The sequence below is a fragment of the Actinophytocola sp. genome (assembly GCF_035762905.1).
In the GTDB taxonomy this organism is placed as follows: domain Bacteria; phylum Actinomycetota; class Actinomycetes; order Mycobacteriales; family Pseudonocardiaceae; genus DASYTH01.
This window is the reverse complement of the sequence record NZ_DASUCC010000144.1, coordinates 56,160-112,329: the sequence shown is the minus strand read 5'-3', so window position 1 is coordinate 112,329 and position 56,170 is coordinate 56,160. Positions and strand designations below refer to the sequence as shown.

Sequence of the window (56,170 nt, the reverse complement as noted above, 5' to 3'; positions counted from 1 at the left end):
GTTCCGGGAGCGCGATCCGGCGACGGCGGAGCAGGCACTGGCCGACGCGCGAGCGTCCACCCGGCACGCGCTGGACGAGGTGCGGCAGTCGGTCGGCACCCTGCGTGCGGGCTTCGCGCTGGCCCCCGCGCTGCGCCAACTCGTTGCGCGCCTTGACGATGAGCGGTTCTCCGTGGAGCTGGACGTGACCGGCGACGAGTCCGGGTTCGACTCCGCGGCGCTGATCGCGCTGTACCGGGCCGCGCAGGAGGGCCTGACCAACGCCAGCCGGCATGCCGGCGCGTCCCGGGTGCGCGTCCGCGTGCGGCTGGACGAGCGGGCGGCCAACCTGGTCGTGGCCGACGACGGCCGCGGGTTCTCCGGGCAGCGGCCGGGTTTCGGGCTGCGCGGGATGGACGAGCGGCTGCGCCTGGTCGGCGGGACGCTGTCGGTGTCCGACGATCCGGACGGCGGAACCCGGCTGGTGGCCACCGTCCCGGCCGGAGGCCGGCGGTGATCCGGGTGCTGGTCGCCGACGACCAGCGGCTGATCCGGGAGGGCATCGCGTCGCTGCTGTCCATCCAGCCGGGGCTGACCGTGGTCGGCGTGGCCACCAACGGCCGGGAGGCGGTCGAGCAGGCCCTGGCACTGCGGCCGGACGTGGTGCTGATGGACGTGCGGATGCCGGAGTTGGACGGGGTGGCGGCGGCCGCGGCCCTGCGCCGGGACGCGCCGGACTGCCGGGTGCTGATGCTGACCACGTTCGACGACGAGGAGTACGTGATCGAGGCGGTGCGCGCCGGGGCGAGCGGCTACCTGCTCAAGGACCTGCCCGCGGCCGACCTGGCCCAGGCGATCCGGCTGGCGCACGCCGGGGTGCACCAGTTCGACCCGTCCGCGACCGGCCGCCTGGTGTCCGCGCTCGGCCGCCGGCCGGCGCCGGAACCGTCCGAAGTGGATCCGGCACTGACCGCACGGGAGGTGGAGGTGCTGCGGCTGATCGCCGCGGGCGCGACCAACCGGGAGATCGCCCGCAAGCTCGCGGTGAGCGAGGGCACGGTGAAGAACCACGTGTCCAGCATCCTGACCCGGTTGGGCCTGCGGGACCGCACCCAGGCGGCCATCTACGCGCACGATCACCGGCTGCTCTGACACACTGCGCGCCATGCGCATGCTGTTGGCCGGGATCGCGGGCCTGCTCGTGGCCGGGTGCTCCGTGGCCGGCGAGCCGGTGCCGGCGGCCGGCGGGTCCGCTCCGCCGCCGAGCGCCGTCCCCGCCGAGGCACCGGCCGGCATCACCATCGCCGCGGTCGGCGACATCCTGATGGGCAGCGCGCCGAACCGGCTGCCGCCCAATGACGGCCGCGGCTTCTTCGACAAGGTGGCCGAGCCGCTGCGCGCGGACCTGACCATGGGCAACCTCGAGACCCCGCTGTCCGAGCCGACCGAGCACGTCAAGTGCCCGAAGCCGCCGGCCCCGACCAGCCCGGCGCCGGACCCGTCGGCCCCGCCGTCGTCCCCGGCCCCGGCACCGCCCGCGCCGCCCGCGACCCCGGCCCCGCCGCCCAAGGAGACCTGCTTCGCGTTCCGGCTGCCCAGCTCGTACGCCACCGTGCTGCGCGACGGCGGGTTCCACGTGCTCGCGCTGGCCAACAACCACACCAACGACGCCGGGCCGGCCGGCCTGCGCAACACCAGGACGGCGTTGACCTCGGCCGGGTTGCGCTCCACCGGCGGCAAGGACGAGATCGCCGTGCACGAGGCGAACGGGATCACCGTCGCGGTGCTCGGCTTCGGCCCGTACGCCTGGATGCAGAGTGTCACCGACATCGACGAGGCCACCGAACTGGTCCGGACCGCGCAGACCAAGGCGGACCTGGTCGTGGTGAACATGCACGTCGGCGGGGAGGGCGCGGACCATCAGCACGTCAAGCCGGGTACCGAGTACTTCCTCGGCGAGAACCGCGGCGATCCGATCGGGTTCGCGCACGCCGTGGTGGACGCGGGCGCGGACCTGGTGGTCGGGCACAGTCCGCACGTGCTGCGCGGGATGGAGTTCTACAAGGGCCGGCTGGTCGCCTACAGCATGGGGAACTTCGCCGGGTACAAGGTGCTCAGCACCGCCTTCCCGATGGGTGTCGGCGGCGTGCTGCGGGCGACCCTGGCCAAGGACGGCAGCTGGGTGCGCGGCGCGCTGGTGCCCACCGCGATGGTCGGCGGCGGGCTGCCCGCGGTCGACCAGGAGGCCAGGGCGCTGGACCTGGTCCGCGACCTGTCCGCGGCCGACCTGCCGGGCACCGCGGTCCAGGTCGGCCCGGACGGGTCGCTCAGCCAGGCTCGATGACCGTCACGCCGCCGGCCGCCGGTCCGCCCATGGCGGCCAGCGCGGCGGGCGTCTCGGCCAGCCCGATCGTGCGGGTGATCAGCAGCTCGGGCCGCAGCGCCCCGGCGGTGATCAGGTTCAGCAGCGGCGGGTAGGCGTGCGCGGCCATGCCATGGCTGCCGAGCAGGGTCAGCTCCTTGGCGATCACCCGGGCCATCGGCAGCACCGGGTCCTCCGGCAGCAGCCCGACCTGCACGTGCCGGCCGCACCGGCGCAGGCAGTTGATCGAGGCGGCGGCCGTCTGCGGGCTGCCGAGGGCGTCAAGGGACAGGTGCGCGCCGCCGCCGGTGGCCACCGCGATCCGCTCGGTCAGGTCGGGCGCGGACCCGTCGACGCAGACCGCCGCGCCCAGCCCGCCGGCCAGGTCCAGCGCCGGCTGCGCGATGTCCACGGCGACCACCTGGGCGCCGGACGCGACCGCGACCATGATCGCGGACAGGCCCACGCCGCCGCAGCCGTGCACCGCCACCCACTCCCCCGGCGCGACCCGGCCGCGCGCCACCACCGCACGGAACGCCGTGGCCATCCGGCAGCCAAGGCTGGCCGCGCTCGCGAACGTCAGCCCGGCCGGCAGCCCGATCAGGTTCACGTCCGCGTGCTCGATCGCCACGTACTCGGCGAACGAGCCCCAGTGGGTGAACCCGGGCTGGGTCTGCCGCTCGCACACCTGCTGGGCCCCGCCGGCACAGGCCGGGCAGGTCCCGCAGGCGCAGACGAACGGCACGGTCACCCGGTCGCCGGGCTTCCACCCGGTCACCTCCGGGCCGACCGCCTCGACGGTCCCGGCCAGTTCGTGCCCCGGCACGTGCGGCACCCGGATGTCCGGGTCGTGTCCCATCCACCCGTGCCAGTCACTGCGGCACAGCCCGGTCGCCCCGACCCGCAGCACCGCACCGCGCGGCGACGGCACCGGGTCGGGCACCTCGCGCACCTCGGGCATCCGCCCGAACTCGTCGAACACAGTCGCCCTCATCACCTCATCATGACCAACTCGCCCGGCCGTCGCCGAACGGTTGCGCCGGCTGTCGGTGGGCCCGGCCACAATGGGCGCGTGGTCGGACCGATGCGGAACCGGGTCACGCCGCTGGGTGACATCGTCGCCGTGCCGCTGCGCGGGGCGTGGCTGGGAAACCGCGGGATTCTGCACGAGGGCAAGGAGGTGGTGCGGTTTCACCGCAGCTCACTGTGGATCATCTGCGCGCTGCGCTTCCGAGGGTGGCGGGCCCGGCAGTGGCAGCCGGGTCACTACACGGTGCTGTTCTTCCACGACGAGGCGGTCGCGCTGGCGGCCGGGCACCGGCCGTGCGCGCTGTGCCGGCGGGCGGACTACGACCGGTACCGGCGGGCCTGGGCGGCCGGACACGGCTCGGACGTGCCGCTCACCAAGGAGATCGACCGCCGGTTACACGGGCAGCGCATCGTCCGGGGGACGCACCGGCGGCGGCTGCACGACCACCCGTGGGCGAGCCTGCCCGCCGGGGTGTTCGCGCTGCTGGACGACGGGCCGGCCCTGGTCACGGCCGACGCGGTGGTGCCGTGGAGCACCGCCGGGTACGGCGCGGCCCGGATCCGGCCGGGCGGCGGGACCGCCACGGTGATCACGCCGCCGGCCACGGTGCTCGCGATCGGCAACGGGTATCGGCCGCAGATCGGCGTGGCAGTACCGTGACCCAGTGCACACGATCGCATCGGTGATCGCCGGCAACCTGGCCGGCGCGGGCACGGCGTGCCTGGTCGGCAATCCGGTCCGGCCGGACGGCGCGCGGCTCGGCCCGCCGGGGACGAGCGGCCCCGGCCTACCGACCGGTCCGCAGAGGACTAGATGACCGACCGGATCGACGAGCAGTTCAGCGTGGCGGTGGCCGCGCTGGCCGAGCGTCCCCGGCGCGACCCCGCGCTCCCGGTGCGCGACGGCGCCACCCTGACCGGCGCACGCTGCCTGGAGCTGTTCGACGCCCAGCTCGGCAGCCGGCACCTGGACCTCGCCGCCCGCGAGCTCGGCGCGCGCGGCGCCGGCTACTACACGATCGGCTCGTCCGGCCACGAGGGCAACGTCGCGGTCGCCGCCGCGCTGCGGCCCACCGACCCGGCGCTGCTGCACTACCGGTCCGGCGGGTTCTACCTGGAACGGGCCCGGCAGGTGCCGGGCAGCACGCCGCTGTCCGACGTGCTGCTCGGGGTGGCCGCGGCGGCCACCGAGCCGATCGCCGGCGGCCGGCACAAGGTGTTCGGCAACAAGGCGCTGGCGATCATCCCACAGACCTCGACGATCGCCTCGCACCTGCCGCGCGCGGTGGGCGTGGCGTTCGGGATCGAGCGGGCCGCCCGGCTCGGCGTGGCCAATCCGTGGCCGGCCGGCTCGATCGTGGTGTGCAGCTTCGGCGACGCGTCGGTCAACCACTCCACGGCGCTCGGCGCGTTCAACGCCGCCCGGCACTGCGCCTACCAGAACCTGCCGCTGCCGGTGCTGTTCGTGTGCGAGGACAACGGGATCGGGATCAGCGTGCGCACCCCGCCCGGCTGGGTGCACAGTGTCTACTCCGGACAGTCGAACCCGCGGTACTTCACCGCGGACGGTTCGGATCTGCTGGACGCCGTCCCGGTGGCGGCCAAGGCGGCGGCCTGGGTGCGGGACAACCGGATGCCGGCCTTCCTGCACCTGCGGATGGTGCGGCTGATGGGGCACGCCGGGTCCGATGTGGAGTCGGCCTACCGGGAGCCGGCCGAGATCGAGGCGGAGCTGGCTCGCGATCCGGTCCTGCGCACCGCGACGATGCTGGTCGAGCACGGCATCCTCACCCCGGCCGAGGTGCTGGCCCGCTACGAGGAAAAGCGCGCCGAGGTCGGCGAGACGGCCCGGCGCGCCGAGACCGCGCCCCGGCTCGGCGGTGCCGCGGAGGTCATGGCGCCGCTGCGGTTGCGCCAGCCCGCACCGGTCACCGTGCCGGCCACCACCGACCGGCTCACCCTGGCGCAGGGCATCAACCAGGCGCTGTCCGATCTGCTGGCCGAGCACCGGGAGGTGCTGGTGTTCGGCGAGGACGTGGCCCGCAAGGGCGGCGTCTACGGGGTGACCCGCGGGCTGCTGAAGAAGTTCGGCCCGGCCCGGGTGTTCGACACGCTGCTGGACGAGCAGAGCATCCTCGGCTTGGCCCTCGGCACCGGCCTGTGCGGGTTCCTCCCGGTCGCCGAGATCCAGTACCTGGCCTACCTGCACAACGCCGCCGACCAGCTCCGCGGCGAGGCCGCCACCCTCCGGTTCTTCTCCACCGGCCAGTACCACAACCCGATGATCGTGCGGATCGCCGGCTACGGCTACCAGAAGGGCTTCGGCGGCCACTTCCACAACGACAACGCGGTCGCCGCGCTGCGCGACATCCCCGGCCTGGTGATCGCCTCACCGGCGCGCGCCGACGACGCCGCCGCCATGCTCCGCACCTGCGCCGCCGCGTCCGCAATGGACGGACGGGTTTCGGTGTTCCTGGAACCCATCGCCCTGTACCACACCCGCGACCTGTTCATCGAGGGCGACGGCGCCTGGCTCGCCCCGGCCGGCAGCGGCCACGTCCCGCTCGGCAGCGCCCGGGTCTACGGCGACGGCAACGACCTCACCCTGGTCACCTTCGGCAACGGCGTCCGGATGTCCCTGCGGGTGGCCCGCCAGCTCGCCGGCCGCGGCATCCACGCCCGGGTCGTCGACCTGCGCTGGCTCGCCCCGCTTCCGGTGGCCGACATCCTCCGGCACGCCAACGCCACCGGCCGGGTCCTGATCGTCGACGAGACCCGCCGCACCGGCGGCGTCTCCGAGTCCGTGATCACCGCGCTGGTCGACGCCGCCTTCCCGGGCCGCATCGGCCGGGTCACCAGTGAGGACACCTTCGTCCCGCTCGGCCCCGCCGCGCACCACGTCCTGGTCTCCGAACCCGCCATCCTCACCGCCGCCACCACCCTGTGCCGGTGACGGGTTTCAGTCGTCCTCGGCGTCCGGGGGCTCGGTGCCGTCGCGGTCCGCCCAGTCGAGCAGCGGGTCGAGGGCGAACACGGCCTCGTCGATGCCCTCGTGCAGGTCGCCGCGCTTGGCGAACCGGTCGGGAACCGTGGCGATCGTGAAGTCCCGCGGGTCGGCGTCGTCGATCTCGTCCCAGGTGATCGGGGTGGAGACGGTGCCCTCCGGGTTGCCGCGCACCGAGTAGGCGCTGGCGATGGTGTGGTCGCGGGCGTTCTGGTTGTAGTCCACGAACAGCAGCTTCGGGTCGCGGTCCTTGCGCCACCACGTGGTGGTCACGTCGTCGGGCGCGCGGCGCTCGACCTCGCGGGCGAAGGCGAGGGCGGCGCGGCGGACGTCCTGGAAACCCCACCGCGGGTCGATGCGGACGTAGATGTGCAGGCCGTTGCCGCCGGAGGTCTTCGGCCAGCCGACCGCGCCCAACTCGTCGAGGATCTCGTGGGCCACGTGGGCGACCCGGCGGACCCGGTCGTACGGGCAGTCCGGCATCGGGTCGAGGTCGATGCGCCATTCGTCGGGCTTCTCGGTGTCGGCCCGGCGCGAGTTCCACGGGTGAAACTCCACAGTGGACATCTGCACCGCCCAGATCACATGCGCGAGCTCGGTGACGCACAGCTCGTCGGCATGCCGGCCATAGCGCGGGAACTTCACCCGCACGGTCGAAAGCCACGGCGGAGCCCCGTGCGGAACCCGTTTCTGGTGCACCTTGTCACCGGCCACACCGGACGGGAACCGGTGCAGCATGCACGGCCGCTCGCGCAGCGCGCGCACGATGCCGTCGCCGACCGACAGGTAATAGTTGACGAGGTCGAGTTTGGTCTCGCCGCGCGCCGGAAAGTACACCCGGTCCGGGTTGGAGATCCGGACGGTGCGGTGCCCCACCTCGAGCTCCACGGCGGAATCACTGGCCACGAGGGAGAAACTAGCCGATCGGCCGCTCCGGCGCGGACCGCGAACGCAGCACGTTGTCCAGCAGGCCGTCGCGCAGCAGGCTGTACGGCTCGAGCGCGGCAACGGCCTGGGTCAGCTGCTCGACCGCCCGCTCCACCGAGCGCATGGCCTCGTTTCGCTGGGTGGTGACCGCGGCGAGCAGCAACGCGGTCAGCGTGGCGGAGGCGTTGAACGCCTGCAGGGTGACCATCCGGGCGGCCAGGTCGATCTCGGCGAACGGACCGATCCCACGGATCGCGCCGATCGCCGCGCCGGTGACCATGATCAGCGCGCAGGGCGCGGCGCCGCGCAGCTGGAACCGCAACGCCGACCAGATCAGCAGCGGGAAGGCCAGGAAGTACAGCGGCGTCGCGGTCTCCTTGGCCAGTGCGAACACCCCGACGATGCCGGCCGCAAGGCCGAGTGCCTCCAACAGGCGCAGCGGTGCGACCCGGCGGCGCCAGCGCATCCGCACGGCGACCAGCAGCACCGGGAGGACCACCAGCACGCCGAGCGCGTCGCCCGCCCACCACACCAGCCAGGTCGACCAGAACGCGCTCGCCGGCAGCGAGCCGGCCAGCACCAGGGCGCCGGTGCCCATCGTGGCGCTGATCAGCATGGCGCCGCACGCGCCGAGGAACACCAGCGCCAGCGCGTCGCGCAGCCGGTCCAGCTCGATCCGGAACCCGACCCGGCGCAGCAACAGGTAGGCGCACAGCAGGGAAAGCGTGTTGCCGGCGGAGATGGCCAGCACCGCGACCAGGTTCGGGCCGAGCGGCAGGTTGGCGAGAAACGCCCCGAGCGTGATCCCCGGCCAGCATCGGAACCCCAGCAGCAGCAGGCAGGCCAGCCCGATCCCGGTCGGCGGCCACAGCGGGGTGACCTGGTCGTTCACCACCGAAAGCCACAACCCGAACTGGGCGGTGACGTAGTAGGCGGCCGCGACCAGGAGAATTCGCAGACCGGGGTTGAACCGCTGGGGGCGCAGCACGGGGGTGCCTCCTTCTCCCCCGTCTCCCCGGCGGACATTCTGGCCGCCCGGGCCGGTATCCGACAACAGTTGACCAACGAGCGGGTTAGGGTTCGGTTGTGCGAGTTGTGGTGATCGGCGGCACCGGTCATGTCGGCAGCTACCTGGTGCCCCGCCTGGTGCGCGGCGGGCACGACGTGATCGTGTTGAGCCGAGGGGAACGCGAGGCCTACCACCCGGACGCGGCGTGGTCGAAGGTGCGCCGGATGCGCGTGGACCGGGACGCGGAGGACGCGGCCGGCACGTTCGGCAACACGGTGGCCGAGCTGGGTGCGGACGCGGTGGTGGATCTGGTCTGCTTCACCGAGGACAGCGCGCGGGCGCTGGCCACGGCGCTGCGCGGGCGGGTCGGGCTGCTGCTGCACTGCGGCACGATCTGGGTGCACGGGCCGCTGGCCCAGGTGCCGGTGACCGAGGACGCGCCCCGCGAGCCGTGGGGCGAGTACGGCACGGCGAAGGCGGCCATCGAGGCGTACCTGATCGGCGAGGCGCGGCGCGGCGGCACCCCGGCCACCGTGCTGCACGCCGGGCACATCGTGGGACCGGGCTGGGCGCCGTGCAATCCGGTCGGCAACTTCGATCTGGACGTGTTCGGCGCGATCGCCCGCGGCGAGGAGGTGGCGCTGCCCAACTTCGGCCTTGAGACGCTGCATCACGTGCACGCCGACGACGTGGCCCAGGCCTTCGAGCGCGCCCTGCACCGCCGGTCCGCGGCCGTCGGTGAGAGCTTCCACGCGACCTCGCCGCAGGCCCTGACCACGCGTGGGTTCGCCGAGGCGGTGGCCGGCTGGTTCGGGCTGGAGCCCCGGCTGCGGTTCGAGCCGTTCGACAGCTGGGCGGCCACGGTGGATCCGGAGGCCGCGGAGACCAGCCGGGAGCATCTGGAACACAGCCCGGTGATGAGCATCGAGAAGGCCCGCACCCTGCTCGGCTACGCCCCCCGGTACAGCTCGCTGCAGGCCGTGCGGGAGTCGCTTGCCTGGCAGATCGCAGCCGGCGCGGTGAACACCAACGGACATTCCCTCGCCGGGTAAACCCGGTTGCGGTGTCCGGCTACTGTGGTGCCATGCCGTTTCTTTGACGTTGAGCCCCGACTCCGGCCCGCAGGTTCCTTCGGCTGAGCCTGGCGTGGTCGACGCTTTCCGAGATCGTCCCGCTGTACCCGTTGTACGCGCTGCTGTTCGCCGACACGGGTCTGTCCGGGGCGCAGATCTCGGTGCTGTTCATGATCTGGTCGGCCGTGGCGTTCGTCGCCGAGGTCCCGACCGGTGCGCTGGCCGACCGGTTCTCCCGGCGGGGCGCCCTGGTGGCCTCGAGCGTGCTGACCGCGGCCGGCTTCCTGCTCTGGATTCTGTTGCCCACCTTCGCCGGGTTCGCGGCCGGGTTCGCCGTGTGGTCGTTCGGTGGGGCGCTGGCCAGCGGGGCGTTCGAGGCGCTGCTGTACGACGGGTTGGCGGCGCACGGGGCGCAGGACCGGTATCCGGCGGTGTACGGCTGGGTCGAGGCGCTGGAGCTGCTCGCCCAGCTGCCGGTGGCGGCCGCGGCCACGGTGCTGTTCTCGGCCGGCGGCTACGAGCTGGTCGGCTGGGTCAGCGTGGCGTCCTGCCTCGGCTCTGCGGTACTGGCGGCGCGGCTGCCGGAACCGCCCCGGCACCAGGGCGATGACGCCGACGACGAGGCCGGTCCGGACGGGTACCTGGCGACCCTGCGGACCGGGCTGGCCGAGGCGGCCCGGCGACCGGCGGTGCGCACCGCGCTGATCGCGGCGGCGGTGCTCAGCGGGCTGGACGCGCTGGAGGAGTACTACCCGCTGATGGCCGCCGACTGGGGCGTGCCGGACGGCAAGGTTCCGTTGGCGCTGCTCGGAATCCCGGTGGCCGGCGCGGTGGGTGCCGCGCTCGGCGGGTGGGCGGCCCGGCTGCGGCCCGGCACGCTCGGCGCGCTGCTCGGCGCCGGCGTGCTGTTGTTCGGGGTGGCCGGTCTGCTGCGGCTGCCGGTCGGGCTGGCCGCGGTCGCGGTGTTCTACGGGGTGTACCGGATGGTCGTGGTGGTGGCCGACGCCCGGCTGCAGGCGCGGATCGCGGGTCCGGCGCGGGCCACGGTGACCTCGGTGGCCGGGTTGGGCATCGAGGTGGTGGCGCTGCTGGTGTTCGGGGCGTGGGCGCTCGGCGGGACGCTGCTGGTGACGGCGGTGATGCTGGTCATCGCGGCGGCCCTGCCGCTCTGGCAACGGGAGCGCGGCAGGGTCGGGGCGGCGGGACGCTAGCGGCTGTTGTTCGTTCCGGGCTCGGTCACGGCCTGCGGCACGACCAGGCTCCTGGCCTCGGCGACGGCCAGTTCGTCGGCCTCCTCGACGCTGATGTCCTGCATGTGGAACCGGGCCGCGATGACCAGCGCGGCGGCGATCAGCACCAGGTTCTTGACCACGAACTCGCCCTCGGTGGTGAGCACCAGCGGGTTGCCGTCCTGGAAGGTCACGCTGGGCTGCATCACCAGAGCCAGGAACGTGCCGCACAGGTGGGCCACGAGCGCGGCGCACACCAGGGACAGCATCCGCCCGGCGATCAGCGCCAGGCCAAGGAACACCTCGAACCAGCCGAGTGCCGGCACCACGAAGTCGCGGTCGAACCAGGGCAGCGTGTTGCCGACGAAGTCCCCGACCGGTGTCATGTTGGCGATCTTCAGCGCACCGAACCACAGGAACACGATGCCGATCGCGAGGCGGAGCAGTGGCAGGCTGATCCGGCGCAGTTTGTGGATGGCGGAGGTCTCGGCGGAACGCAGACGAGGCCGCAGTCCACGCGTGGCTGGATTAATTGACTGACGCACGGCGAATCTCCCGATTGGACGCGGTACCGTGTTCTGCACGGAATCCCTTGGCCTTTCAACCCAGTATGCACAGGCGCCTTAGCGATTTCCTAGCCCCCCTAGGGAGTTTTGACTAATAGCCGGCCGAAAGTATCGGCAGTTTCACCGGTTTTGCCATATAGCGTATGCCGGGACTCCGATAATTTCGTGTTAACTCTGGAATTATTCCACTGTCAGACGCTTGAACCATTCCAAGAACAAAATTGTTCCAGTGAAATGCGAGAGCGGGGTGGCCGACCGGCCACCCCGCTCGTCACCCCGGTCAGAAACCCGCCGTGACCCTGGTGAAGTCCCAGTTGCTCTGGGCGATCCCGCTACAGTCCGAAGTCACGCCGCCGCCCGGGCACGGACGGTCCCGGTTGACCGACCAGAACGCCAGCCGGGCGAGCCCGCGGTCCCTTGACCAGTCCCGGATCTGCGTCCAGGTCGCCACGCTGGTCAACTCCTGCTGGTCGGATAGGCCGTTCATGCCGGAGATGCCCATGTGGCTGTAGGCGGTGGCATCGGACCAGCCGAAGGCGCTCTTGAGGCTGTTCTTGAGCCCTTCGGAGGCGTTCACCGTGTTCTGGAACATGTTCGCGCCGCCGCCGAAGTCGAACGGCATGATCGTGAACACGTCGATGTTGGCCTGCAACGCGGCCGCCCGGGAGATCAACCGGTTGCCCCAGAAGTTCGGGCCGGTCGTCGTGGTGCCGAACGTGATGATCGTCTGCAAGCCCGGATTGTTCTGCTTGACCGTCTTGAGCGCATTCAGAATTCGGTCCTGCACGGCCTCGTTCTCGAACTCGTCGGTGTTCTCGATGTCGATGTCGATCGCCCTGAGGTTGTAGGCGTTGATGACCTGCTGGTACGCGCCGGCCAGCGCGGCCGGGGTGGCGCAGTTCGGGCCGAGCTTGTTGCCGCTCCAGCCGCCGAAGGACGGGATCACGTCACCGCCGCCGGCCCGGATGGCCGCGATCGTCTGGGCGTCCACGCCGCCCTGCAACGGCCGGCTGCTGTCCCAGGCGGGCGTGCAGCCGCCGCCGGAGAGCATGAACGCCATGGTGAACCAGCGCACGCCGGTCGCGCTCATCACCGTGCCGGGTGCCGGCGGGTTCCCCCAGCCCATGTACAGGTACGGGGCGGCCCGGCGGCCGGCCGGCGGCGGCGTGGTGCAACCGGTGGTCGTGCCGGTCACCGGGGCGCTGCGCGGTGACTCGCCGACGCTGTTGAACGCCGCCACGGTGTAGCTGTGCGTCGTGCAGGTGCCCAGCCCGGAGATCGTGGCCGAGGTGCCGGTCGGGGTGGCCCGCACCGTGCTGCCCTCGTACACCCGGTAGCCGGTGACCGTGCCGCTGGAAGCGCCCCAGGACAGCGAGATCGAGGTGTTCGTGGTGCCGGTGACGCTCGGTGCACCCGGTGCGGTGGGCGCGCCGGGGTTGCTCGGCCCGCCCGCGCAGCTGGCGCCGTTGAAGGTGCAGTTCAGTATTCCGCCGAAGTTTCCGGGACTTCCGTTGAAGCCGAACGTGGTGCTCGCACCGGCCGGCAGGGTGGGCGCCCAGCTCGGGTTGGTGAACGTGTAGCGCTGGCCGCTGTTGGTCCGCACCGCGTCCCAGGAACTGGTGACGGCGTAGCCGGCGGGCAGGTCGAACGACACCGACCATCCGGTTATCGGACTGGTCGTGCCGTTGACCAGGGTGAACTTTCCTTCGAAACCGGTCCCCCAGTCGGAGACCTTGGTGAACGTCGCGGTGGCCGGGGCGGCCGCGGCCGGAACCGGGACGACGGCCATGGCCGCGAGCGCGGCGATCACGGCCGTCGGTACTACTCGTCGCATGCGCATGGCGCGTCTCCTCGCAAGAACAGGGCAGGCAGGGTTGCGGGATACCGCCAGTGTGGTCTAGACCATCTGGTGTGTCAATGTCTAGACCATTCGGAGCGTCATCGGCTGAGTACGGCACGATTCAGCGTGGCCGGCACGGCGCCCTCGGTACGGCGCCGCCGCGACCCCGCCCGGCCGGGACGGAATTCCGGCCGGCCAATTGCCGTGCGACGCCAAGATCGACGGTGGCCGGCGAGCCATTCCGTACACATTCCCGATTATCCGGCGCCGGGCGCTCCGCACCGGCCGAAAACGCGCAATCGGGCCGGCCGCCGCGCATTCGGCGACAATCCCGGCCCTAACTGGTCTAGACCTTGACGAACCATGGCACGATGAGCTGACCGGAAAAGGGAAACCGCGCTCCCCGAGGAGGCGGCGATGGAACTGTACGGCCTCGGGGTGACCCCGGCCGAACAGCGGCTCTACGAGGTGCTGCTGCGCCATTCCGACCGCACCCTCGCCGAACTGACCGAGCTCACCCCGCTCGGCCGGCCCCGGCTGCGAACCCTGCTGAAGTCCTTGGCCGACAAGGGATTGCTCAGCACAACCGGACACCGGCCGGCCCGGTTCGCCGCCGCCCCTCCGGATCTCGCGGTCGAGCTGCTCACCCTGCGCCGGCAGCAGGAGATCGAGCAGGCCCGGCTGGCCGGCACGGCGTTCTGCAACCGGGTCGGCCAACCCGGCCGCACCGGCGCCGAGTCCCCGGTCGAGGTGGTGCTCGGTCGCGCCGCGGTCGGCCAGCGGTTCCGGCAGATCCAGCAGGTGACCCGGGGGGAGTTGCTGATCCTGGACAAGCCGCCGTACGTGGTCGACCCGGACGGCGACCAGTACGAGCTGCAGCGCCGGCTGCTGGACGGCGGCGTGCGGTACCGGACGATCTACGACCACGACGCGCTCGGCCCGGCCGGGCGGATCGAGCAGCTGCGCCAGCTCGCGGCCAGCGGCGAGCAGGCCCGGGTGCTGACCGGGGTGCCGATGAAGCTGGTCATCGCCGACCGGCGACTCGGCCTCGCGCCGCACGACGCCGGGCACACCGAGACCGCCGTCCTGATCCGGGCGTCGGCCCTGCTCGACGGGCTGGTCACGCTGTTCGAGACGCTCTGGGAACAGGCCACGCCACTGTGGCCGCAGCGCCGGTGGCCGCCGGCCGGGGATCCGCTGAGCAACCGGGACCAACAGTTGCTTGCGCTGCTCGCGGCCGGGCTGACCGACCAGGCGATCGCCCGCCGGCTCGGCGTGGCGCTGCGCACCGTGGAACGCCGGGTCCGGCACCTGATGGACGGCCTCGGCGCCCGCACCCGGTTCCAGGCCGGCCTGCGCGCCGCCGTGCGCGGCCGGCCCGCCCTCGACACCGGGGATGAGAAGGTGGCCGGGTGCGGACCTATGCCATCCCGATGACCACCCGGTTCCGGGACCTCACGGTGCGGGAGGGCGTGCTGGTCGAGGGGCCGGCCGGGTGGGGCGAGTTCTGCCCGTTCGACGACTACGACGACCGGGCCGCCGGGGCCTGGCTGGACTGCGCGGTCGAGGCCAGCACGCACGGCTGGCCGGCGCCGGTCCGGGACCGGGTTCCGGTCAACTGCACCGTTCCGGCCGTCGGCCCGGACCGCGCGCACGCGATTGCCGCCGGCTCCGGCTGCGGCACCGCCAAGGTGAAGGTGGCCGACCACCCGGACTCGCTGGCCGAGGACCTCGCCCGGCTGGAGGCCGTCCGGGACGCACTCGGGCCGGCCGGCGCGGTGCGGATCGACGCCAACGGCCGCTGGGACCCCGACGCCGCCGTCGCCGTGATCCCCTTGCTCGACCGGGCGGCCGGCGGGCTGGAGTACGTCGAGCAGCCGTGCGCCGCCGTCGAGGAGCTGGCGGCGGTGCGCCGGAAGGTGAGCGTGCGGATCGCCGCCGACGAGTCGATCCGACGCGCGGACGACCCGCTGCGGGTAGCGCTGGCCGGCGCCGCGGACATCGCCGTGCTCAAGTGCGCCCCGCTCGGCGGCGTCCGGCGCGCGCTGCGGGTGGCCGAGGCCGCCGGCCTGCCCTGCGTGGTCTCCTCGGCCCTGGAGACCAGCGTCGGCCTGGCTGCCGAGCTGGCGCTGGCCGGTGCCCTGCCCGAGCTGGAGTTCGCCTGCGGCCTCGGCACGCTGTCCCTGCTCGCCGGCGACGTGGTGGCCCACCCGGTGCGCCCGGTGGCGGGTTGGCTGCCGGTCCCCCGCACCCCGCCCGCCCCCGACCCGGAGCTGCTCGACCGGTTCGCCGCCGCGCCGGACCGGGCCGCCTGGTGGGCAAACCGGCTGCACCGAGCAGGTGACACCGGCTGATTGTCCTTTCCTAAGGGGAAGTCAGGAGTTCGGTAGCACCCTTGCGCGGACCGGCCGGCGCTGCGCACTGTGTGGCATGGCCGAGAGTCAGCGAAGCCGGGCGATGCGGGTGTTGCTGGTGGAGGACGACGAGAACTTCGCCGCGTCGGTCAGCAAGGCGCTGGCCCGGTTCGGCCATCAACCCACGCACGTCGCCCGCGGCGGCGACGCCGTGTCCCGGCACCACGGCGCCGACCTGGTGCTGTTGGACCTGCTGCTGCCCGACTGCCACGGCCTGGACGTGCTGCGCGAGCTGCGCCGGGTGACCAGCGTGCCGATCGTGGTGCTGACCGCGATCGGCGACGAGCGCACCGTCGTCCGGGCCCTGCACGTCGGCGCCGACGACTACCTGGTCAAGCCGTTCGGCGAGGCCGTGCTGTTCGCCCGGATCGACGCGGTGGCCCGACGCAGCCGGATCCGACTCGAGCCACCGCCGCGGGTCGTGACCGCGCTCGACGTCGAGATCGACCTGGCCGCGCACCGGGTTCTGGTGGCCGGCACCGAGATCGCCCTGACCGGCATCGAGTTCAACGTGCTCGCCGCGCTGGCCGAACGGCGCGGCACCGCGGTCAGCCGCCAGCAGCTGATGGACGAGGTCTGGGGCGACGCCTCCGCCACCCGCGCCCACGCATTGAGCGTGCATCTGACCGGCCTGCGCCGAAAGCTCAACCGGCCCGGCCTGATCGTGACCCTGCACGGCTTCGGCTACCGGCTGGAGGGCTGACATGCGCCGACGACTGCTGCTGGTGCTACTCACCTTCTCGGCCATCGCGGTCACCGCGTTCGCCTGGCCGCTGCTGATGACCACGGCGGCGGAACGCACCCAGCGGTTCGTGATCAGCCGCACCGGCGACCTCGACCGGTTCACGGCCATCGCCCAGACCGCGCTGCTGGACAAGGACGCCACCGAGCTGGCCTACGAGGCGCACAGCCACCACGAGCTCTACGGCGACGACGTGATCGTGGTGGACGCCTACCGGGACGTGCAGGTCCAGGCCGGCCTGACGCTGGCCGATGCCGGAGTGTCCGACGCGGTGGACGGAGCGCTGAAGAACCAGCCGGTCGTCGCGTTGGGTCCGCTGCGGCCATGGTCCCGCGACGAGGTGCTCTTCGCCGCTCCGATCGGCACCGACACCCGGGTGATGGGCGCGGTGGTGCTGCGCTCAACGGCCGGCAACGCGGCCGCCGACATCGCCGGCCAGTGGGCCCTGATCCTGAGCACCGCGCTGGCCGCGGCAATGGCCTGCGTGGCGCTGGTGCAGCTGCTGGCGCGTTGGGTGCTGCGGCCGCTGGCCGAGCTGGAGCGCGGGGTGCACGCGGTCACCGAAGGCCGCCGGACCGAGGACATCGGCGAGCGGTCCGGCCCGCCGGAGCTTCGGGTGCTCGCCGGGCTGTTCAACCGGATGTCCCGGGCGGTCGCCGAGTCGGCCGAGCAACAGCGCCGGCTGGTGGCCGACGCCTCGCACGAGTTACGCAGCCCGATCGCCCGGCTGCGGCTGCCGGTGGACTCGCTGGCCGGCCACATCCCGCCGGAGGGCCGGGAGGCCTACGACCGGATCGTCGCCGAGCTGGGTGAGCTGGAGTCGCTGTCCAAGAGCCTGCTCGGGATGGCCAACGCCGACCGCAACGCGCTGGAACTGGTCGCCGGAACCGGTGACGACGAGAGCTGCGATGCCACCGAGTTGCTGGTCGAGCGGCGCGAGGCGTGGCTGCCCACCGCCGAACTGGCCGGGGTCACGCTGGACGTGGCCGAGTCAGCGCCGCCGGTCCGGCTGGCCTGCCCGGAGACCGAGCTCAAACAGGTGCTGGACGCCACGCTGGACAACGCGATCAAGTACGCCGGGGCGGACACCCGGGTGCGGATGGACTGCACCGAGGAGCCGGGCCGCGGCCGGCTGGCGATCACCGACGACGGGCCGGGCCTGTCCGACCAGGAGCGGGACTACGCCACCACCCGGTTCTGGCGCTCCCGGCGACACGGCGCCGAGACCGGCTCCGGACTCGGCCTGGCCATCGCCGAACGGCTGGTCACCGCCAGGGGCGGGACCCTGCGGATCCGGGCGAACAACCCACGCGGCCTCGTCGTCGAGGTCACCCTGCCGCTGGCAAGGGAGGAGCAGACATGACCGCGTCCCGCCGCACCGTCCTGACCGCCGGCGCAGCGGCGCTGGGCACGGCCCTGCTCAACGGCTGCTCCTCGGCGCGCTACGCCGGCCCGGACCGAACGCTCACGATCGCCAGCGGCCAGCGCGGCGGGCTCTACGTGGAGTTCGCCAACCTGCTCGCCGCGCAGGTCACCGCGCTGGAGCCGGACCTGCGCTGCGCCGTCAAGGAAACCAACGGCAGCATCCACAACGTCCTGTCGGTCCGCGACCGGGAGGCCGATCTCGGCGTGGTGCAGGCCGATGTCGCCCGGGCCGCGATCAACGGCGAGGCCCCGTTCACGGGGCCGGTGGCGATCCGCGGTATCGGCCGGGTGTACGAGGACTACCTGCAGCTCGTCGTGCGCGCCGACAGCCCGCTGACCAAGCTGTCCGAACTGGCCGGCCGGTCGGTGTCGCTCGGCACGTCGGGGTCGGGCACCGCGATGATCAGCCAGCGGATGATGGCCGCCGCCGGAGTGGAGGTGTTCGGACGGTTCGAGTCGCTGGACTCGGCCGTGACCTCGCTGGCCAAGCGGGAGATCGACGCGCTGGTGTGGTGCGGCGGGGTGCCGACGCCGGCACTGGTCAAGGTGCACGAGCAGGTCGGAATTCGGGTGCTGCCGCTCGACCACCTGCTGCCCAAGCTGCGTAGCGGACATGTCAACACCTACCAGCCGGTGCGGCTGCCGGCCGGGACCTACAAGCAGTCCGAGACTCCCACCATCGGCGTGGCCAACCTGCTGGTGTGCGCGAAAACGCTGCCCGCCGACGTCGCCGCCGCCGTGACCCGGACCCTGGTGCTGCGGGCCAACCGACTTGTCCCGCCGACGGTGGTGGGCACCCAGTTCCTGGACCCGCACACGTTGATCGGCACCCTCGACGTCCCCCTGCACGCCGGGGCCGCCGCCGCCTACCGCGACCTGCACGGGTAGCAAAACCGACCCATCCGTCTGGGGGTCGGATGGGTCCCAGTGATGAGGAGATGCCGGATGAGCCTGCACCCAGCCGAATCCCCCGCCGACCTGAATCGAGTGGTCGCCCCGCTGCGCGCCCGGCGGCTCCGGACGCCGTCCCTGCCGCGGGTCGCCGCGCACCCGTCCCCGGTGCACCGGGCGATCGTCGCGGTCGACATCGAGGGCTCGACGCTGCGCACCGACGTGAAGAAGGCGCGGCTGCGCACGGTGATGTACGACGTGCTGGAGTCGGCGCTGACCGGGTGCGGGGTCGCCGAGTCGCACCGGGACCGGCCGGTGGACACCGGCGACGGTGCCTACGTGCTGGTCCACCCGGTCGACGAGGCGCCGAAGTCGCTGCTGCTGAGCGGATTCGTGGCGATCCTGACCGAGCTGCTCACCGAGTACGACGCCGCGCACCCGGACCAGCTCCGGCTGCGCGTCGCGATCCACGCCGGGGAGGTCAGCTACGACTCCCGCGGCTGCTTCGGCGAGGCCATCGACCTCACCTTCCGGCTGCTGGACGCCCCGGAGGTGAAGCAGCTGTTCCGGTGCACCCCGGGGCCGCTGATGCTCGTCGTGTCCGACCACCTCTACGACTCGGTGATCCGGCACGGCTACCACGGGCTCGAGCACAGCACGTTCACTCCGCTGGCGCGGGTGCGGATCGCCGGCCGGCACCACGTCGGCTACGTGCACGCGGCCGCGCCGTCCTGACCACCGCCGAGGGGGATCGCCGGCCGAGGGCCGGCGACGAAGCGGAGCCGGCGTCCCTCGGGGGGACGCCGGCTCCGTAGCCGGTCAGCTCCAGTGGTGCTCGGTGATCTCGCCACCGCGGATGGTCACGCTGGTCTCCGGCGTGCCGGCGTCCCGCCAGATGACGTACTCGCCGGCCGCAACGCTGGGGAACACCGCGCTGTAGCTGGTGCCCGACCAGTTCTGCCTGGCGTGCACCTGGTTGTGCGTGCGCGCGCCTCCGGTTCCGGGACTGATCTCGATCTCGAGCTCGTTCTGCTCGGGTCTCGCGTGGATGATCAGGGCTCCCATGTCGCCGCCGATGTCGAGCAGGATGCTGCCCGACCCGTGGGTGACATGGCCCGGTGCGTGGTGGTGGTGGTGGCCGTGGTCGTGACCGTGCGGCATGGAGCTCACCTTCCTACTTCGACGGGTTCTCGAACCCGCTGTGCGCCACCCCGAGGTAGGGGAACTGGTTGAGGAACGGCCGGTCAACGTCCTTCGAGCCGACCCCGTCGTCCACCTGGCCGGCCGCGCCGTCCGGGGTGAAGGTCTTGTCCACCAGCGCATACGTCGCACCGGCGATGGCCCGCAGCTCGATCGCGACCACGTCGTCGGTGACCCGGCGACCGTTCGGGAAGCCGGCCAGGTCGCCGCCGAGCAGGCCGAGGTCGTTCGGCTTGGGGTTGGGCGGAATGGCCGTGTTGAGCCGCATCAGGTCGGCCTGGGTCTTCCCGGTGAAGTTCTGGAAGCCGGGGATCAGGCCGGCCGGGATGCCGGTCAGGAGAATGGCCACCAGGTCGTCCCGGGACTTGCCGGACTTGTTCAGCTGGTCCAGGTTCGGGAAGACACCGGGGAACAGGCCGGGCAGCAGGTTCGCCACCTCGGGCTTGGCCACGAACTTGGCGAACTGGCTGTCGCCGGCCGGGGCCTGGGTGTTCCAGAAGTCCTTCTTGCCCATCGGCACGATGACCTCGTTGAACAGCGGCATGGCCAGCCGGGAGACCTGCCGGAACGGGCCGGTGCTCCAGGTGTTGTTCCGGTCGCTGTCCAGCATCCGGACCCGCTGGCGGCTGGCCGTCGTCCACACGCCGATCGTGGCGCGCGGGTCGTTGACGTCCTTGCCGTTGTAGCCGTCCCGGGTGAGGTCCTTGATCGGAACCTGCAGCGCGATCGTGTGCACGTTGAGGTTGCGGGTGGCGTTCACGCCGGGACCGGACTTGGGGAACTTGCCGAGGCCGAACTTGTTGTGCAGGTCGGCGAACGGCCGCGGGTCGAGCAGGTCGAAGATCGCGCCGAGGTCCACGTAGAAGCCCTCGGCACGCTGCCCGGCGAAGACCTTGCGGCCACCGCCGATGTCCCGCACCGCCTGCGCGGCCAGCTTCGCGTAATCCGGCGTGGACAGCGGGCCGATGTTGCACGGCGGGCAGGGAATCCGGCGGATCGGCTTGTCGTCCTTGCCGCCCCAGACCTTGCGGGTCAGCGTGTAGAACTGCCGGCGGTTCCAGTTGGGCGAGTCCAGCGACTGGATCGGCCCGGTGTTGTACAGGAAGGTGTTCTCGTTGCGCAGCTCGATGGTGAACTTGAACTGGTAGCTGATCTCCGGCTTGCCGTCGCCGTTGTTGTCGATGTGGATCTCGTAGAGCACGTCGTCGCCGAACTCGTAGAAGTTCGGGCCACCGGCCGGCGGCTGCAACGGGATGTAGTTGGCGATCAGGGTGACGGTGTCGGGCTTGTCCGGGCTGACGAAGGCGTAGACGTCGGTGGAGTCGGCGACCGGGTCCTTGGAGATCTCGGGTGCCTCGCGGTGTGAAGACATGGTTCAACCTCACGACAATTGGTGAAAGGGAAGACCCGGGCGACGAATCACGCCCGGCGTGATGGGACTACGCGGCGAAGAGGGTCAGCTGGCGTCGGCCGCGGCGCGGGCCAGCTGGGCGGCGAGGGCGCGGTCGGTGAAGCTGGCCCGCCGCTCGCCGATGAAAAGGTCGAACTGCCCGCTGTTGGCGTCCCGCATGTGCACCATCACCGGGTCGGTGGGCGCGGCCGCGGCGCCACCGGCGGCCGCCGCGTGGCCGTCCGAGGACGTCACGAGCGGGATGGCGGCACCGACGGCGACGCCGGCCGCGGCGAGCGCACCTCCGGTGACGATCAGCTTGCGGCGGGAGATTCCGTCCGTCGCGGCAGCGACACCGCTGTCGAACTGCTCTTGGTGAGCCATGGTGAACTCCTTCTTCGATGAGGTCGCTCGCCTCATCAGCCCGCATTCGGATCCATGGCGACGGGGGATTGCCCGAGTTCGGACGTGATGTTGGCAGCCCGGGCAGCGCGAGGGCGGGGCGGCATGGCAGTATCAACATGCGGCCACCCGGGTCCTCAGCGTGATGACCTGTCGTTTCGTGGCCAGAGGAGATTGAAGATATGGCACACGGCAGTGTGAAGTGGTTCAACGGCGAGAAGGGCTACGGCTTCATCGCCCAGGACGGGGGCGGTCCGGACGTCTTCGTGCACTACTCGGAGATCCAGGGCAACGGCTTCAGGTCGCTGGAAGAGGGTCAGCGCGTTGAGTTCGAGATCGGTCAGGGCCCCAAGGGCCCCCAGGCGCAGGGCGTCCGAGCGGTCTGAATCACAATCGTAAGTGTGGGCCCGTGCCTCAGGGTGCGGGCCCACTCGCATGTCCGACACCACTTGAGCTGGGAACTCCGTGCGGGGCCTGGAAGTTGCGACGCGCCGGGGTTGGTCAGCGGCCGAAGTCTTGGGTCCAGTAGTAGCCGTCGGTGACCAGGGCGACGCCGATGGTGGTGAGGGCGGGGTTGAGGATGTTGGCGGCGTGGCCGGGCGACTCCATCCAGGCCTTCATCACCTGGGCGGCGGACTGCTGGCCGCGGGCGATGTTCTCGGCGCCGGGGCTGAGGTAGCCGGCCTCGCGGATGCGCTGGTCGAACCGCACACCCTCGGGGCTGGTGTGGTCGAAGTACTCCCGGTTGGCCATGTCCGTGCTGTGCTGCAGGGCGGCGGCGGTGAGCCGCTCGTCCACCGTGAGCGGCGCGATGCCGATCTTGGCCCGCTCCTCGTTCACCAGAGCGATCACGCGCTCGACCTGCTGGGCGGCGTCCGGTGGCACCTCGGCCGGCGGCGGCAGCGGGGCGGGCTCCAGGACTGGGGGCGGCGGGGCGGGCGGCTCGGTGACCGTGATCGTGGCGGCCGGCGGGGTCGGCGCCGGCTTCGTGGTGGTGACCGGTTCGTCGGGCACGTTCGGCCGGGCGGCCTGCGCCTGCGGCGAGGCCGGCGGCCGGTTGGCCTTGGCGAACGAGGCGACCAGTTCGGCGGACTTGCGCGCCGAGGGCTCGACCGGGTTGGCCGACATGGTTGCCGCTCCGGCCGCGACCGAGCCGATGAGGACGGCTGCGAGGACCGGTAAGACGGGCCGCGTGCGAACACGCCGGGATGTCACGATCCGGCAACGTACCACTATCGGGTGACGACCGCGATCACGACCCGTCAATTAGTGGCCAAGAACCAGTACCCCAACCGGGCCACTCTTACACCGCCGCAGGTAGGCAAGGTATTGAACCTCACACTCCGGGCTGGGATCGTCCTCATAGACCGGCAGAGGAGGGGACGATGCACCCGAGTCGCAAGGAGCAACGCAGGGCCCGGCACGCCTTGCTGCGCCAGGCCGTGACCGTCCTCTTCGCCCTGGCCCTCGCCTCGGCCACGAGGCGCCGGTAGACCCCGTCAGACCGGGATGACCGTGGGCACGATCATCGGCCGGCGTCGGTAGGTGTCGGCCACCCAGCGACCGACCACCCGGCGCACGGACTGGGCGATCCGGTGCGTGTCGGTGATGCCCTCGGACTCGATGTGCGACAGCTCGACCTCCACCAGCGCGACCACGTCGTCCAGCGCCTTGGGATCGTCGGAGAACCCCCGGCCGGAGATGGTCGGCGGCGCGACCGCCCGCCCGGTGGTGGAGTCCACCGCGACGGTGATCGCGATGAACCCGCCCTCGCCGAGGATGAGCCGGTCGGACAGGGTGGACTCGCCGACGTCGCCGACCGAGAGCCCGTCCACGTAGACGTGGCCGACCTCGACCCGGCCGCTGATCCGGGCCCGGCCGTCCACCAGGTCCACCACCACACCGTCCTCGGCGATCACCACATGGTCCGCCGGCACCCCGGTGGCGATCGCCAGGTCCGCGTTGGCCCGCAGGTGGCGCCATTCGCCGTGCACCGGCATGACGTTGCTCGGCCGCACCGCGTTGTACAGGAACAGCAGCTCCCCCGCGGTCGAGTGGCCGGACACGTGCACCTTCGCGTTGCCCTGGTGCACCACCTTGGCGCCGAGCCGGATCAGCCCGTTCACCACGGCGATCACCGCGGTCTCGTTGCCCGGGATCATCGAACTGGCCAGCACCACGGTGTCCCCGGCCCGGATCCGGATCTGCCGGTGCTCCCCGCGGGCCATCCGGGACAGCGCCGAGAGCGGCTCCCCCTGCGACCCGGTGGACACGAACAGCACCCGGCCCTCCGGCAGCTCCATGGCCTCGTCGATGTCGACGATCAGCCCGTCCGGCACCCGCAGCAGGCCAAGATCGGCCGCGATCCCCATGTTGCGCACCATGGACCGGCCGACCAGCGCCACCTTCCGGCCGTGGCTCTGCGCCACGTCGAGCACCTGCTGCACCCGGTGCACGTGGCTGGCGAAGCAGGCCACGATCACCCGGCCGTCGGTGCGCGCGATCACCCCGTCGAGCACCGGGCCGATCTCCCGCTCGGACACCAGGAACCCGGGCACCTCGGCGTTGGTGGAGTCGACCAGGAACAGGTCCACCCCCTCGTCGCCGAGCCGGGAGAAGCCGGCCAGGTCGGTCAGCCGCCCGTCCAGCGGCAGCTGGTCGAGCTTGACGTCCCCGGTGTGCAGCACCACGCCGGCCGGGGTGCGCACGGCCACCGCCAGCGCGTCCGGGATGGAGTGGTTGACCGCGAAGAACTCGCACTCGAAGTCGCCGGACGACCAGCGCCCGCCCTCGTTCACCTCGACCAGCGTCGGGTTGAGCCGGTGCTCCCGGCACTTGGCCGCGAGCAGCGCCAGCGTGAACCGGGACCCGACCACCGGCACGTCCGGCCGCTGCCGCAGCAGGAACGGCACCGCGCCGATGTGGTCCTCGTGCCCGTGGGTCAGCACGATCGCCTGGATGTCGGTCAGCCGGTCCTCGATCGCCCGGAAGTCCGGCAGGATCAGGTCCACGCCCGGCTGCATGTCCTCCGGGAACAGCACGCCGCAGTCGACGATCAGCAACTGGTGCTCGTACTCGAACACGGTCATGTTGCGACCGACTTCGCCGATCCCGCCGAGCGCCACGACGCGCAGCGCACCATCGGGCAGAGGCGGCGGTGGATCCTGGGCCGGGCCGGTGGGGAACGCGGGCACGGCACTAGTCAACGGTGACCTCCGCTTCGAGCAGGTCGGCCCGGATCAGCTCCAGCTCGGCCGGGGTGGCCTCGGGCAGCGGCAGCCTCGGCCCACCGGCGTCGACCCCGCGCAGCCCGAGCGCGGCCTTGCTGAAGATCACCCCGCCGACCCGGTTGAACGCCCGCAGCACCGGCAGCAGCCCGGTGTTGATCTCCCGGGCGGTCCGCACGTCGCCGGCCTCGTAGGCGTCGATCATCGCGCGCAGCCGGTCGGCCACCACGTGCCCGATCACGCTGACGAAGCCCACCGCGCCCACCGACAGCCAGGGCAGGTTCAGCGCGTCGTCCCCGCAGTAGTAGGCGAGCCCGGAGCGGGCCATCACCTCGACCCCGGCGCGCAGGTCGCCCTTGGCGTCCTTGACCGCGACGATCCGCGGGTGCTCGGCCAGCCGGCACAGCGTGTCCACCTCGATCGGGACCACGGTGCGCGGCGGGATGTCGTAGAGCATCACCGGCAGCCCGGCGGCGTCGGCCACGGTGGTGAAGTGCGCCAGCAGCCCGCTCTGCGGCGGTCGCGAGTAGTACGGCGTGACCACCAGCAGGCCGTGCGCGCCGGCCTTCTCCGCGTCCCGGGCCAGGTGCACGCTGTGCGCGGTGTCATAGGTGCCGGCGCCGGCCACGATCGTGGCCCGGTCCCCCACGGCGTCCACCACGGCCCGGATCAGCTCGCTCTTCTCGGTGTCCGAGGTGGTGGGGCTCTCCCCGGTGGTGCCGCTGAGCACCAGGCCGTCGGCACCCCGCTCGACCAGATGGGTGGCCAGCGCCGCCGCCGCGTCCAGATCCAGCGCCCCGGACGCGGTGAACGGGGTGACCATTGCGACCAGCACCCGGCCGAATGGGCGGCCCGGAGCTGCGGAGGGACTCGTGGTGGTCATGAGGAGACGCTACCTGGTCGGAGGGCTAGAGACCTCGGGTCACGCCCTGCACGGCGGCGATCGAGGACTGCTCCCCGTCGAACTCCACCCGCACCGCGGACCGGCCGTAGGCGAACAGCAGCAACTCCCCCGGCGGCCCGGCGATCACCACCGTGTTCGGGCCGCGCCGGGCGGCGATCTCCGCACCGGTGTCGGACCGGCGCAGCACCACGCCGACCGGGCTGCGCCGCAGCATCAGCCGCGCGGTCCGGGTCAGCGCCGCCCACAGCGCCCGGTCCCGGCGCTCGTCCGGCGGACGCGGCCGCCAGTCCGGCTGGCCGCGGCGCACGTCCTCGTGGTGCACGAACATCTCGGTCGTGTTGATCAGCTCGTCGATCTTCGCCGGGATGAACCTCGGCGGTCCGGACCGGACCAGCTCGACCAGCTCGGTCCACGGCCGGGCCGCGTAGCCGTCCTGCACCCGCTTGGTGTAGCCGGCCAGCGGCGGCAGCAGGATGCCCGGCGCGGCGTCCGGCCGGCGCTCCCGGATCACCAGGTGCGCGGCCAGATCCCGGGTCAGCCACCCCCCGCACAGGGTCGGCTGGTCCGGGCCCACCGCCCCGAACAGGTCGCACAGCGCCGCGCGCTCGGCCGTGGCCACCCCCACCGGGCTCAGCCCCGCACCTTCGAGGTGCGCAGCTGGGAGCCGTCCCGGCTGTGCAGCACGCAGATGACCGGGTGCTCGTTGGACCGCTCGGCGTCCTTCCAGGTCTGCTCGCTGGGGATCAACGTCACGTAGGTCAGGGTATCCGCCTTGCGGTTGTCGTTGATCCAGACGCTGGCGAACACCATCCCGCACCACGCCTGCCCGTAGACGCTCAGCCGCTCCCGGCCGGGATAGCCGACGCTGAAGTTGGTCGAGTTCTCCATCGGCGAGGCGACGCCGAACACCTGGATGTCGTGCGGCTCATCGCATTCCACCGTGGACGTGTAGCTGACCCCTGGGCGGAGGTTGCCCGAGGCGCAGTATCCGTTGTTCGGCTTGAACTCCGGGACGGCGCCGCCCTCGCCCCACTCCATCACCCCGCCGTTGGCCGCCTCCGGCTTCTCGGTGGCGAACGCGCGGTGGGCGAACCACCCGCCGGTCGCCGCGCCGGCCGCGACCAGCACGACCGCCGCGACCGCCAGCCAGATCCGGGCCTTGCCGCGCGGCGGGCGCTGCGGCTGCGGGCCGGTCAGCCGGGTGGTCTGGTGCGGGTAGCCCAGGTGCACGGTCTGCGGACCGGTGTGCGGGCCGGAGATCTGGCCGAGCAGCCCGCGGACCTGTTGGGCGGTCAGCCGGGCCTGCGGCGTGTTGATCAGAAGGCCCATGATCACCGAGGCCAGCGGACCCTGGCAGCGGGTCAGGTACGGCACCTCGGTGGTGATCGCGTGCATGGTCGCCGCGGTGGACGAGCGCTCGAACGGCGAGTAGCCCTCCACGGCGTAGAACAGCACCGCGCCGAGCGCCCACAGGTCGGACGAGGCGTCCGCGTCGGCGCCGTGGATGCGTTCCGGCGCAAGGTAGTTCGGCGAGCCGATCAGCACCCCGCTGGAGGTCAGCCGGGGGTCGTCGAGGGACTGCGCGATGCCGAAGTCGGTCAGCTTCACCCGGCCGTTCGGCAGCAGCATCACGTTGCTGGGCTTGACATCCCGGTGCACGATGCCGGCGGCGTGCGCCGACTCGAGCGCGGAGAGCAACTGGCCGGCGATCGAGGCCACCGCGTCCTGCGGGAGCGCGCCGCTCTGCCGGATCACGTCGGCCAGCGTCGGCGCCTCGATCAGCTCCATGACGATGTAGGTGTTGCCGCGCTCCTGCACCACGTCGTAGACGATCACGACGCTCGGGTCGTTGAGCCGCCCGGCGGTGCGGGCCTCGCGCAACACCCGCTCCTCGAACACGCCGCGCTCCTCCGGCGGCACGCCGTCCGGCAGGTGCAGTTCCTTGATCGCCACGCGACGACCGATCATGCGGTCCTCGGCCAGCCAGACGATGCCCATGCCGCCGCGGCCGATCTCGTGCAGCAGCGCATACCGGCCGGCGACCAGCCGCTGCTGCTGCGGGATCGCCTGCGCCGGAGGTGGGGCGTGCTCTTGGGTCACCGCGTGGATGCTACTGCGAGCACCGTGGGCTGGAGGAGCAAACTGGCGACATGTGGTGGGTGCTGCATGTCGACCTCGACCAGTTCATCGCCGCGGTCGAGGTGTTGCGCCACCCCGAACTGGCCGGCAAACCCGTGATCGTCGGCGGCGACGGCGACCCGAAGAAGCGCTCCGTGGTGGCCACCGCGTCGTATGAGGCCCGCGAGTTCGGTGTGCAGTCGGGAATGCCGATGCGCACCGCCGCGGCCCGGTGCCCGGACGCGGTGTTCCTGCCAAGCGACCCGCCGGCCTACGACGCGGTGTCCGAGCGGGTGATGGCGGTGCTCCGGGAGTTCCCGGTCGTGGTCGAGGTGCTCGGCTGGGACGAGGCGTTCGTCGGCGCGGAGACCGACGACCCGGCGAAGCTGGCCGCGGACCTGCAGGACGCGGTGTGGCAGCGGACCGCGCTGTCCTGCGCGGTGGGCATCGGCGACAACAAGCTGCGGGCCAAGACCGCCACCGGGTTCGCCAAGCCGGCCGGCATCTACCTGCTGACCCGGGACAACTGGGTGGCGGTGATGGCCGACCGGCCGACGAGGGCGCTGTGGGGCATCGGGCCGAAGACCGCCCACAAGCTCGACGACCTGGGCCTGCGCACGGTCCGCGAGCTGGCCCTCGCCGACCCCGCCGGCCTGGCCCGCCGGTTCGGCCCGAAGATGGGCCCCTGGTACCGGGACCTGGCCCGCGGCGCCAGTGGCACCGAGGTGTCCGCGACGCCGTGGCTGGCCAAGTCGCGCAGCCGTGAGGTGACCTTCCAGACCAACGTGGCCGAGCGGGCCGAGCTGGACGAGCAGGTCGTCCGGTTGGCCCGCCGGGTCGCCGACGACGTCCGCGCGGAGGACCGTCCCGCGCACCGGATCGGCGTCAAGGTGCGCTTCGCCCCGTTCATCACCCAGACCCGCAGCATCACCCTGCCCGCCCCGACCAGCTCCCCCACCGACATCGAACGGGCCGCCCTCCAGGTCCTCGACATGTTCGACCACGGCCGCCCGGTCCGCCTGCTCGGTGTCTGGGCCTCCTTCCAGGCCGCCGACGGTTGATCTATCCGGCGGGCACGTGGACCTCGTGGCCGGCCTCGGTGAGCGCAGACACGGCGCGGGTCAGGTCGGTGGCTTTGACCAGGACGTGGTCGGTGTCGAAGGTGGACAGGGCGAACAGACTGACGCCGGCCGCGGCCAGTGCGCCGGCCATGGCGGCCATGATGCCGGTGAGGGTGAACTCCAGCGGGCCGCGCACGGTGAGCAGCCGCCAGCCGTGGTCGACCTGGTCGGCGCCGGGTGGGGCCAGCTCGGTGGGGCAGACGACCGAGACCTCGTCCGGGGTGCTGGTGACCGAGACCAGCGCGGCGGCGTGGCCGTGCAGGCCGGCCGGAAGCGCGGTGCCGGCCGGGAAACGGGCGACGGAGTAGCCGTCCGGTTGGACGTCGACCTCCAACCGCCTCATCTCAGCCCTCGGTGACGAACGGGCTGGAGGCCACCTCGGTGCCGTCCGCCAGCGTGGAGATCACGAAGTCGTCGAACACGTTGTGCGCGACCTTCTGCAACTGGCGCAGGCACTCCACGGCCAGCTCGCGGATCTCCACGTCGGCGTGCTCGGTGGCGCGCATGGCGATGAAGTGCCGCCAGGCCCGGTAGTTCCCGGTGACCACGATGCGCGTCTCGGTGGCGTTGGGCAGCACCGCGCGGGCGGCCTGGCGGGCCTGCTTGCGGCGCAGGGTCGGGTTGGCCACGTCGGCGAACCGCTCCTCGAGCCCGGCGAGCAGGTCGTTGTAGGCCGCCACGCTGGCCTCGGTGGCGGCCAGGAACTTCTGGTGCAGCTCGGGATCGGCGGCGATCACGTCCGGCTCCACCATGGCCGCGTTCTTCTCCGGCACGTAACGCTGGGAGAGCTGCGAGTAGGAGAAGTGCCGGTGCCGGATCAGCTCGTGGGTGAGCGAGCGGGAGATCCCGGTGATGTAGAAGCTGACCGAGCCGTGCTCGAGCACGGACAGGTGCCCGACCTCGAGGATGTGCCGCAGGTAGCCGGCGTTGGTGGCGGTGGCCGGGTTGGGTTTCTTCCAGGACTGGTAGCAGGCCCGGCCGGCGAACTCGGCCAGCGCTTCGCCGCCGTCGGTGTCGGTGGACCACGGCACGTCGGCCGGCGGGATGAACTCGGTCTTCGCGATCAGCTCCACCTTGGGCGAGACGATCTCCGGCACGCCGACCTCCTCCGTTGCGCGTTGCGCCGAGCCTAACGGCCGGACCGGCGGGCGGACCGGATGCCACGCGCCACCATGGTGACGTCACTGCCACCTTGACTGACGTCATTTGTGGTGTCATAGTGGCGTCATGGATCTCACGCCTTACCTCGCCGCTCTCCGCGAGGACCTCAACACGACCGCCTCGGCCGGCGACGAGAACACCCGGCGCGCCGCGGCGGTGCTGGCCGCGGCGCTGGAGCCGTCCGCCCGCCTGGCGATCATGAACGCCCTTTCGGACCTGGCCGCCGAGGTCACCGCGTCGCTCGACGACGCCGTCGTGGAGGTCCGGCTGGACGGGCGGGACGTGCAGGTGGTGGTCACTCCGGTCGGCGAGCCGCAGCGGGACACGCCGCCCCCGCCCCCGCCGATCGACGAGACCGGGGACATGAGCCGCATGACGCTGCGGCTGTTCGAGCAGCTCAAGGCGAAGGCCGAGGCCGCCGCGGCGACGCAGGGGGTCTCGCTGAACACCTTCGTGCAGCAGGCGGTCCAGTCCGCGCTGCACGGGGACAAGGAGAGCTGGCGCGAGGCCAAGCAGGAGTGGAAGCGCCAGTGGAAGCAGCAGCGGTGGGATGAGCGGCGTGGCCCCGGCGGCTCGTCGTCCCACGTGCGCGGTTGGTACGAGGGCTGAGGGGACTTGTGATGACTGAGGAGTTCACCACCGAGGACGCCGCCGACACCGCGGATGACACGGTCCGCAGGCAGAGCTTCGAGACGTCCGGGCCGGTCGATCTGGACCTGGCCGTCGGCGCCGGCCGGGTCGAGGTGCGGCTGTCCGACCAACCGGGCGTGCACGTGGAGATTCGGCACGACACCGAGTCGGTCAGCCCGTTCCTGCAGCAGATGAACAGCCTGCTCACCTGGGTCAGCGGTCAGTTCGGCGACTCCGCGGGGAACCTGACGCCGGCCGAGGCGGTGCGCCAGACCCGGATCGAGCTGATCGGCAACCGGCTCGTGGTGCGCGCCCCGAAGACGCTGCCGCTGCGCACCGTGCCGATCGCGGTGTCGGTGCGGGCGCCGGCGGAGTCGAGCGTGGTCGCCGACACCGGCGCGGCGGCGATCGTGGTGACCGGGCCGGCCGGCTGGCTGGACCTGCACACCGGCTCCGGCGATGTCCGCGCGGACCGGGCGAGCAAACCGGCCGAGGTGCGCACCGGCTCCGGGTCGGTGCGGCTCGGCCCGATGCTGGACGGGCTGAAGGCGCGCACCGGCAGCGGTGACCTCGAGGTGACGTCGATCGGCGGCGGTTCGTCGCTGCACACCGGCAGCGGCGACGTGTGGCTGGGCGCGGTGGCCGGCGACGTGATGGCCCGCACCGGCAGCGGGGATCTGACCGTGGCCGACGCATCCAGCGGCCAGATCGAGCTGTCCACCGGCTCTGGCAACATCCGGGTCGGCGTCCGCGCCGGCTGCGCCGCCGAAGTCGATCTGACCTCCGCCTCCGGCCAGGCCCGCAGCGACCTCGGCCTGTCCGAGACCCGCCCGGAAACCACCCCGGGCCTGCGGATCCGCGGCCGCACCGCTTCCGGCTCAGCCGTGATCAGCCCGGCCACGACCTGACCAGAACCTGACCGAGGGGGGTCAGCCGAACCGGCAACTCGCGTGCCAAAGCCGGGGACTCGCCGAGCCAAACGGGGTGCACCTCGGCGAGTCCCCACCCAAACCACGCGAGTTGCCGGTTCGGACTATCCAGCACCCGCCCACCCTCAACGAACCACCACCCCCACCACCAGAATCACCAAACCAGACAACCCAAACACCGACCCCACCACCCCGAGTTACCGAGTGGGACAACCGAATCACCAGCTCCAGCACCCGAACTCCCAAGTCGGGCAACCGAACCACCGTCCCCAGCACCCCGAGTCGCCAAGCCAAGCCACCGAACCACCGGCCCCAGCACCCGAGTCGCCGAACCAGGCAACCACAACGCCGGTCCCACCAACCCGAGTTGCCACGCCCGACAACCGAAACATCGGCTCCAGCACCCCGAGTTGCCGAGGCGGGTACCCGAATCAACGGTCCCAGCACCCGAGTCGCGAAGCCAAGCGACCGAATCGCCGGTCCCAGCACCGCGAGTTGCCGAGTCCGCCAACCGAACCGCCGGTTTCCGCACCGCGAGTTGCCGAGTCCGGCAACCGAACCGCCGGTTTCCGCACCGCGAGTTGCCGCGCCCGGCAACCGAATCGCCGGTTCCTGCTACCGGGTCACGGGTTGGGACTAGGCGATGGTGGCGCAGTTGGATGGGTCAGGTATTCGGGGATCAGTAGCCGCCACCTCGTCCGTAGCCGCCGCCGTCATCCTGCTTCGGCGGCTGCTGCGGCAGCGCCGCGCCGTCGACTACCGCGGCGTGCCAGGTGAAGTCCACGCCGCCGAAGGTGTCGCTGGCGTTGTGGCCGGCCGACGGCTTGTTGGGACTGTCCAGTTTGAACGTGTACAGCGGCTTGTCCTGGAAGGCGATCTGCTTGGTGCCGTCCGGGCGCGAGATGACACTGAGGTCGCCGACCGGTGCGCCGTCCACCGTGTCACCGGGTGCCTCGGCCGGGATCCACAGATCCAGGCACTCCGCGGTGCACTTGATCTCCCCGGCGGTGTCCGAGTCGGTGAAGTACAGCGTCCGGCCCACCGTGTCCACCAGAACCGTCCCGACGCCGTCGAGGTCGCGCGTGCCGACCGGCCCACTGGTACCGGTGCCGCCGGCCGGGCTGCTCGCTTGCCCCTCCGACCCGCAAGCGGTCAACACCAGAGCGGCAGCCAGGCCGCAGAGCACTCCGGTCGCGCGCCGAGCGGATTGCATACGAAGGTGTACCATTCCGGTCCTTTCGTTGACGAATTGGACAATCGGCGCCACGGACAGTTACGCCACGTGGACGGGAATGGTTCATTCACCTAGGGGATCTACGCGTACTTAGGGGTCAGCGGAGGGCGGCTGCGAGCGGAGCCGCCAGGTCGCCGCGGGGGGTGACGGCGATGGCGGTGAGGTTGAGCCAGGTGGCCATGGTGCGGAGTTCGGCGGCCAGTTCGGCGGCTACCCGCGGGGTCGGGACGCCCGGTTCGGCGAAGGCGGACTGGACTCGGAGGGTGCCGGTGGCGCGGTCCGACTTGAGGTCGACGCGGGCCACCAGGGCGCCGTCGAGCAGGAACGGAAAGACGTAGTAGCCGTGGATCCGCTTGGGCTCGGGGACGTAGATCTCGATCCGGTAATGGAAGTTGAAGATTCGCTCGGTGCGGGCGCGTTCCCAGATCAGGGGGTCGAACGGGCAGAGCAGGGCGCGGCCGTCGACCTTGCGGGGCAGCCGGGCCTCGGCGTGCCGGTAGGCCTGGTGGCGCCAGCCGGCGACGGTGACCGGAACCAGGAGGCCGGCGTCGACCAGGTCGGCGACGGCCGCGCGACTGTGCTCGGGCTTGAGGCGGTAGTAGTCGCGCAGGTCGGGTTCGGTCGCGATGCCGTGCGCGACGGCGGCGCGCAGCACCAGGGCGCGGGTGGCGTCGGAGTCGGAGACCGGCGGGGCGGCCAGCACCTCGGGCGGAAGGACCCGCTCGGGGAGGTCGTAGCGGCGTTCGAAGCCGACCCGGGCGCCGGTGGTGAGCTGGCCGACGGCGAACAGGTACTCGCAGGCATGCTTGACGTCCGAACGGTTCCACCAGCCGCCGGCGGCGCGGGGATGCCGGGGGCTGGTGCCCAGCTCTTCCTCGAGACGGCCGGCGCTGACCGGACCGAGCTCCTTGACGGCGGCGAGCAGGTCCTCGATCAGGCCGGGCGAGTCACGGGTGAACCGCTGCGTGTTGTCCCACCACCGTTTCTCGTAACCGCGCATCCGCCACTGGAACAGCGGCCAGTCGGTGACCGGCATCAGGCTCGCCATGTGGGCCCAGTACTCGACGAGCAACCGCGGCCGGCGCGCCGAATGCGCCCACGCCGCATCGTCCACAAGCGACGGTAAGTACGGGCCGAGCCGGCTGAACAGCGGCATGTAGTGCGCGCGCACCGCGACGTTGACCGAGTCGAGCTGCAGGACCTGGACCCGGGACAGCACCCTGGTCAGGTGCCGCCGGGTCGGCTCGACCGCCGGCCGGGGGTCGGCGAAGCCCTGCGCGGCCAGGGCCATCCGGCGGGCGGCGGCAGCGGTGAGCGTCTCGGTCAACTGGCCTCCTCCTCCGCGGGAACGAGCACGTCGTCGGTCACGACCGCACTCTCCCATCCGGCACCGACATTTCTCCGCACGGTGGTTCCGGCTTGGGTCGCTGCTCGGCCCGGACCACGAGCACCACGGCCGCGAGCACCACGAGGCCACCGGCGAACTGCGCCATGCCGAACCGTTCCCCGGCGAACAGCACGCCGAGCACGACCGCGATCACCGGGTTGACGTAGGCGTAGGTGGCCACCGTGGACACCGGCAGCTTGCCGAGCACGAACACGTACGAGCTGAACGCCAGCAGCGAGCCGAACAGGATCAGGTACACCCAGGCGATCCAGGACCCGGTGGTCACCCTGGTCAGGTCCATCCGCTCGCCGCTGACCAAGCCGACGATCATCATCGCGGTGCCGCCGGCCATCATCTCCACCGCCGAGAGGGTGAACGGGTTGGCCGGCACCGGCAGCCGGGTGCTCGCCACCGACCCCACCGACCAGCCCAGCGCCGCGAGCAGCACCAGCCACAGCGCCCAGCCCGCCGACCCGTGCGCCCCCTCCACCGGTCCGCCGAGCAGCAGCAGCGCCAGCCCGCCGGCACCGATCCCGACCCCGACCATGGTGATCACCGGCGGCCGCTCGCCGAGCAACCGGCGCAGCAGCACCACGTACAGCGGCACGGACGCGATGAGCAGCGCGGCCAGCCCGGACGCCAGGTGCTGCTCGGCGATCACCACCATGCCGTTGCCCCAGGCCGGCAACAGCAGCCCGATCAGCACGGCGCTGCCCAACTGCGCCCAGCTCATCCGCAGCGCGCCGCGGCCGGCGAGCACCAGCACGGCCAGCGTCAACACCAGCCCGGCCAGTACGAACCGCAGCCCACCGGACAGCAGCGGCGGCATCGACTCCACGGTGAACCGGATGGCGAGGTAGGTCGAGCCCCACACGACGTAGACGACGCCGAGCGCGGCCCAGGCCAGCCAACCGGGGGCGGTTCTGGTGCTGAGGGTCTGACTCATGCCCCCACCCTGACACGAACCACCGACATCCGTTCAGTGGTTATCAGCCCTGCTCGTCAGGGTTGCAGCGGGCGGAACGCCGCGCCGCTGCTGGTCTCGCCGCTGATCGTGCCGACGCACCGGTACACCGCCCGCTGGGCCGCCCGGTCGTCCGGTGTGGGGGGCATCACCGACGGCTCCCACTTCTCCGGGTCGACCTCGAGGGCCTTGCCGGTCCGCGAGGCGATCAGGACCTCCTTCGCGCACACCTTGGCCACGGTCGGGTTGCCCTCCAGCGTGTCCAGGTAGGCGTCGGCCAGGTCGGCCGGAACCGGCGCGACGGCGTAGGTCTCCCAGGTGTGTTCCTGGTCGCACGGGATGCGCCGGACGCTGGTCAACTCGCCCTGGATCAGCACCATTCCGCTCCAGCACTCGGCCCGCTCGACGCAACGCGCCTGCGCGTCCGGCACGGCGGCGGCCGGGCAGCCGTCGGTCACGGTCTCCACGCCGAGGTCGGCGGTGTCCTCCCCGTCCGGCGCCGCGACGGTGCCGGTCGGCGCCCCGGCCGCGGTCCGACCGTCCCCCCTGTCCTGAACCGCGAAGTACCACACGCCGAGCAGCACCAGCACGGCCGTGAGCGCGGCGCCGGCGAGCAGCACGCCGCGCCGGACCGGGGTGGTGTGCTGTTCGCCCGAGGGAGCCGGCGGGAGGGACGGTGCCGGCGCCGGCTGCCGGATCGGGTTGGTGATCGTCACCGGCTGCCCGGGCACGGTCCACCGGGTCAGTTCGTCGCGCAGCGCGACGGCGTCCGGGAACCGCTGGCCGGGATCCTTGGCCAGCGACCGGCGCAGCACCGCGGTCAGTCCCGGCGGCACTCCGGGCAGATCCGGCACGGGTGCGTCGTGCAGCCGGATGATCTCGGGCAGGCTCAGGTCGGCGCCGGCCGGAAACCGCGGCGGGCGGCCGGCGAGCAACGCGTACAGCGTGGCGCCCAGCGCGTAGATGTCCGACCGCGGCGTGGGCGGGTGCAGGTGGAACGCCTCCGGCGCCGCATAGGCCGGGGTCAGCGCGGCAAGCGTGACCGACGACTCCCGGCCGGAGTCGATCACCGCGGCCAGCCCGAAGTCGGCGAGGCCGACCGTGCCGTACCGCTTGATCAGGATGTTGCCCGGCTTGATGTCCCGGTGCAGCACGCCGAGGCCGTGCGCGGCGGCCAGCGCGTCGGCGATGCCGCGGCCGATCCCGGCCACGTCCGGCGGGGCGATCGGCCCCCGGCCGGCCAGCGACCCGCCCGCGCACAACTCCATGACCAGGTACGGATATCCGTCCGGCAGCACGCCGGCGTCGTAGATCTCGACCACGTGCGGATGGCCGGATAATCGGCCGGCGGCGCGCACCTCACGCAGGAACCGGCGCCGGTCCCGGTCGTCGAGGATGACCCGGCTGTCGACCTTGACGGCCACCTCCCGGTCGATGGTGACCTGCCTGGCCCGGTACACCACGCCGAAGCCGCCCCGACCGAGCACGCCCATCATCTCGTATCCCGGCAGGGTAAGGGAGATCACGCCGAGACAGCGTAGATGACGACGGCCGGTTAGGTTGCCGGCATGGCAGAAGCCGACGTCCGGATCGCCGATCCGGCCGATGCCGCCGAGATCGCCCGGATCCAGCTGTCCACCTGGCGTACCGCATACGCCGAGGTCCTCCCGGCCGAGGTGCTCGCCGGCCTGGACGAGACGGCCGCGGCCGAGCAGTGGCGGCACACCATCCGGCACGGGCCGGCGGCGGTTTTCGTGGCCACCGAGGGCTCGTGGCTGGTCGGGATCGGCGCGGCCGGCCCGGCCCCGGAAGCCGAGTCGGCCGACGCGTCCGGCGCCCCGCCCGCCGACGCGGCCAGCGTGGCGCTGGTGAGCGCGCTGCTTGTGGAGCCGAGGTGGGCCCGGCGCGGGCACGGCGGCCGGCTGCTCGCCGCCGTGGCGGCGGCGATGCGCGCGGCCGGCTCGACCCGCGGGATCAGCTGGGTTCCCGAGGCGGACAGCGCCTCGCTGAGCTTCTTCCGGCGAGCCGGGTGGGCGCCGGACGGCACCGTGCGGACGCTGGACGCCGGTGGCCGCATCGTCCGGGAGGTTCGGCTGACCGGAGGGCTCGACGTCGAACTGGCCTGACCGGGTTGTCCAATCCGTTATCCTGACCGCGTCGTCGGGGTGGGGTGTCGGAGCACGCGGGTGCGCAAGGGGGGTTGATCCATGCTGACGTGGCTCGCTGTGTGCCTCGGCGTGGCGTTCGGCTCCGCGATCCTGCCCCTGATCAGCATCGAGATCTTCCTGATCGGCCTGGTGAGCCAGGAGCCGGGGATCCCGTGGCTGGCGCTGGGCGCGGTGATCGCGGTCGGGCAGGTGGCCGGCAAGCTGCTCTACTACTACGCCGCCAAGGGATCTCTTCGGCTGCCGAGGTTCCTGCATCGCGAGCCGCGCGAGCCGTCGGTCCGCCGGGAGCGGTGGGCGTTGCGCACCAAGCGGATGCGGGCCCGGGTGGAATGGCTCGTCGAGCGCTGCCACCGGCACCCGCGCTGGATGGTCGGCACCTACGGGGTGAGCTCGGTGCTCGGCGTGCCGCCGTTCATGGCGACCACGATCATGGCCGGGCTGGTCCGGATGAACCTGACCGCGTTCGTCTCCGCCGGGCTCATCGGCCGGTTCATCCGGTTCAGCGCGCTCGCCGCGTCGCCGGCGTTGTTCGCCGGCTGGTTCTTTTAGACCGGTGCGGGCAGTTCCGCCTCCGGCACCAGCACCACGCGCACCTCCTCCGGCCGGAAGCCCAGGCGCGGCACCGCGAACACGGCGGTGACCTTGCCGGACTCGGTGCGCGCCGCGTAGGCCAGCAGCCGCCAGTCTCCCTCGTCCCAGGTGTCCAGCAGGTCCGAGCGGAGCAGCCCGGCGACCGAGGAGTAGGCCGCGCTCTTGTGCAGTTGCTGCACGCTGGCCGCGAGCGGCACCTCGGCCGGCCGACCGGCCAGCGGGTGGCTGATCCGCAATCGCAAGCGGCGCAACGGGTGCAGCCACCGGTGGTCCAGTTCCGGGGACAACACGACGATCAGCGCCGCCTCGGCCAGCAACACGCCGACCGTCGCAAGTGGACTTTCGGTCAGGGTCACCGTCCAGAACTCGGTCGCGGCCACCGCGAGCGCGCCGGCCAGCATCAGCACGGCGGCCCGCGCGAAGCCGCGGAACCGGACCGGGACGTGCTTGTCCCCGAGGCAGCCGCATGATGATCCGGGCGCGGCGAGCCTTGCGTAGCCGAGGTAGCCGAGCATGGCGGCGCCGAGTCCGGCCGCGGCCAGCCCTTCGGCCGGGTGCACCGGGGGCGCGACCAGCAGCGCTCCGATGCCGACCTCGACGGCGCCGACGGCACGGTAGGCGACGAACACGCGGTCCTTGCCCACCAACCGGACCAGCGCCGAGCGGCGGGCCGCGAGGCGCGCGGAGCGGGACAGCAGCTTGATCCCGCCGGCCCACAGCAGCACCGCGCCGACCAGCGCCGGCTGCAGGTTTGCCAACCACTGCAACACGTTCACTCCAAGGTTTTGGGGTTGGAGCGCAACGGGGCGTTGCGCTCCAACCGGTCAGGCGGCGGCGAAGACGGTGGCGATGTCAACCTCGTTGGTGTCCGGCCGCCACGCCCCGATCACCTGGGCGTGCTGGCCGACCTGCAGCAGCGACAGGTCGCTCACCGCGGGCGTGCCGTTGTAGACCGCGGCCGTGGTACCGGACACCACGTGTCCGACGATCTTGTCGCCGTGGTGGTCGAGGTGCAGCGTGTCCTTGCTGATGGCGGAGATGTGCACGGTCAGGTTGACGATGTTGAGCCACACCGCGTCGGCGGCCAGCACTCCGTCCGGCATCCGCACGCCACGGGCGTAGAGCCCGTCGCCGACCTGGGCGACGTCCAGCGTGGTGGGACGCAGCTTCCAGATGCTGGTCGCGGCGGTGAGCTGGATCAGGTGCAGCACGCCGTCCGATCCGTTGGCCATGATCATGCTGCCCTTGACGCCGGTGATCCGGCCCTCGGCGAAGTTCGGGTCCGGCGCCCCGGCTTCGACGTCGAGTGCCGGTTCGGCGATGGCCTCCGGCGCGAGTGCCCCGAGCGCGGTCGCGCCCGCGACGGTCGCGGTGGTGCCGAGCACTGCCCGGGTGAGGAACCTCCTGCGCCCCAACGCATCCATTCTGAGCACCTCCTAGCTGCGGACGTTGACCGGGATGATCCCGCTGGACAGGTTGCCGAGCGCGCTGAACGCGGACGGCGTCAGGTCGAGCAGGCGGTTGGTGGCGCAGTTGCCACTGCAGCACCGCCGCTCGCCGCACCACAGGTCGGTCTGCGGCCCGCAGTCCGCGATCCGCACGGCGATCTCGGTGCTACCGCAGAGATGCCGCACGAAGAAGGTGTGCCCGCAGGTGCGGCGCAGCAGGGTGTTGCCGCACCTGTCCGGCCGGGTGATCGCGAAGCAGGCGTCGGAGGTGTTCGGCCAGGCGCAGTGCCGGCTGCCGGACTGGCAGTTGCCGCACGCACCGCCCCCGGCGGACCCGCAGGGCCCCCAGCCGGCGCCGCAGCAGAACCACGAGGTCTCCGCGGAGGTCGGTGCCAACGGTTCGACGTCGGTTGGTGTCATTCGTCGCTCCCTTTCGGGGATGGCCGAGCGGCCGGTGGACGAGCGGGAGCGAGCGCGAGCCGGGGCCCGGCGGTGCGGGCCCCTGCGCGTCCTCGTCTGGCCCTCGTCGCGCGGCCGTCACGGCAGCAGGGTTGGACATTTGCGCGAACAGACGGGAGTTAGTTATGTACTGACCGCTTGCAACGCTACTGGGTCCCCGCCGAATGGATAGCGGCCGAACGGATCAGCCGAATGCGGCGAACGGCCTAGAGTCCGCCATAGTGGATCAAGTGTGAGTCTTGGCCCAACCAACGCAACCTCAGGGGCACCGTGACGGCACCCAGCCACAATCAACCCGCAATCCGTACGTTCGCTGGAACGTGACCACAGCGGTTAATCCCGGAGAGGCGGATCAGCCAGCCGCACCCGGTCCCGGCCGGCGGACTTGGCCGCCAACAACGCGCCGTCCGCGGCGTGCAGCAGCTGGTCGAGGATGCCGCCGTGGCGCGGAAACAGCGCCAGTCCGATCGACGCGGTCTGGCCGCCGAACGGCACCACCCCGTTGCGCCCGGTGGTGTCCACCGCGAGGCCGGCGATCGTGCGGCGAATGCGTTCGGCCACCTGGACCAGGTCGGGTCCCTCGATGGCCGGCAGCAGCACCACGAACTCGTCACCGCCGAACCGGCCGACCAGGTCGTACCCGCGCACCTGCCCGGCGATCGCCTTGGCCACGGCGACCAGGACCTCATCCCCGGTCAGGTGGCCGTGGTCGTCGTTGACCTGCTTGAAGTGGTCGAGATCGATCATCAGCACGCCCACCGACGTGTGCTGCCGGGCGGCGCGCTCGATCTCCCGGCGGGCGGCGTCGTACCAGGCCGCGGTGTTCAGCAGGCCGGTCTTGGGATCGGTCCGCGCCGCCTCGCGGAGCTGGCGGATCAGCACCCGGCCGTGCAGCACCAGGGTCACCCCCACGATGGCCAGCGCCATCGGCGGCCAGTCGGACAGCGACCAGGCCAGCAGCACACCGAGCGCGAGGGTGGCGGCCTCGAGGCCGTAGTCGCTCCAGTCCGCGGTCACCGCGCGCAGGCTCGGGTTGGCGATCGACAGCGCGATCACGCCGGACACCAGCACGTTGTTCACCAGCAGGAAGACCGCGGCCGCGGCGGCGGCCTCGGCGAAGGCGGCCAGGTCGCGCGGCCCTTCGGCGAAGGCGTGGTAGCTCCCGAGCAGCGCCAGGAACCCGGAGCTGGCCAGCACCGCGGCGATCGCCGCCGCCGCGCTGAACGTCACCCGGTGCACCGACCGGTGCGCCACCCGCACCCAGCGGTGCAGGTGGATCGCGGTGATCAGCGCGGCGGCCAGCGCCGGGTGCAACAGCAGCGCGGCCGCGAAGATCCATACCGAGTTGAGGTCCATGAACGGCGAGCTCAGGTACTGCCGGTGCGCCCGCTCGACCGTCCGGGACGCCTCACCGTAGCCGATGCACAGCACCAGCAGCACGGCGCCGGTCGCGAGATCGCCGGCCAGCATCGGCGCCAGCAATAACGTGACGATGGTGGCCGCGACCGTCACGATCTCGACGATCAGCACGTACCCGATCACCCTGCGTGGCTGGGCCCACAGCGACCACGAGCCCGGGTTGACGAGCCGTACCCGCCCGGACACCACCTGGTACCGAGACGCCACGGCCAGGGAGCTCACCGCCACGAGAGACCACCTTGGACCGAATCGGCAGCAGCAGGTTACCCACCCAGTCGCCAATCCGCCGGGAAATCGGCGACGCCCGACACATCGCAACGTTCCAGAATGGCGTTACCACCGGCACGGCCGAACCGCCGACTCGCGTTGCCGGCACCGGAGACTCGGTTGCCGCAACCAGCGATTCAATTGCCGGAATCGGCGACTCGCCGGCTTCGCGGGCGAGTTCAGAGGTCGAGGAGGTTTTCCAGGCCGACGATGAGGCCGGTGCGGGTGAGGATGGAGCGGACGCCGAGGAGCACGCCGGGCATGAAGCCTTTTCGGTCGAAGGAGTCGTGCCGGATGGTGAGGGTCTCGCCGTCGCCGCCGAACAGGATCTCCTGGTGGGCGACAAGCCCGGGCAGGCGAACGGAGTGCACGTGGACCTCGCCGAGGGTGGCGCCGCGAGCGCCGTCCACTTCGGAGGTGGTGGCGTCGGGGCCGGGGGCGAGGCCGGCGTCGGCGCGGGCGGCGCTGATCAGGCGGGCGGTGTGGGTGGCGGTGCCGGAGGGGGCGTCCACCTTGCGGTTGTGGTGCAGCTCGATGATCTCGACGGAGGCGTAGTAGCGGGCGGCCAGCGCGGCGAAGCGCATGGACAACACCGCGCCGAGCGCGAAGTTGGGGGCGACGAGGACGCCGAGGGCGGGTTTGGGTTCCAGCCAGCTCCGCACCGTGTCGAGCTTGGCGACGTCGAAGCCCGACGTGCCGACCACGCACCGGATGTCGTGGTCGACGCAGAACCGGATGTTGTCCAGCACCACGTCGGGATGGGTGAAGTCGACGACCACCTCGGCCCCGGCGTCGGCGATGTCGAACATCCAGTCGCCGGTGTCCACCATGGCGACGATCTCCATGTCCGGCGCGGCCTCGACGGCCCGGCACACCTCGGCTCCCATCCGGCCGCGCGCGCCGAGCACGCCGACCCGGATCGGGTTGTCTTCCGTCCTGGCAACCGTCATCGATCGATCACCTCGCGCACCTCGGCCGGAACATCGTCGGCGTGAGCGTAGGGCCCGACCACCGCGGCGGCGACGGGACGCGCCAGCAACTCGCCGGCAAGCGCACCGACCTGCTCCGGCGTCACGGCGGCGATCCGCTCCAGCGTCTCGGACACCGACATGTACCGGCCGTAGGCCAGCTCGGCCTTGCCGATCCGGGACATCCGCGAGCTGGTGTCCTCCAGCCCCAGCACCAGATTGCCGCGCAGCTGACCCTTGGCCCGGTCCACCTCGCCCACGCTGACCCCGCCGGACGCCATGCCGGCCAGCACCTCGCGCACCACCCGGGCCACGTCGCCGAGCCGATCGGGCTGGCATCCGGTGTAGACCGACAGATGCCCGGTGTCCGCATAGGAGGCCACCGACGAGTACACCTGGTAGGCCAGCCCGCGCCGCTCCCGCACCTCCTGGAACAGCCGTGAGCTCATCCCACCGCCAAGCACGGTGTTGAGCACGCCGAGCACCCAGCGGCGTTCGTCGTGCCGGTCCGGCGCGCGCACCCCGAACATCATGTGCGCCTGCTCGGTGTCGTCGGTGTGCACGATCAGCTTGCTGGCCACGGGAATCCGGGTCCGCCCGGCCCGCGGCGCCACCGGGGAACCGTTGCCGGACAACCGGTCCCGCAGTGCCTTGCGGACCAGCCGGAGCACCTCGCCGTGGCTGAGGTTGCCGGCCGCGGCCAGCACCATGGCCGGCGCGGTGTACCGGCGGCGGTAGAAGCCGTTGAGCGCCGTGCGGCTCATCGCGGCGATCGACTCCTCGGTGCCCAGCACCGGCCGGCCGAGCGGATGGTCGCCGAGCAGCGCCGCGCAGAACGTGTCGTGCAGCAGGTCCTCGGGGTCGTCGTCGCGCATGGCGATCTCCTCGAGCACCACGCCCCGCTCGGTCTCCACATCGGACTCGGCGAGCAACGCGTCGAACACCACGTCGCACACCAGGTCCACGGCCAGCGGCAGATCCTCGTCGAGGACGTGCGCGTAGTAGCAGGTGTGCTCCTTGGCGGTGAACGCGTTCAGCTCACCGCCGACCGCGTCGATCTCCTCGGCGATCCCGGCCGCCGTGCGCCGCCTGGTTCCCTTGAACAGCAGGTGTTCCAGGTAGTGCGCGGCGCCGGCGACCGCCGGCTTCTCGTCTCGCGAGCCGACCCCGACCCAGATCCCCAGCGACGCCGAGCGCACGCCGGGGACCTGCTCGGTGATCACCCGTAACCCGCCGGGGAGCACGGTGCGCTTGACCACACAGCCGTCGGCCGTGCGCTCCAGGATCCGCGTGCTCCCCTTGCCGTTCGCCGTCACTGGTTGGACGGCTGCTCGGCCTCGGCCGGCTTGGCGGCCTCCTCGTCCTTCACCGGCACCAGGCTGATCTTGCCGCGCTGGTCGATGTCGGCGATCTCCACCCGGAGCTTGTCGCCCACCTTGACCACGTCCTCGACCTTGCCGATGCGCTTTCCGTTGCCCAGCTTGGAGATGTGCACCAGACCGTCCTTGCCGGGCAGCAGCGAGACGAACGCGCCGAACGCGGCGGTCTTGACCACCGTGCCGAGGAACCGTTCGCCGACCTTGGGCAGCTGCGGGTTGGCGATCGCGTTGATCCGCTGGATGGCCGCCTCCGCCGACGGGCCGTCCGCGGCGCCGACGTAGATCGTGCCGTCGTCCTCGATCGAGATGTCCGCGCCGGTCTCCTCGGTGATCGAGTTGATCATCTTGCCCTTGGGCCCGATCACCTCGCCGATCTTGTCGACCGGGATCTTCACGCTGGTCACCCGCGGCGCGTACGGGCTCATCTCGTCCGGCTTGTCGATCGCCTCGGCCAGCACCTCGAGGATGGTCAGCCGGGCGTCCCGGGCCTGGGACAGCGCCTGGGCCAGCACCTCGGACGGGATGCCGTCCAGCTTGGTGTCCAGCTGCAGCGCGGTGACGAAGTCCTTGGTGCCGGCCACCTTGAAGTCCATGTCGCCGAACGCGTCCTCGGCACCCAGGATGTCGGTCAGGGCCACGTACCGGGTCTGGCCGTCCACCTCGTCGGACACCAGGCCCATCGCGATGCCGGCCACCGGCGCCTTGAGCGGCACGCCGGCATTGAGCAACGCCAGGGTGGACGCGCACACCGAGCCCATCGACGTGGAACCGTTGGAGCTCAACGCCTCGGACACCTGCCGGATCGCGTAGGGGAACTCGTCGCGCTTGGGCAGCACCGGGACCAGGGCCCGCTCGGCCAGCGCGCCGTGCCCGATCTCGCGCCGTTTGGGCGAACCGACCCGGCCGGTCTCACCGGTGGAGTAGGGCGGGAAGTTGTAGTGGTGCAGGTAGCGCTTGTGCGTCTCGGGCGACAGCGAGTCGATCTGCTGCTCCATGCGCAGCATGTTCAGCGTGGTGACACCCATGATCTGGGTCTCGCCGCGCTCGAACAGCGCCGAGCCGTGCGCCCGGGGCACCACCGCGACCTCGGCGGCGAGCTGCCGGATGTCGGTGATGCCGCGGCCGTCGATGCGCACCTTGTCCCGCAGGATGCGCTGCCGGACCAGCTTCTTGTTCACCGACCGGAACGCGGCGCCGATCTCCTTCTCCCGGCCCTCGAACGCCTCGTTGCCGGCCAGCCGCTCGAGCACGCTCTCCTTGAGTCCGTCGAGCCGGGCCTCGCGCTCCTGCTTGCCGGCGATGGTCAGCGCCGTGGCCAGGTCACCGGCCACCGCCTGCTCCACCGCCTGGTACACGTCGTCCTGGTAGGGCGGGTACAGCGGGAACTCGCCGGTCTCCTTGGCCGCCTTGTCGGCCAGCTCCTGCTGCGCCTGACAGAGCGCCCGGATGAACGGCTTGGCGGCCTCAAGCCCGGACGCCACGATCTCTTCGGTCGGCGCCTGGGCACCGCTCCCGATCAACTCGATGACGTTCTCGGTGGCCTCGGCCTCGACCATCATGATCGCCACGTCGTTACCGACGACCCGGCCGGCGACCACCATGTCGAAGACCGCGGTCTCGAGCTGCTGATGGGTCGGGAAGCCCACCCACTGCCCGTTGATCAGGGCCACCCGCACGCCACCGACCGGGCCGGAGAACGGCAGGCCGGCCAGCTGCGTCGAGGCGGACGCCGCGTTGATCGCAACCACGTCGTACAGGTCGGCCGGGTTCAGGCTCATCACCGTCACCACGACCTGGATCTCGTTGCGCAGCCCGTCCACGAAGGACGGCCGCAGTGGACGGTCGATCAGCCGGCAGGCCAGCACCGCGTCGGTGGACGGCCGGCCCTCACGGCGGAAGAACGCGCCGGGAATGCGGCCCACCGAGTACATCCGCTCCTCGACGTCCACGGTGAGCGGGAAGAAGTCGAAGTGCTCCTTGGGCTGCCTGGACGCCGTTGTGGCGGACAGCAGCATGGTGTCGTCGTCGAGATAGGCGACGACGCTGCCGGCGGCCTGGCGAGCCAGTCTGCCGGTCTCGAACCGGACGGTGCGCTTGCCGTGGCTGCCGTTGTCGATCACGGCGACGGTCTCGTGCACTCCAGGTTCACTGAAGTCGGTCAAGGCATTACTCCTCGTCATGTTCGGGCACTGCGCCGGGGCGCGGCCCGAGGACGAGGCCGGTCTTCGATCGAAGCTCTCGGGGGAATCCACCCGGGAACCACTACCGAGGACCGGCGAGAGGGTCCTCCACGCGGCGCGCGTGCCCTGGATTGGTTGTGGCGAGGGGAGTGGCCGGTCGGCCACTCCCCTCTTAGCTTTGTTAGCGGCGCAGTCCCAGTCGCTGGATCAGCGACCGGTAGCGCTCGATATCCACCTTGGTCAGGTAGTTGAGCAGCCGGCGGCGGCGGCCGACCAGCAGCAGCAGACCCCGGCGGGAGTGGTGATCGTGCTTGTGCACCTTCAGGTGCTCGGTGAGGTCGCTGATGCGCTTGGTCAGCATCGCCACCTGAGCCTCCGGCGAACCGGTGTCGGTCGCGTGCAGCCCGTACTCGCCGAGAATGTTCTTCTTCTGCTCAGTGGACAGCGCCACTCGTCTTCGCTCCTCTTATAGCTGTACCGTGTGCGATCCCGCCTGGTTGCCAGGGGGAGTCGGCTCGGCCGCCACGGACTGCAGCCGGGCCCAACCGACAACGTTACCAGGTGGTACCGCGCGACCGCGTTCAGGACACGGTGAGCGGGATCCGCTCGACCGCCGAGTAGACCGGACCGTCCGGCCGGGTCTGGCTGGAGAACAGCACCAGCTCGGCGGGAACCCACCACGGGCCGAGATAGTCGCCGAGCGCCAGGGTGGCCCGCTCGGCCAGCGGGTTGCGCTGCGGACCGCGCCGCCACCGGGCCACGGTCATGTGCGGCCGGTAGTCCTCCTCGGTCCCCTCCTCCGGCCGGGCCGCGGCGGCGACGGCGAACAACGCGCGCTCGGCGGCCCGGTTCGCCGGATCCACCCCGATCCACAGCACGCCGGGGAAACCGCCGGCCGAGGCCAGCCGGATCCGCGGAGCCAGCAGGCCCGCGGCCCGCCTGCGCAGCCACGCCCCGCGCCGGTCGGCGTGCTCCCGGTTGCCGTAGAAGCCGAGCGTGATGTGCCAGCTGCCGGCCGCCACCCAGCGCAGCGCCTCTGCCTCGGCGCGCACCTTGTCCAGCCGGGTCCGGAGATCCTCGGCCACGTAGTCGGGCAGCTCGACTGCCGAGAAGAGTCGAGGCACGGCGCAGTTCCTCCAGGCGAGGAGCAGTCAGTACGGCCGACCGGCCCTGCGGAGTAACTCGGCAAGATCGGGAAACTTGCCGTTGAGCAGGTCCGCCGCGGCGGTCAGGTCTCCAGGATCGGCCACGCGGCGCAGTGCGGCGACCGCGACCCGATCCGTGCGGCCCACGTCGACCGGGAGGTTGTCCCTGGTCACAGAAGGTTTTGAGGCCCGAACCTCGTCCAGCGCCCGCTGCAGCGCTTCCCGCTTGCCGGCGGCGACGTCGGGCGTGAGCACCTTGCGCTCGAGCATGATCAGCCGGGCGAGCACGGCCGGGTTGCCGATCTTGGCTCGCCGGCCGCTCATCACCTGGCTCAGCATGGGCGCGCTGATGCCGAGCACCTCGGCGAGGTTGGCCTGGGAGACGTCGAAGGCGACCACCAGCCGGCGAACCCGATCACCCAGGGGTTCGCCGTACCACTCGCGCTGCAGCGCGAGGTTGCGCTGGACGATCTTGTGGTCCTCCACGTTCGCCTCTCCCCTGGAACGCCCTCATCCGCAGTTCATCGCATCTTGCCAGCCCGCGGCAACGGTCGGGGGAAATTCGGACACACGCCGGCATAAGCCTGGTCCGTTACCCCGAACGGCCGCCAGGCGTTCCGCCGCGCGGGTCGAGCAGCTCACGGGTCCGCGCGACATCCCGGTGCATCTGTTCGACGAGGGCCTCGCTGGACGCGAACCGCTCCATGTCACGCAGCCGCTCGACGAAGTCGACGGCCACCCGCTGGCCGTAGTAGTCGGCCTCGACGTCCAGCACGAACGCCTCGACCCGGCGCTCGCGTCCGGAGAAGGTGGGGTTGGTGCCGACCGAGACCGCGGCCGGCAGCGGCGCCCCGCCGGCGGTGTTGAGCAGCGAGAACCGGCAGGCGTAGACGCCGTCGGCGGGCACCGCGGCGTACCGCGGGGTGGACAGGTTGGCGGTCGGGAAGCCCAGCTCGTGGCCCCGGCGGTCGCCGCGGACCACGATGCCCTCCAGCCGGTGCGGCCGGCCGAGCGCGGCGCCGGCCGCGGTGACGTCCCCGGCGTCGATGCAGGCCCGGATGTAGGTGGACGAGAAGGTGATCTCGTCGCCCGGCGCGCTGTTCGGCACCGTGATCAGCTTGGCCCCCTCGGTGACGAAGCCGAACCGGTGGCCGAGTTGGGCGAGCAGGTCGACGTTGCCGAGCGCGCGGTGGCCGAAGGCGAAGTTCTCCCCGACCACGACCGCCGCCACGTGCAGCTTCTCGATCAGGATCTCGTGTACGAACTCGTCGGCGGGCATCTTGGACAGCTCGGGGGTGAACGGCAGTACGCAGAACACGTCGATGCCGAGCCGCTCGACCAACTCGGCCTTGCGACGCAGGGTGGTCAACTGGGCCGGATGGCTGCCCGGCCGGACGACCTCGGACGGGTGTGGATCAAAGGTGAGCAGCACGCTGGGCAGGCCACGCTCGCCCGCCATCGAGACCGCCCGGTGGATCAGCTCCTGGTGCCCGAGATGCACGCCGTCGAACACCCCGATGGTCAACACGCAGCGGCCCCAGCCCCCCGGCAGGCTGTCGAGTCCACGCCATCGCTGCACACCCGAAGCCTACGGTCACCCGGCCGGGGAGAGCACGACCAGGGGCCGGGCCACCGGGCCCTCGTCCACCACGAGCGCGATGGCGTGACCGTCCGGGTCGAACACCCCGTAGGTGCCGGTGATCCCGCCGGCCGGCAGCCGCTGCCCGTGCGCGAGAGCGAGCGCCGGCTCGCGGTCGACGTCGCGGCGCGGGAAGGCGGCGGCCACGGCGGCGTCCAGGTCCAGCGACAGCACCGGCTCGGCGGCGAGTGCGTCCAGGGTGCGGGCGAGCGTCAGGCCGAACGGGCCGACCATGGTCCGGCGCAGGGCGGTCAGGTGCCCGCCGACGCCGAGGCCGGCGCCGAGATCCCGGGCCAGCGCCCGCACGTAGGTGCCGGACGAGCACTCGACCAGCACGTCCAGGTCGATGGCGGCCGGCTGGCGGCGCGTCTCCAGCAGGTCGAACCGGTCCACCTCGACGGTGCGGGCCGGGATCTCCACCTGCTCACCGGCCCGGACCCGGGCGTAGGCCCGCTTGCCGTCGATCTTGACCGCGCTGACCGCGCTCGGCACCTGCTCGATCGAGCCGGTGAGCGCGGTGATGCCGGCCCGAATGTCCTGGTCCGCAACGGATTCCACGGAGTCCACAGTGGACAGGAACTCGCCCTCGGCGTCGTCGGTGGTGGTCGCGGCGCCGAGCCGGATGGTGGCCAGGTACGCCTTGCGGTCCAGCGCGAGATGACCGAGCAGCTTGGTGGCCCGCTCGATGCCGAGCACCAGCACGCCGGTGGCCATCGGGTCGAGCGTGCCGGCGTGGCCGACCTTGCGGGTACCCATGATCCGCCGGACCCGGGCGACCACGTCGTGCGAGGTCATCCCGCCCGGTTTGTCGATCACGATCAGACCTGGCTGCACGGGCCGATATCTTGCCCGACCGGCCCGATGCGCCGCGCGCAAGCTCACTCAGGCCGCGGCGGCGGTCACGTCCCAGCGCCGGCGCTGGCGCAACCGGACCGGCACGTCCTCGCCGCGCTCCTGCGCCGCGAACACCGCCGCCCGTGCCCGGCGCCACCACACGGCGGTCCGCCAGAAGCCGAGCACCTGGAGCCCGACCACGGACAGCAGCGCGATCCCGAACGAGCCGGTGAGGTCGAGCAGCAGCCCCACCGCGAGCGCCGATGCGGTGATCGCGACGAACCCGCCGACGTTCACCACGCCGCTTGCCGTGCCCACCCGGTGCAGCGGGTTGTAGTCGCGGGCCAGCGCGAAGGAGATGCTCGACGCCGGGCCGCCGACCGACAGCCAACCGAACGCGACGACCAGCACGACCACCGGCACCCGCTCCCCCGGCCAGCCAAGCAGCACCAGCCAGGTGAGCAGGGTGCTGGCCAGGTAGCCGACCACGAACGGCATCCGCCAGTCGGGCCTGCGGCTGATCACCACGCCGATCAGTGGGCCGCCGACCAGCAGCCCGAGCACCAGCATGCTCAGCACCGACCCGGCCGCTCCGGTGGACAGGCCCTGCTCGACGAGGTACGGAAAGCCCCACAGCAGCCCGAGCACGCCGGGCGCGGCCATGGTGGCGAAGTGCACCCAGAACCCCAACCGGGTGCCGGGCACCCGCCAGGACCGGCCGACGTCGGCGAGCACCGCGCGCAGGGACAGGGCCGGCCGCACCGGCGGCACGACCGTCCCGGCCGGAACGTCCCGCAGCCGCAGCGCGACCACGGCGGCGTAGGCCACGGTGACGGCACCGGCCACGGCGAAGGTGATCGTCCAGCCGATCCCGCCGAGCAGCAGGGCGAGCGGCACCGTGGCGATCAGGTTGCCCACCCCGCCGAGCGTTCCGGTCAGCGCGGTCAGCGCGGCGTAGCGCCGGGCCGGGAAGTGGGCGGCCACCAGGCGAAGCACGCTCACGAACGTCATCGCGTCGCCGACCCCGAGCACGGCCCGGGCCAGCAGGCCGAGCGGGTAGGAGGCGGCGAGGGCGAACAGCAGCTGGCCGGTTCCCATGAGGACGGCGGCAGCGGTGAGCACGCGGCGCGGCCCGAAGTGGTCGACCAGGAGACCGGTCGGAACCTGCATCAGCGCGTAGAGACCGATCTGCAGCACGGTGAACGCGCCGAGCGCCGTCGGTCCGACGCCGAACCGGTCGGCGGCGTCCAGGCTCGCCACGCCGAGGGAGGTCCGGTGGAACACCGCGGCGACGTAGACCATGACCGCCATCGACCAGATCACGAACGCCCGACGTGGGGTGGCGGAAGGCAAAGCCGCGGACCTTTCCCTCGTTCCTGGATCTTCCACCCGTTATAACGGCAGCTCAGACGCTATCGTTAGCAAGGCTAAGCGTGTGCTGGGTCACCCGAGCACGGCGCCGGGCACCGCCCACCGGCCGGACCGCAGCCGGGCCAGCACGGCGACCAGCCGGACCACGAGGAACACGGTCAGCCCGGTCCAGATTCCGGCCAGGCCCCAGCCGAACGCCAGCGACGCCAGGACCACCGGCAGAAAGCCGAACCCGGCGGCGACCAGCGTCGAGTCGCGCATGAACGCGGCGTCCCCGGCCCCGAGCAGTACTCCGTCCAAAGCGAACACGACCCCGCCGATCGGTTGCAGGGCAACGAAGAACCACCACGCGTTCGGGATCTCGGCGAGCACCGAGGGGTCCGAGGTGAACACCGCGGGCAGTACCCCGGCCAGCAGCGCGAACACGATGCCGGTGCCGACGCCGAAGATCAGGCCGTAGCGGGTGAGCCGGTAGGCCAGCCGCTGCGCGCCCGGCCCGTCGTCGGCGCCGAGCGCGGCCCCGATCAGCGACTGGGCGGCGATCGCCACGGCGTCCAGCAGCAGTGCCACGAACACCCACAGCTGCAACACGATCTGGTGCGCGCCGACCGTCGCCGCCGAGATGTGCGCCGCGACCGCGGTGGCCGTGATGTAGCAGACCTGGAAGGCCAGGGTACGCAGCATGAGGTCGCGGCCGACGCCGAGTTGGGCGCGCATCAGCGCGGACACCGGGCGCAGCGGCACCCGCTCGACCATCAGGGCGCGCAGGAACAACCCCGCCGAGATCAGCTGGGCGACCACGTTGGCCACCGCGGACCCGGTGAGACCGAGACCGGCCGGGTAGACCAGCAGCGGGCACAGCACGGCGGAGATCCCGTTGCCGGCCAGCACATAGCGCAGCGGCCGGGCGGTGTCCTGCACACCGCGCATCCAGCCGTTGCCGGCCATGGTGATCAGGATGAACGGGACGCCGAGCAGCGCGATCCGCAGCCAGCCCACCACGGCGTCGGCCACCTCGCCGGGACCGGCCAGCAGCCGGGCGACCGGGCCGGCGAACAGCTGCCCGGCGATGATCAGCAGCAGCCCGGCGATCAGCGCGAGCCAACTGGCCTGCACGCCCTCGGCCACCGCGTCGGCCCGCCGCCCGGCGCCGTGCAGCCGGGCCGAGCGGGCGGTGGTGCCGTAGGAGAAGAAGGTCAGCGTGCTGGAGACCTGGGCGAGCACCGTGCCGCCGACCGCCAGCGCGGCCAGCGGGACCACCCCGAGGTGTCCGACCACGGCGGTGTCCACCAGCACGTAGAGCGGCTCGGCGGCGAGCACGACCAGCGCGGGCAGGGCCAGGCGGGTGACCTGGCGCAGCGGCCCGGTGACCGGCACCGTGTCCTGCCGCATGTCTCCTCCGGTAAGGTGCTCTTATCCATTACGCCCCTGACGCGCCCGAGCCTAATCGTAAGGACCGCTCATGGACAATGCCAGTTACCTCGATGTCGCCCTCCGGATGGCGAACGCCACGTTGGACGACGTCGGGTCGGCGCAGGCGGCGCTGCACGACGAGCCCTGGTGGGCCGACCGGGTCACCGACACCGATCTGCGGATGCTGCGCCGGGTCGCGGCCGGGCTGCGCGCGGTGCTGGCCGCGGCGGTGGCCGGCGACCGGGACGGCGTGCTGCGCGAGACCAACGCGCTGCTGGCCGCGCACCCGCTGCGCCCCCGGCTGTCCGCCGGCCACGACGAGTCCGAGCCGCACTGGCACGTGCACGTGGCCGATCCCGCCGAGTCGCCGGCCACCGAGGTCGCCGCGGCCGCGTCCTGGGGCATCGCGTCCGGCATCGTGCGCCACGGCCTGAGCCGCTGGGGGCATTGCGCCGCCGACGGCTGCGCCAACTTCTACCTGGACACCTCGACCAACCAGGCCAAGCGGTTCTGCTCGGCCCGGTGCGCCAACCGGGTGCACGTCGCGGCGTTCCGCTCGCGCCAGCGATGACACGCGGGCGCCCCGGAGAGGTTCCGGGGCGCCCGCGTGTCCGGTCGTGATCAGCCGGGGAAGTCACCCGGCCCGAAGACCTGGCGCAGCTCGCTCTCGCCTTCCCAACCGGGCCAGTTCTCCTTGTGCAGCTCCATGAACCGCCGGGTCCACTCCAGCGCCTCGTCCTTGGTCTTCACCTCGTACACCGCGTAGCCGCCGATGATCTCCTTGGCCTCGCTGAACGGCCCGTCGGTCACCGTGACCTTCCCGCCGGCGAGCCGGACCCGGGCACCCAGCGCGGTCGGGGCCAGCCCGCCGCTCTCGACCAACACCCCGGCCCTCGCGGCCTCCTCGCCGAACGTGGCGATCGCGTCCATCAGCGCCTGCGGCGGCGGCTCGGAGGTCTCGGGGGCCTTCACCATCGCCATGAACCGCATCGTCTTCTCCTTCTCGGTCGAGCGACTTTCTCGCTTCTGCCTATGCGTCGATCGGACCGGGACCCGGCTCGACACACCGGTCCGACTTTCTTCAGCGGGCCACCGGACCGGGAAGGTTGTGCAGATAGCTGCCGGCCCAGTCGATCACGTCGTGCGCCGGGGAGACCAACGGGGGCGCGGGCACGAAGTTGGCGGCGTCGTCCACGCTGCCGGTGCCGTCGTAGGCGGCCCGGGCGGGATACGGGAACACCGGCCGGGTTCGGGTCACCGCGCCGCTCTGCGGATCGCGTCCCGCGGCCAGCACCCGTTCCGGTGCGGTGCCGCGCTCCACCCAGGAGACCAGCTCGGCGAACGGGCTGAACTCGGTCAGGCCGTACCCGCCGGTGAGGCAGTGGTACATCGTCGGCACCAGGAACAGCCGGGCGAACCGCTGCGTCTCCCGCAGCCCGCCGTTGCGGGCCGACAGCCGCGCGTAGTAGTCCACCGTGCCGACCGCCGGGATCGACTGGTCGTCCCAGCCGTGCCAGAGGATCAGCTTGCCGCCGGCCCGCCGGAACGCCGACAGGTCCAGGCTCATCGCGTTGCCCTTGACCCCCTCCCGGGTCAGGCCGTTCAGCCCGGCCACGGTGAACGGGAACTCGGCCAGCGAGGAGTGCGGCGTCCCGATCGGGTAGCCGACGTGGCGCAGGTAGTTGTCCGGCAGCGGGGCCAGGAACGCCAACCCTTCCCAGGCCAGCTCGGAGCCGCGCGACTCCCAGCCCGGGTAGAGCCGCCGGCCCCGGTCGTCCACCGGTCCCGCGTAGAGCGTCCGGGCGGTGGCCACCTGGGCGGCGGTCAGGCAGTCCGGGCCGGCACCGGCCGGGCACTGGATCCGGGCCGGGTCGAACCGGCAGGCCCGCGGGTCCTCGATCGCCCCGTCGGCGAGCCCGTCCAACCGGTCGCAGGCGGCGACGACGGCGTTGTGCAGCACCCGCAGCTTGTCCGGGCTGAACACCGGCGCCCCGGTGCCGTCCGCCAGCGTGCGGGACAGCCACGTGAAGTACACGCCGAACAGCGGTCCCATGGCGTGCGCCGTGGCCCCGGCGATGATCCCGTCGAAGTCGTGCGGGTAGCGCTGGGCCAGCAGCAGCCCCTCCCGCCCGCCGGTCGAGCAGCCGTCGAAGTAGGCGTGCCGCGGCGCCGCTCCGTAGAACGCCGCGATGATCCGCTTGGCCGCGAGCGACACCACGTGCGGTGCCCGGAAGAAGTAGTCGTCCCGGGCGGCCTGGTTGTTCGCCGCCCAGATGCCGTCGGTGATCTGGACGAACGGGTTGTCCCCCCGCCCGGTGTGCCCGTCGTCGGTGGCCGCGACCGCCACGTCGCCGCCGTGCGGCACGCACTCGGGGAACGGCTCGCCGAAGTAGGCCCCGCACAGGCCGCCGCAGCCGAGCTGCAGGTAACGCCCGGTGTAGGTGTCCAACGGCAGCTTGAGCCGGAACCCGACCGCCGGTTCGACGTGGCCGGTTACCAGACAGTGCCGGGGCTCGCCGGTCGCCTCGCGTACCTCGGCGGCGGTGACGTGGGTCGGTGCGTTCGGGACCGCGTAGTCGCGGACCAGTTCGGCGCAGCCGCGCACCGGGTGGATGGTCGGGTCGGCGCCGGCCGTGCCCGTACCGGCGGTCAGGCCGGCCAGGACGATCACCAGCGCGCCGAGCGCGGTAAGCGTACGTCGCATGTCGTTCTCCCAGTTCGTGTCAGGCTCTACCGATGCGTCGAACGGGGACCCCTCGGATCGACATGCTCTCCGCTCAGGCAGCGGGACTGGCGGCGACCATCGCGGGGTGCAGCGGGGCGTAGCCGGTCAGCGTGTTGCCGTCCCGCTCGAAGACGGTGTCCGGCAGCCGGCGGCGGATCCAATCCAGGACGAGGTCGTTCTCGCACAGCACGTCGAGCTGGAGCCGGTCGGCCCCGGCTGCCGCGGCCTGCTCGACCAGGGTGCGGATCAGCCGGGAGGCCAGACCCCGGTTGCGGTACTCCTCGGCGACCACCACGCCCAGCTCGACGGCGCCTGCGGAGTTGGTGGCCGCCATCGCGTGCCCGACCACCTCGGCGCCACGGACGGCCAGCACGACGTGCTGTCGCGGCCGCACCGCGATCAGCTCCCGGACCAGGCTCGGCGAGACCGAGCCGAGGCCGGTGAAGAAGCGTTGGTACTGCGTCGAGGTCGATAAACCGGCAAGGAAGGCGTGCACCGCCGCCGTGTCCGCCTCGGTGGGCCGGCGGATGCCAACCTGGGTTTGATTCACGCACTCAGACTGGCGGACGATTGCTGGGTCTGTCAACTAGACTTAGCATGAAGATGTGATGAAACAACTCGCGCCGCGTTACCTCCCGGTTGACTGTTCGATCGCCCGCTCGGTGGAGCTGCTCGGCGAGCGGTGGACCATCCTGGTGCTGCGCGAGGCGTTCAGCGGCGTCCGGCGGTTCGACGACATCCAGGCCAACACCGGCGCCCCCCGCCAGGTGCTCAGCGCCCGGCTGGCCCACCTGGTGGACAACGGCATCCTGCGCCGGGAGCCGTACCAGGAGCCCGGCCAACGGCAGCGGCACGAGTACCGCCTGACCCGCAAGGGCCTCGACCTCTACCCCGTGCTGGTCGGCCTGCTCCAGTGGGGCGACAAGTACCTGGCTGACGAGGCCGGTCCGTCCGTGGTGCTCGACCACCGGGACTGCGGTGCCGAGGTGCACGTGAGCATGGTCTGC

The 56,170-nt window shown here is 71.9% G+C and carries 58 protein-coding genes (2 of these 58 only partly in view); 22 read left to right on the top strand and 36 right to left on the bottom strand.

Annotation, left to right across the window (positions count from 1 at the left end):
- The 3 genes in view from VFV67_RS30935 to VFV67_RS30925 are tightly spaced (at most 13 nt apart) and all read left to right on the top strand, a layout consistent with a single transcriptional unit that may run on beyond the window.
- Positions 1-496, top strand: the end of a protein-coding gene (locus VFV67_RS30935) for a sensor histidine kinase (protein ID WP_326474221.1). Its footprint begins 623 nt before the window's first position; the window shows 496 of its 1,119 coding nt (coding positions 624-1,119); its start codon lies off the left edge, out of view; it ends in the stop codon at positions 494-496.
- Positions 493-1,131: a response regulator transcription factor gene (locus VFV67_RS30930; RefSeq protein WP_326474220.1), complete on the top strand. Its 639-nt coding sequence runs from the start codon at positions 493-495 to the stop codon at positions 1,129-1,131. Before VFV67_RS30935 ends, VFV67_RS30930 begins: the two co-directional genes overlap by 4 nt.
- Positions 1,132-1,144: 13 nt before the next feature.
- Positions 1,145-2,323, top strand: a complete 1,179-nt coding sequence (locus VFV67_RS30925; RefSeq protein ID WP_326474219.1) for a CapA family protein — start codon at positions 1,145-1,147, stop codon at positions 2,321-2,323.
- Here VFV67_RS30925 and VFV67_RS30920 read toward each other — a convergent pair.
- Positions 2,307-3,335 carry a zinc-dependent alcohol dehydrogenase family protein gene (locus VFV67_RS30920; RefSeq protein WP_326474218.1) on the bottom strand — a complete coding sequence of 343 codons (1,029 nt, stop codon included), beginning with the start codon at positions 3,333-3,335 and terminating at the stop codon, positions 2,307-2,309. The two genes, VFV67_RS30925 and VFV67_RS30920, sit on opposite strands and share 17 nt — an antisense overlap.
- Before the next feature lie 78 nt (positions 3,336-3,413).
- On the opposite strand from VFV67_RS30920, the gene VFV67_RS30915 reads away from it, so the two are divergent.
- From VFV67_RS30915 to VFV67_RS30905, 3 genes are read left to right on the top strand one after another with little or no spacing between them, the layout of a single operon-like run.
- The gene (locus tag VFV67_RS30915) at positions 3,414-4,031 is read left to right on the top strand and encodes a hypothetical protein (RefSeq protein WP_326474217.1); all 618 of its coding nucleotides are present in this window, start codon (positions 3,414-3,416) and stop codon (positions 4,029-4,031) included.
- A gap of 4 nt (positions 4,032-4,035) precedes the next feature.
- Positions 4,036-4,188 (top strand): hypothetical protein, encoded by a 153-nt coding sequence (locus tag VFV67_RS30910; protein ID WP_326474216.1) that lies wholly within the window; start codon positions 4,036-4,038, stop codon positions 4,186-4,188.
- Positions 4,185-6,323, top strand: coding sequence for a thiamine pyrophosphate-dependent enzyme (locus VFV67_RS30905; RefSeq protein WP_326474215.1), 2,139 nt, complete (start codon positions 4,185-4,187; stop codon positions 6,321-6,323). The genes VFV67_RS30910 and VFV67_RS30905 overlap by 4 nt, the downstream gene beginning before the upstream one ends.
- 6 nt (positions 6,324-6,329) lie before the next feature.
- Here VFV67_RS30905 and ligD read toward each other — a convergent pair whose 3' ends face one another.
- Both ligD and VFV67_RS30895 read right to left on the bottom strand, forming a co-directional pair.
- A complete protein-coding gene (gene ligD, locus VFV67_RS30900; RefSeq protein WP_326474214.1) occupies positions 6,330-7,280 on the bottom strand; it encodes a non-homologous end-joining DNA ligase in 951 nt (316 codons plus the stop codon).
- A 10-nt stretch (positions 7,281-7,290) separates the two neighbouring features.
- Positions 7,291-8,289: an MASE1 domain-containing protein gene (locus VFV67_RS30895; protein ID WP_326474213.1), complete on the bottom strand. Its 999-nt coding sequence runs from the start codon at positions 8,287-8,289 to the stop codon at positions 7,291-7,293.
- A gap of 98 nt (positions 8,290-8,387) precedes the next feature.
- Here VFV67_RS30895 and VFV67_RS30890 point away from each other — a divergent pair, with 98 nt between their 5' ends.
- Together VFV67_RS30890 and VFV67_RS30885 are read left to right on the top strand one after the other, a co-directional pair.
- Positions 8,388-9,362: an NAD-dependent epimerase/dehydratase family protein gene (locus VFV67_RS30890; RefSeq protein ID WP_326474212.1), complete on the top strand. Its 975-nt coding sequence runs from the start codon at positions 8,388-8,390 to the stop codon at positions 9,360-9,362.
- A 131-nt stretch (positions 9,363-9,493) separates the two neighbouring features.
- On the top strand, positions 9,494-10,594 hold the full coding sequence (locus tag VFV67_RS30885; protein WP_326474211.1) for an MFS transporter: 1,101 nt from the start codon (positions 9,494-9,496) through the stop codon (positions 10,592-10,594).
- On the opposite strand, the gene VFV67_RS30880 is transcribed toward VFV67_RS30885, so the two are convergent.
- Together VFV67_RS30880 and VFV67_RS30875 are read right to left on the bottom strand one after the other, a co-directional pair.
- Complete coding sequence (locus tag VFV67_RS30880; RefSeq protein ID WP_326474210.1) at positions 10,591-11,157, bottom strand: DoxX family protein; 567 nt, start codon at positions 11,155-11,157, stop codon at positions 10,591-10,593. The two genes, VFV67_RS30885 and VFV67_RS30880, sit on opposite strands and share 4 nt — an antisense overlap.
- A gap of 301 nt (positions 11,158-11,458) precedes the next feature.
- The gene (locus tag VFV67_RS30875) at positions 11,459-13,018 is read right to left on the bottom strand and encodes a cellulose binding domain-containing protein (RefSeq protein ID WP_326474209.1); all 1,560 of its coding nucleotides are present in this window, start codon (positions 13,016-13,018) and stop codon (positions 11,459-11,461) included.
- Between the two features lie 417 nt (positions 13,019-13,435).
- On the opposite strand from VFV67_RS30875, the gene VFV67_RS30870 reads away from it, so the two are divergent.
- From VFV67_RS30870 to VFV67_RS30845, 6 genes are all read left to right on the top strand, one after another.
- Entirely contained in the window at positions 13,436-14,455 is a 1,020-nt protein-coding gene (locus VFV67_RS30870; RefSeq protein ID WP_326474208.1) for a helix-turn-helix domain-containing protein, read from the top strand.
- A complete protein-coding gene (locus VFV67_RS30865; RefSeq protein WP_326474265.1) occupies positions 14,452-15,372 on the top strand; it encodes an o-succinylbenzoate synthase in 921 nt (306 codons plus the stop codon). Before VFV67_RS30870 ends, VFV67_RS30865 begins: the two co-directional genes overlap by 4 nt.
- Before the next feature lie 103 nt (positions 15,373-15,475).
- A complete protein-coding gene (locus tag VFV67_RS30860) occupies positions 15,476-16,135 on the top strand; it encodes a response regulator transcription factor (RefSeq protein ID WP_326474264.1) in 660 nt (219 codons plus the stop codon).
- Between the two features lies 1 nt (position 16,136).
- The gene (locus VFV67_RS30855) at positions 16,137-17,537 is read left to right on the top strand and encodes a HAMP domain-containing sensor histidine kinase (protein ID WP_326474207.1); all 1,401 of its coding nucleotides are present in this window, start codon (positions 16,137-16,139) and stop codon (positions 17,535-17,537) included.
- A complete protein-coding gene (locus VFV67_RS30850) occupies positions 17,534-18,487 on the top strand; it encodes a TAXI family TRAP transporter solute-binding subunit (RefSeq protein WP_326474206.1) in 954 nt (317 codons plus the stop codon). The genes VFV67_RS30855 and VFV67_RS30850 overlap by 4 nt, the downstream gene beginning before the upstream one ends.
- Before the next feature lie 57 nt (positions 18,488-18,544).
- Positions 18,545-19,225 (top strand): hypothetical protein, encoded by a 681-nt coding sequence (locus VFV67_RS30845; RefSeq protein WP_326474205.1) that lies wholly within the window; start codon positions 18,545-18,547, stop codon positions 19,223-19,225.
- Between the two features lie 84 nt (positions 19,226-19,309).
- On the opposite strand, the gene VFV67_RS30840 is transcribed toward VFV67_RS30845, so the two are convergent.
- The 3 genes from VFV67_RS30840 to VFV67_RS30830 form a co-directional block, all read right to left on the bottom strand.
- Positions 19,310-19,651 carry a hypothetical protein gene (locus VFV67_RS30840; protein WP_326474204.1) on the bottom strand — a complete coding sequence of 114 codons (342 nt, stop codon included), beginning with the start codon at positions 19,649-19,651 and terminating at the stop codon, positions 19,310-19,312.
- A 13-nt stretch (positions 19,652-19,664) separates the two neighbouring features.
- Positions 19,665-21,062: a DUF4331 domain-containing protein gene (locus tag VFV67_RS30835; protein WP_326474203.1), complete on the bottom strand. Its 1,398-nt coding sequence runs from the start codon at positions 21,060-21,062 to the stop codon at positions 19,665-19,667.
- An 84-nt stretch (positions 21,063-21,146) separates the two neighbouring features.
- Positions 21,147-21,464 (bottom strand): hypothetical protein, encoded by a 318-nt coding sequence (locus tag VFV67_RS30830; protein ID WP_326474202.1) that lies wholly within the window; start codon positions 21,462-21,464, stop codon positions 21,147-21,149.
- Positions 21,465-21,664: 200 nt separating this feature from the next.
- Here VFV67_RS30830 and VFV67_RS30825 point away from each other — a divergent pair, with 200 nt between their 5' ends.
- Positions 21,665-21,868 (top strand): cold-shock protein, encoded by a 204-nt coding sequence (locus tag VFV67_RS30825; protein ID WP_326474201.1) that lies wholly within the window; start codon positions 21,665-21,667, stop codon positions 21,866-21,868.
- A 115-nt stretch (positions 21,869-21,983) separates the two neighbouring features.
- Here VFV67_RS30825 and VFV67_RS30820 read toward each other — a convergent pair whose 3' ends face one another.
- The 5 genes from VFV67_RS30820 to VFV67_RS30800 all read right to left on the bottom strand — a co-directional run bounded on the left by VFV67_RS30820 (position 21,984) and on the right by VFV67_RS30800 (position 27,713).
- Positions 21,984-22,610 (bottom strand): CAP domain-containing protein, encoded by a 627-nt coding sequence (locus VFV67_RS30820; protein WP_326474200.1) that lies wholly within the window; start codon positions 22,608-22,610, stop codon positions 21,984-21,986.
- 371 nt (positions 22,611-22,981) lie between these two features.
- On the bottom strand, positions 22,982-24,676 hold the full coding sequence (locus tag VFV67_RS30815) for a ribonuclease J (protein ID WP_326474263.1): 1,695 nt from the start codon (positions 24,674-24,676) through the stop codon (positions 22,982-22,984).
- A gap of 4 nt (positions 24,677-24,680) precedes the next feature.
- Positions 24,681-25,592 (bottom strand): 4-hydroxy-tetrahydrodipicolinate synthase, encoded by a 912-nt coding sequence (dapA, locus tag VFV67_RS30810; protein ID WP_326474199.1) that lies wholly within the window; start codon positions 25,590-25,592, stop codon positions 24,681-24,683.
- A gap of 25 nt (positions 25,593-25,617) precedes the next feature.
- Positions 25,618-26,238 (bottom strand): TIGR03085 family metal-binding protein, encoded by a 621-nt coding sequence (locus tag VFV67_RS30805; RefSeq protein ID WP_326474198.1) that lies wholly within the window; start codon positions 26,236-26,238, stop codon positions 25,618-25,620.
- A gap of 5 nt (positions 26,239-26,243) precedes the next feature.
- Positions 26,244-27,713 (bottom strand): serine/threonine-protein kinase, encoded by a 1,470-nt coding sequence (locus VFV67_RS30800; RefSeq protein WP_326474197.1) that lies wholly within the window; start codon positions 27,711-27,713, stop codon positions 26,244-26,246.
- Between the two features lie 50 nt (positions 27,714-27,763).
- Between VFV67_RS30800 and VFV67_RS30795 the strand changes: the two genes are divergently transcribed.
- Positions 27,764-28,792, top strand: a complete 1,029-nt coding sequence (locus tag VFV67_RS30795; protein WP_326474196.1) for a DNA polymerase IV — start codon at positions 27,764-27,766, stop codon at positions 28,790-28,792.
- Between the two features lies 1 nt (position 28,793).
- Here the strand turns inward: VFV67_RS30795 and VFV67_RS30790 are convergent, their stop codons facing one another.
- Complete coding sequence (locus VFV67_RS30790; protein WP_326474195.1) at positions 28,794-29,195, bottom strand: ACT domain-containing protein; 402 nt, start codon at positions 29,193-29,195, stop codon at positions 28,794-28,796.
- A 1-nt stretch (position 29,196) separates the two neighbouring features.
- Positions 29,197-29,949, bottom strand: a complete 753-nt coding sequence (gene thyX, locus VFV67_RS30785) for an FAD-dependent thymidylate synthase (protein ID WP_326474194.1) — start codon at positions 29,947-29,949, stop codon at positions 29,197-29,199.
- A gap of 130 nt (positions 29,950-30,079) precedes the next feature.
- Here thyX and VFV67_RS30780 point away from each other — a divergent pair, with 130 nt between their 5' ends.
- Together VFV67_RS30780 and VFV67_RS30775 are read left to right on the top strand one after the other, a co-directional pair.
- On the top strand, positions 30,080-30,622 hold the full coding sequence (locus VFV67_RS30780) for a toxin-antitoxin system HicB family antitoxin (protein ID WP_326474193.1): 543 nt from the start codon (positions 30,080-30,082) through the stop codon (positions 30,620-30,622).
- Positions 30,623-30,633: 11 nt separating this feature from the next.
- On the top strand, positions 30,634-31,551 hold the full coding sequence (locus VFV67_RS30775) for a DUF4097 family beta strand repeat-containing protein (RefSeq protein ID WP_326474192.1): 918 nt from the start codon (positions 30,634-30,636) through the stop codon (positions 31,549-31,551).
- A gap of 700 nt (positions 31,552-32,251) precedes the next feature.
- Here VFV67_RS30775 and VFV67_RS30770 read toward each other — a convergent pair.
- The 4 genes from VFV67_RS30770 to VFV67_RS30755 all read right to left on the bottom strand — a co-directional run bounded on the left by VFV67_RS30770 (position 32,252) and on the right by VFV67_RS30755 (position 36,683).
- Positions 32,252-32,785 (bottom strand): hypothetical protein, encoded by a 534-nt coding sequence (locus VFV67_RS30770; protein ID WP_326474191.1) that lies wholly within the window; start codon positions 32,783-32,785, stop codon positions 32,252-32,254.
- A gap of 118 nt (positions 32,786-32,903) precedes the next feature.
- Entirely contained in the window at positions 32,904-34,097 is a 1,194-nt protein-coding gene (locus tag VFV67_RS30765; RefSeq protein ID WP_326474262.1) for a winged helix-turn-helix domain-containing protein, read from the bottom strand.
- Between the two features lie 73 nt (positions 34,098-34,170).
- Positions 34,171-35,139, bottom strand: a complete 969-nt coding sequence (locus VFV67_RS30760; protein ID WP_326474190.1) for an EamA family transporter — start codon at positions 35,137-35,139, stop codon at positions 34,171-34,173.
- 56 nt (positions 35,140-35,195) lie between these two features.
- The gene (locus tag VFV67_RS30755) at positions 35,196-36,683 is read right to left on the bottom strand and encodes a serine/threonine-protein kinase (RefSeq protein WP_326474189.1); all 1,488 of its coding nucleotides are present in this window, start codon (positions 36,681-36,683) and stop codon (positions 35,196-35,198) included.
- Positions 36,684-36,725: 42 nt separating this feature from the next.
- Here VFV67_RS30755 and VFV67_RS30750 point away from each other — a divergent pair, with 42 nt between their 5' ends.
- The gene (locus VFV67_RS30750) at positions 36,726-37,283 is read left to right on the top strand and encodes a GNAT family N-acetyltransferase (RefSeq protein ID WP_326474188.1); all 558 of its coding nucleotides are present in this window, start codon (positions 36,726-36,728) and stop codon (positions 37,281-37,283) included.
- Positions 37,284-37,364: 81 nt separating this feature from the next.
- Positions 37,365-37,874 (top strand): hypothetical protein, encoded by a 510-nt coding sequence (locus tag VFV67_RS30745; RefSeq protein WP_326474187.1) that lies wholly within the window; start codon positions 37,365-37,367, stop codon positions 37,872-37,874.
- Here VFV67_RS30745 and VFV67_RS30740 read toward each other — a convergent pair.
- The 14 genes from VFV67_RS30740 to VFV67_RS30675 form a co-directional block, all read right to left on the bottom strand.
- Entirely contained in the window at positions 37,871-38,692 is an 822-nt protein-coding gene (locus tag VFV67_RS30740) for a MauE/DoxX family redox-associated membrane protein (RefSeq protein ID WP_326474186.1), read from the bottom strand. The two genes, VFV67_RS30745 and VFV67_RS30740, sit on opposite strands and share 4 nt — an antisense overlap.
- A gap of 48 nt (positions 38,693-38,740) precedes the next feature.
- Positions 38,741-39,340 carry a cell wall protein gene (locus VFV67_RS30735; RefSeq protein ID WP_326474185.1) on the bottom strand — a complete coding sequence of 200 codons (600 nt, stop codon included), beginning with the start codon at positions 39,338-39,340 and terminating at the stop codon, positions 38,741-38,743.
- Positions 39,341-39,352: 12 nt separating this feature from the next.
- The gene (locus VFV67_RS30730; protein ID WP_326474184.1) at positions 39,353-39,784 is read right to left on the bottom strand and encodes an RlpA-like double-psi beta-barrel domain-containing protein; all 432 of its coding nucleotides are present in this window, start codon (positions 39,782-39,784) and stop codon (positions 39,353-39,355) included.
- Between the two features lie 372 nt (positions 39,785-40,156).
- Complete coding sequence (locus tag VFV67_RS30725) at positions 40,157-41,470, bottom strand: GGDEF domain-containing protein (RefSeq protein ID WP_326474183.1); 1,314 nt, start codon at positions 41,468-41,470, stop codon at positions 40,157-40,159.
- Between the two features lie 218 nt (positions 41,471-41,688).
- Entirely contained in the window at positions 41,689-42,459 is a 771-nt protein-coding gene (gene dapB, locus VFV67_RS30720; RefSeq protein ID WP_326474182.1) for a 4-hydroxy-tetrahydrodipicolinate reductase, read from the bottom strand.
- Complete coding sequence (locus tag VFV67_RS30715) at positions 42,456-43,793, bottom strand: pitrilysin family protein (protein WP_326474181.1); 1,338 nt, start codon at positions 43,791-43,793, stop codon at positions 42,456-42,458. Before VFV67_RS30715 ends, dapB begins: the two co-directional genes overlap by 4 nt.
- Entirely contained in the window at positions 43,790-46,018 is a 2,229-nt protein-coding gene (locus VFV67_RS30710; RefSeq protein ID WP_326474180.1) for a polyribonucleotide nucleotidyltransferase, read from the bottom strand. Before VFV67_RS30710 ends, VFV67_RS30715 begins: the two co-directional genes overlap by 4 nt.
- Before the next feature lie 199 nt (positions 46,019-46,217).
- Complete coding sequence (gene rpsO / locus VFV67_RS30705) at positions 46,218-46,487, bottom strand: 30S ribosomal protein S15 (protein ID WP_326474179.1); 270 nt, start codon at positions 46,485-46,487, stop codon at positions 46,218-46,220.
- Positions 46,488-46,617: 130 nt separating this feature from the next.
- Entirely contained in the window at positions 46,618-47,160 is a 543-nt protein-coding gene (gene thpR, locus VFV67_RS30700; protein WP_326474178.1) for an RNA 2',3'-cyclic phosphodiesterase, read from the bottom strand.
- A 27-nt stretch (positions 47,161-47,187) separates the two neighbouring features.
- Entirely contained in the window at positions 47,188-47,667 is a 480-nt protein-coding gene (locus VFV67_RS30695) for a helix-turn-helix transcriptional regulator (protein ID WP_326474177.1), read from the bottom strand.
- A 106-nt stretch (positions 47,668-47,773) separates the two neighbouring features.
- Complete coding sequence (locus VFV67_RS30690; RefSeq protein ID WP_326474176.1) at positions 47,774-48,760, bottom strand: bifunctional riboflavin kinase/FAD synthetase; 987 nt, start codon at positions 48,758-48,760, stop codon at positions 47,774-47,776.
- A 15-nt stretch (positions 48,761-48,775) separates the two neighbouring features.
- Positions 48,776-49,636: a tRNA pseudouridine(55) synthase TruB gene (gene truB, locus VFV67_RS30685; protein ID WP_414636379.1), complete on the bottom strand. Its 861-nt coding sequence runs from the start codon at positions 49,634-49,636 to the stop codon at positions 48,776-48,778.
- A gap of 66 nt (positions 49,637-49,702) precedes the next feature.
- Positions 49,703-51,007 carry an MFS transporter gene (locus tag VFV67_RS30680; protein WP_326474174.1) on the bottom strand — a complete coding sequence of 435 codons (1,305 nt, stop codon included), beginning with the start codon at positions 51,005-51,007 and terminating at the stop codon, positions 49,703-49,705.
- A gap of 90 nt (positions 51,008-51,097) precedes the next feature.
- Entirely contained in the window at positions 51,098-52,417 is a 1,320-nt protein-coding gene (locus VFV67_RS30675; RefSeq protein ID WP_326474173.1) for an MATE family efflux transporter, read from the bottom strand.
- Between the two features lie 70 nt (positions 52,418-52,487).
- Between VFV67_RS30675 and VFV67_RS30670 the strand changes: the two genes are divergently transcribed.
- Complete coding sequence (locus VFV67_RS30670; protein WP_326474172.1) at positions 52,488-53,009, top strand: CGNR zinc finger domain-containing protein; 522 nt, start codon at positions 52,488-52,490, stop codon at positions 53,007-53,009.
- Between the two features lie 50 nt (positions 53,010-53,059).
- Here the strand turns inward: VFV67_RS30670 and VFV67_RS30665 are convergent, their stop codons facing one another.
- The 3 genes from VFV67_RS30665 to VFV67_RS30655 form a co-directional block, all read right to left on the bottom strand.
- Positions 53,060-53,428 (bottom strand): YciI family protein, encoded by a 369-nt coding sequence (locus tag VFV67_RS30665; protein WP_326474171.1) that lies wholly within the window; start codon positions 53,426-53,428, stop codon positions 53,060-53,062.
- Positions 53,429-53,519: 91 nt separating this feature from the next.
- Complete coding sequence (locus tag VFV67_RS30660) at positions 53,520-55,142, bottom strand: tannase/feruloyl esterase family alpha/beta hydrolase (protein WP_326474170.1); 1,623 nt, start codon at positions 55,140-55,142, stop codon at positions 53,520-53,522.
- 73 nt (positions 55,143-55,215) lie between these two features.
- Positions 55,216-55,713 (bottom strand): GNAT family N-acetyltransferase, encoded by a 498-nt coding sequence (locus tag VFV67_RS30655; protein ID WP_326474169.1) that lies wholly within the window; start codon positions 55,711-55,713, stop codon positions 55,216-55,218.
- A 58-nt stretch (positions 55,714-55,771) separates the two neighbouring features.
- On the opposite strand from VFV67_RS30655, the gene VFV67_RS30650 reads away from it, so the two are divergent.
- Positions 55,772-56,170 carry the 5' portion of a helix-turn-helix domain-containing protein gene (locus VFV67_RS30650; protein ID WP_326474261.1) on the top strand. The gene runs 60 nt beyond the window's last position, so 399 of the gene's 459 nt are visible here — the first part of the coding sequence; it begins with the start codon at positions 55,772-55,774; the stop codon falls past the right edge of the window.

Bases quoted from the DNA above. Each gene is read 5' to 3' on its own strand.
- VFV67_RS30825 (WP_326474201.1), top strand. From the start codon at position 21,665: ATGGCACACGGCAGTGTGAAGTGGTTCAACGGCGAGAAGGGCTACGGC.
- VFV67_RS30760 (WP_326474190.1), bottom strand. From the start codon at position 35,139: ATGAGTCAGACCCTCAGCACCAGAACCGCCCCCGGTTGGCTGGCCTGG.
- VFV67_RS30925 (WP_326474219.1), top strand. From the start codon at position 1,145: ATGCGCATGCTGTTGGCCGGGATCGCGGGCCTGCTCGTGGCCGGGTGC.
- VFV67_RS30830 (WP_326474202.1), bottom strand. From the start codon at position 21,464: ATGGCTCACCAAGAGCAGTTCGACAGCGGTGTCGCTGCCGCGACGGAC.
- VFV67_RS30765 (WP_326474262.1), bottom strand. From the start codon at position 34,097: ATGGCCCTGGCCGCGCAGGGCTTCGCCGACCCCCGGCCGGCGGTCGAG.
- VFV67_RS30660 (WP_326474170.1), bottom strand. From the start codon at position 55,142: ATGCGACGTACGCTTACCGCGCTCGGCGCGCTGGTGATCGTCCTGGCC.
- VFV67_RS30855 (WP_326474207.1), top strand. From the start codon at position 16,137: ATGCGCCGACGACTGCTGCTGGTGCTACTCACCTTCTCGGCCATCGCG.
- dapB (WP_326474182.1), bottom strand. From the start codon at position 42,459: ATGACGGTTGCCAGGACGGAAGACAACCCGATCCGGGTCGGCGTGCTC.
- VFV67_RS30860 (WP_326474264.1), top strand. From the start codon at position 15,476: ATGCGGGTGTTGCTGGTGGAGGACGACGAGAACTTCGCCGCGTCGGTC.
- VFV67_RS30775 (WP_326474192.1), top strand. From the start codon at position 30,634: ATGACTGAGGAGTTCACCACCGAGGACGCCGCCGACACCGCGGATGAC.
- VFV67_RS30875 (WP_326474209.1), bottom strand. From the start codon at position 13,018: ATGCGCATGCGACGAGTAGTACCGACGGCCGTGATCGCCGCGCTCGCG.
- VFV67_RS30745 (WP_326474187.1), top strand. From the start codon at position 37,365: ATGCTGACGTGGCTCGCTGTGTGCCTCGGCGTGGCGTTCGGCTCCGCG.
- VFV67_RS30790 (WP_326474195.1), bottom strand. From the start codon at position 29,195: ATGAGGCGGTTGGAGGTCGACGTCCAACCGGACGGCTACTCCGTCGCC.
- VFV67_RS30670 (WP_326474172.1), top strand. From the start codon at position 52,488: ATGGACAATGCCAGTTACCTCGATGTCGCCCTCCGGATGGCGAACGCC.
- VFV67_RS30665 (WP_326474171.1), bottom strand. From the start codon at position 53,428: ATGCGGTTCATGGCGATGGTGAAGGCCCCCGAGACCTCCGAGCCGCCG.
- VFV67_RS30820 (WP_326474200.1), bottom strand. From the start codon at position 22,610: ATGTCGGCCAACCCGGTCGAGCCCTCGGCGCGCAAGTCCGCCGAACTG.
- VFV67_RS30795 (WP_326474196.1), top strand. From the start codon at position 27,764: ATGTGGTGGGTGCTGCATGTCGACCTCGACCAGTTCATCGCCGCGGTC.
- VFV67_RS30920 (WP_326474218.1), bottom strand. From the start codon at position 3,335: ATGAGGGCGACTGTGTTCGACGAGTTCGGGCGGATGCCCGAGGTGCGC.
- VFV67_RS30840 (WP_326474204.1), bottom strand. From the start codon at position 19,651: ATGCCGCACGGTCACGACCACGGCCACCACCACCACCACGCACCGGGC.
- VFV67_RS30905 (WP_326474215.1), top strand. From the start codon at position 4,185: ATGACCGACCGGATCGACGAGCAGTTCAGCGTGGCGGTGGCCGCGCTG.
- dapA (WP_326474199.1), bottom strand. From the start codon at position 25,592: ATGACCACCACGAGTCCCTCCGCAGCTCCGGGCCGCCCATTCGGCCGG.
- VFV67_RS30730 (WP_326474184.1), bottom strand. From the start codon at position 39,784: ATGACACCAACCGACGTCGAACCGTTGGCACCGACCTCCGCGGAGACC.
- VFV67_RS30675 (WP_326474173.1), bottom strand. From the start codon at position 52,417: ATGCGGCAGGACACGGTGCCGGTCACCGGGCCGCTGCGCCAGGTCACC.
- VFV67_RS30850 (WP_326474206.1), top strand. From the start codon at position 17,534: ATGACCGCGTCCCGCCGCACCGTCCTGACCGCCGGCGCAGCGGCGCTG.
- VFV67_RS30770 (WP_326474191.1), bottom strand. From the start codon at position 32,785: ATGCAATCCGCTCGGCGCGCGACCGGAGTGCTCTGCGGCCTGGCTGCC.
- VFV67_RS30835 (WP_326474203.1), bottom strand. From the start codon at position 21,062: ATGTCTTCACACCGCGAGGCACCCGAGATCTCCAAGGACCCGGTCGCC.
- VFV67_RS30750 (WP_326474188.1), top strand. From the start codon at position 36,726: ATGGCAGAAGCCGACGTCCGGATCGCCGATCCGGCCGATGCCGCCGAG.
- VFV67_RS30780 (WP_326474193.1), top strand. From the start codon at position 30,080: ATGGATCTCACGCCTTACCTCGCCGCTCTCCGCGAGGACCTCAACACG.
- VFV67_RS30870 (WP_326474208.1), top strand. From the start codon at position 13,436: ATGGAACTGTACGGCCTCGGGGTGACCCCGGCCGAACAGCGGCTCTAC.
- VFV67_RS30735 (WP_326474185.1), bottom strand. From the start codon at position 39,340: ATGGATGCGTTGGGGCGCAGGAGGTTCCTCACCCGGGCAGTGCTCGGC.
- VFV67_RS30845 (WP_326474205.1), top strand. From the start codon at position 18,545: ATGAGCCTGCACCCAGCCGAATCCCCCGCCGACCTGAATCGAGTGGTC.
- VFV67_RS30865 (WP_326474265.1), top strand. From the start codon at position 14,452: ATGACCACCCGGTTCCGGGACCTCACGGTGCGGGAGGGCGTGCTGGTC.